Here is a 49,921-nt window from a genome sequence, read left to right as displayed (position 1 = left end):
GTCGAGGAAGCGGTTGAACCAGCCGGCCAGTTCGCCCAGCTCGTCCTTGCCGCTGTAGTCCAGGCGCTTGGTCAGGTCGCCTTCGCCGCTGGCGATATTGCGCAGCATGGCGGCGACGTTGAGGATCGGCCGGGTCACGCCACGGGCGGTCAGCCACATGGCGAACAGGCCGATCAGGATGGCGATCAGACCGAAGCCGAGCTGGTAGGCGGTGCCTTGCGTGCGCTGTTCGTCGAGTTCGTTCTGCAGCTCGATGGCCGGTCCGAGCAGGACATTCTGCGGGACTTCCAGCAGCACGCCCCAGGGCTTGGAGCCGGGGATCGGTTGCAACGGCTCGACCACGCGCAACTGGTCGTCCTGGCGGAACACCTGCTCATGGTTGGCGGCGATGGCCTGCAGCAGCTCGGTGCCCTGGTTGGGATAGACCTCCTGCAGCTTCTTGCTCAGCTTGCTGGCGTCTGCGCTGTGGCCGGCGAGCAGGCCCGCGGCGCTGACGATGCTCACGCGGCCCTGGCCGTCGTACAGCTCCCGGCTGCCCTCGACGCTGATCTCCTGCAGTTTCTCCATGCTGATGTCCAGGCCCATGACGCCGATGACCTTGCCGTCCAGCTCCAACGGGAAGGCGATGCTGGTCATGAGCATCTTCTTCTTGCCCACTTCGTCGAAGTACGGGTCGAGCACGCAGGGCTGACCGGTGGTCTTGGGGCAGGTGAACCAGGCGTTGTAAGCGCTGCCGCTCGGGCCGGGGCTGGTGTCCTGCAGCAGCGACTCGGCCATGGCTTCGGATTCCAGGTGGCCCGGCGTGGCCTGGGACCAGTAGATGGAGAAGCGCCCCGCGTCGTTGCTGCCCAGCTCGCCCTGGCCGGCGAAGAGCTTGTCCTTGCCGTCCAGCGCATCGGGTTCGAAGGCGACATAGAGGCCCAGCAGTTCCGGGTTGCCTTCCAGCGCCGTCTTCACCTGGCGGGTCAGGTCTTCGCGCAGGTCATAGGCGTCGAGGAAGCGCTTCTGCGCCTGGTCGCGCAGGAACAGCACCTGCCGCGAGAAGCCCTTGCCATACTGGTAGGCATCCATGATGTAGCGCTGGATGCGCATGGCCTGGACTTCACCGCGGGATTGCAGTCGCGCCTTGGCCGCGTCATCGAGCATTTCGGTGCTCGATTGCTTGACCAGTGCGGTGCTGTGTTGGGTGCGGTAGACGGACAGACCGGAAAGCAGCGAGACGACGCCGAGCAGGCAGAGCCCGGCGAGCAACGTGATCTTCCACTGGATGGAGAGACGGCGCAGCAACATGGAGAGGGGTCCTTGTTTTAACGAAACCTCGGGAATGCCCGGTATATCGGCTTTTCCCGCATCTTCTTGACCCGTGACGGGGCGAATCGCCAGAAAACAGGCGATTCTGGCGTACCGTTATGACGGCCGGCGACTTTCAGGCAAAAAGCGTGCGCACTTCGGTGAAAATCCCGCCAGCCAATGGCCGAAACGTCCTGATTCGACACGGGTTTTGACACCTCGCCGAGTGTTTGGCAGAGTGCGCGCCTTTTGTCCGCGCCCTGCGCGGCGATCCGTGAGAGGAGTGACAAAGATGAATGCGGTGCTGATCGCCATTGGCCTGATGCTGGTGCTGAGCCTGTGTCGCGTGCATGTGGTGGTCGCACTGATCGCCGGCGCGGTGGCCGGTGGTTTGCTGGGCGGCCTGGGCATGGACGGCACGCTCAAGGCATTCAACGAAGGATTGGGGGCCGGTGCGACGGTGGCGCTGTCCTACGCCATGCTCGGCGCCTTCGCCGTGGCCATTGCGCGCTCCGGAATGGCGCATGCGTTGGCCGATCGCGCACTGGCGATGCTCGGCCGCCACGAGGCGAACGGTTCCAGTGCCTTCAAGTGGATGATGATTGCGCTGCTGCTGGTGGTGGCGATCTCCTCGCAGAACATCCTGCCGATCCACATCGCTTTCATTCCGTTGCTGGTGCCGCCGTTGCTCTACGTGCTGACGCGCCTGCAGATCGACCGTCGGCTGATCGCCTGCGTCATCACCTTCGGCCTGATCACGCCCTACATGTTCCTGCCCGTGGGTTTCGGCAACATCTTCCTGAACCAGATCCTACTGGCTAACGTGCAACGCGCAGGCGTGGACGTCAGCGGCATCAATGTCACCCACGCCATGCTGATTCCAGCGCTGGGGATGGTCTGCGGCCTGCTGGTCGCGGTTCTGTTCAGCTACCGTCGCAAGCGTGTCTACGATCTGGAGCGCATCGAACAGGCCGAGCGGGTCGATACGCCCTACAGCAGGATGAGCCTGGTGGTGGCAGGCGTCGCGGTCGCGTCGGCCTTTGCCGTGCAACTGCTGCTGGACTCGATGATCCTCGGTGCGCTGGTGGGCTTCCTGGTGTTCTCGCTGTCCGGCGTGGTGCGCTGGAAGGAAGCGGACGACCTGTTCACCGAGGGCATGAAGATGATGGCCATGATCGGCTTCATCATGATCGCCGCCCAGGGGTTCGCCGCGGTGATGACCGCCACCGGGCAGGTCGCGAGCCTGGTGGACAGCGCCGCCGGCTGGATCGGCAGCAGCAAGGCGCTGGGCGCCTTCATGATGCTGCTGGTGGGCCTGCTGGTGACCATGGGCATCGGCTCGTCCTTCTCCACGGTGCCGATCATCGCTGCGATCTTCGTGCCGCTGGCGGTGCACCTGGGATTCAGTCCGCTGGCCATTGTCAGCATCGTCGGCACAGCCGGAGCATTGGGTGACGCCGGCTCGCCGGCATCGGACTCCACTCTCGGTCCGACCTCCGGCCTGAACGTGGACGGCCAGCACAACCACATCTGGGATACCGTAGTGCCCACCTTCCTGCACTACAACCTGCCGCTGCTGGCGTTCGGCTGGGTGGCGGCCATGGTGCTTTAGTCCACCTGAGCGCAGGGAGCGCGCTGCGAAAGTTGCACTCGGCAGGCCAACTGCTGACTAATGAGCTGGTTTAACCTTTCACGGACCCGCTCATGTTCGAATCGAAACTGGAATACCGGACATTCCTCGCCCTGCTGCTGGTGGTGACGCTCGCCTTCGGCTGGATCCTGCTGCCGTTCTACGGGGCGGTCTTCTGGGGCACCATCCTGGCGATCATCTTCGCTCCGCTGCAACGCCGCCTGAGGACGAAGCTCAACGGGCGCAACAACCTCGCCGCGCTGATTTCCCTCGGCGTGTGCTTCCTGATCGTGATCCTGCCGGTGACCTTCATCGCCGGGGCGCTGGTGCAGGAGGGAGCGACGGTCTACCAGCGACTGAAGTCGGGTGAGCTGAATTTCATCGTGTACTACCAGCAGGCCGTCGCTGCGCTGCCGGCATGGGCGCATCAGCTGCTGGAGCGCTTCGACCTGGCGGACCTTTCCAGCCTGCAGGAAAAACTCTCGACGGGGGCGATGCAGGCCAGCCAACTGGTGGCGACCAAGGCCTTCAGCATCGGCCAGAATACTTTCGAGTTCGTCATCAGCTTCGGCATCATGCTCTACCTGTTGTTCTTCCTCCTGCGCGACGGCCCGGCGCTGGGGCGCCGGATCAAGCAGGCGGTGCCGCTGAGTGCGGAGCACAAGCAGCACCTGTTCACCAAGTTCACTACGGTGATCCGTGCCACGGTGAAGGGCAACATCGCCGTCGCCGCGACCCAGGGAGCGCTCGGCGGGCTGATCTTCTGGTTCCTCGGCATCCAGGGTTCGCTGTTGTGGGGCACGCTGATGGCCTTCCTTTCGCTGCTGCCAGCGATCGGCGCGGGGCTGATCTGGGTGCCGGTGGCGGCTTATTTCCTGCTCACCGGAGCGATCTGGCAGGGCGTGGTGCTGACACTGTTCTGCGTGGTGGTGATCGGCCTGGTGGACAACATCCTGCGCCCGATCCTTGTGGGCAAGGACACCAAGATGCCCGACTACGTGGTGCTGATCTCAACCCTCGGCGGCATGTCGCTGTTCGGTCTCAACGGCTTCGTCATCGGCCCGCTGATCGCGGCGCTGTTCATGGCGTCGTGGGACCTGTTCACCGGGCGCGAAGGCGAAGCACCCAAGGCAGCGGAGTAGGGTAGGAGAGTAGGGCGGATAACGCTGGCGCGTTATGCGCCCTACGAAAGCTCAATTGCGTCCAATAAAAAACCCCGCCGAAGCGGGGTTTTTCATTGCCTGTCGAGCTTAGCCGGCGACGGCTACCAGGCCGCTGTGCTGGAGGAGGTCCAGCAGCGGTTGCGGGTAGACACCGAGGAAGAAGGCGAGCAGGGCGATGGCCACCAGCATGATGCCGCCGGCGCGCTGAGCCCAGTCCAGGGGCGCGTCGTGGCGCTTCATGTTCGGCTCGACCAGGAACATGGTCACCATGACGCGCAGGTAGTAGAACAGGCCGATGGCGCTGCCCAGGACCAGGGCGCCGACCAGCCACCAGTGCTGCGACTCGACGCCGGTGGCGACGATGTAGAACTTGCCGATGAAGCCGGCGGTCAGCGGAATGCCGGCCAGGGACAGCATCATCACCGTCATCACTGCGGTCAACACCGGACGGCGCCAGAACAGGCCGCGGTACTCGAACAGCGCGTCGGCGTCGCGGCCGCTGTACGGGGTGGACATCAGGGTGACCACGCCGAAGGCGCCCAGGGTGGTGACGACGTAGGTGGTCAGGTACACGCCGACCGCTTCCACGGCCAAGCCCTTGCTCGCCACCAGGGCGATCAGCAGGTAGCCGAAGTGGGCGATGGAGGAGTAGCCCAGCAGGCGCTTGATGTTGCTCTGGGTCAGCGCCAGCAGGTTACCGATCAGGATCGAGGCGATGGCGATGACCGCGATGGCGTCATGCAGCAGGCCGTTGTTCAGGGCCGCCGGAGCGATCTGGAACAGGCGCAGCAGCACGGCGAACACAGCGACTTTGGCAGTGGTGGCCAGGAAGGTGGCGACCGGGGCCGGCGCGCCTTCATAGACGTCCGGGGTCCACAGGTGGAACGGTGCCAGGGACAGCTTGAAGCCCAGGCCGACGACCATCATGCCGACGCCGATGGCCAGCAGCGGGCCATGGCTGGTGCCTTCGGCCAGGGATGCACCGATGGCAGCGAAGCCCAGGTTGCCGGACTCGGCGTAGAGCAGGGCCATGCCGAAGAGCAGGAACGCGGAGCCGGCGGCGGACAGGACGGTGTACTTGATGCCCGCTTCCAGGGTGCGCTTGTTGAAGAAGGCGTAGGCCACCATGCCGTAGACCGGCACCGACAGCAGTTCCAGGCCGATGAACAGGCCGGCCAGGTTCTGCGCGCTGACCAGTACCAGGCCGCCTGCGGTGGAGAGCAGGAGCAGCAGGTACAGTTCCTCGCGGTTGCCCGGGAAGCTTTCCATGTAGGCATGGGCGAGGGTGGTGCAGGCCAGGGCGCCGATCAGGATCAGGGCCATGTAGAAGCAGGCGAAGTTGTCGATCACCATGAGCGGGGTGACTTCGATCGGGGTGACGTTCAGCACCGGGATGATCGACAGCAGGGCCAGGTTCAGACCGATCACCGAGAGGGTGGCGGTCATCGAGTGGTTACGCTTCCAGGCTACCGCGAGCATCACCACCACCAGGGTGGCGCTGGTGATGAGCAGTGGCAGGAGCGCGATGAAGTGTTGAATCGTGAAGGTCATTTCGCGCTTACCGTGCTGCCAGAGTGGAGAGGGCGGCACCCAGCCATTGCTGGACGCCGTGCATGGTTGCCGCGGAGGTGTCGAGGACCGGCTGCGGGTAGACGCCGAGCACGATCAGCAGCACCGCCAGGCCGAGCACCATGAGCAGTTCGCGGGCGTTCAGGCCGGCGATGGCAGTGTCGGACTTGGCCGGGCCGAAGTAGGCGCGGTGGATCATGATCAGCGAGTAGACCGAGCCGAACACCAGGCCGAAGGTGGCGATCACGGTGATCACCGGAACGACCTTGAAACTGCCCAGCAGGATCAGGAACTCACCGACGAAGTTGCCGGTGCCCGGCAGACCCAGCGACGCTGTGGCGAAGAACAGGGCCACGGCCGGCAGGTACGGGATGCGCGACCACAGGCCGCCCATCTTGCGCATGTCACGGGTGTGCAGGCGCTCGTACAGCTGACCGCAGAGGATGAACAGCGCGGCGGCGGAGAGGCCGTGGGCGATCATCTGCACGACCACGCCCTGCAGCGCCTGCGGGCTGCCGGAGTAGATGCCGATCATCACGAAGCCCATGTGCGACACGGAGGAGTAGGCCACCAGGCGCTTGATGTCGGTCTGCGCGAACGACAGGAAGGCGCCGTAGAAGATGCCGATCAGGCCCAGGGTCATGGCGATCGGGGCGAACTCGGCCGAGGCGTTGGGGAACAGCGGCAGGGCGAAGCGGATCAAGCCATAGGCGGCAGTCTTCAGCAGGATGCCGGCCAGGTCCACGGAACCGGCGGTCGGCGCCTGGGCGTGGGCGTCCGGCAGCCAGGAGTGCACCGGTACCACCGGCATCTTCACCGCGAAGGCGACGAAGAAGCCGAGCATCAGGATCCACTCGGTGTGCGGCGGCAGCTGGGTCTTGAGCAGGTCGGCGTAATTGAAGGTCAGTACGCCGGTGCTGTTGTAGTGCACGAACACCAGGCCCAGGATCGCCACCAGCATCACCAGGCCGCTGGCCTGGGTGAAGATGAAGAACTTGGTAGCGGCATAGATGCGGGTCTTCTTGCCATCGTCCGAGCTATGACCCCAGAGCGCGATGAGGAAGTACATCGGCACCAGCATCATTTCCCAGAAGAAGAAGAACAGGAACAGGTCGACGGCGAGGAACACGCCGATCACGCCGCCCAGGATCCACAGCAGGTTCAGGTGGAAGAAGCCGATGCGGCGCTGGATCTCGTTCCACGAGCAGAGGACGGACAGCACGCCGAGCAGGCCGGTCAGCGCAACCATCAGCAGGGACAGGCCGTCCATTGCCAGGTGGAAGCTGATGCCGAAACGCTCGATCCAGGACAGCTTGAATTCCAGTGTCCACTGCGGCTCGCCACCCGGTGCCGGGGCCAGCTGGAAGTCGCCGGTGTGCCACACCCACAGGCTGAGCGCCAGGGTGAGGACCATCGATCCCAGGGCGACCCAGCGGGGCAGGGTCTTGCTGGTGTATTCGGCGATCCAGCAAAGGAAGCCGCCGATGAAGGGGATCAGGATTAGCCAGGGCAGAATCATGTCGGGCTCAATCTCTTTCGTGAATTCATTAAGCCAGCAGCAGCGCGCCGAGGAGCAGCGCGGCGCCGCCCACCAGGGACGCGGCGTACCAACGCAGGCGGCCGTTCTCGGTGAGGCTGAGGAGTTTGTTGCCACCGCGGGCGGTGAGCGGGACCAGGACCAGGGTCTTGTCGATCGGGTCCGCGGCCAGCAGGCGGCAGATCAGCAGGTAGGGTTTCACGAACAGCTTGTCGTACAGCCAGTCGAAGCCCCAGGCGTGGAACCACCAGGTGCCGAGGAAGCGGCCCGGTGCGCTCTGGGCGACGGCGCTGACGAAGCGGCGCTTGCCGAGGAACAGCAGGCCCGCCAGCAGGATACCGGCAATGGCGATGGCGCCCGAGGCGATCTCCAGGCTGTGCTTGGCTTCACCACCGGCGTGACCGGCGCTTTCCGGCAGGACGCCGGCCAGCGGCGGGGTGATCAGCGCGCCGACGAAGGTGGAGAGCACGATCAGGACACCCAGCGGCAGCCAGTGGCTGATGCCATGGCCGGCGTGCGCTTCGGTCTTCGCTTCGCCGTGGAAGGCGATGAAGATCAGGCGGAAGGTGTACAGCGAGGTCATGAAGGCACCGACGAGCCCTGCGATCAGCAGGTTCGGGTGACCACTGGCGAAGGCTTCCCAGAGGATCTCGTCCTTGGAGTAGAAGCCTGCGGTCAGGAAGGGTAGGGCGGCCAGGGCCGCGCCACCGACCACGAAGCTCGCGTAGGCCAGCGGCAGCTTCTTCCACAGGCCACCCATCTTGAAGATGTTCTGCTCATGGTGGCAGGCGACGATCACCGCACCCGAAGCAAGGAACAGCAGGGCCTTGAAGAAGGCGTGGGTCATCAGGTGGAAGATCGCACCACCCCAGGCGCCGACGCCCAGGGCCAGGAACATGTAGCCGATCTGGCTCATGGTCGAGTAGGCGAGGATGCGCTTGATGTCGGTCTGCACCAGGGCGGCGAAGCCGGCCAGCACCAGGGTCACGGCGCCGACGATGCCGACCAGCTCCAGGACGTTGGGCGCCAGCTCGAACAGGCCGTGGCAGCGGGCGATCAGGTAGACGCCCGCGGTGACCATGGTGGCGGCGTGGATAAGCGCGGAGACCGGAGTCGGACCGGCCATCGCGTCGGCCAGCCAGGTCTGCAGCGGCAGCTGCGCGGACTTGCCGACGGCGCCGCCGAGCAGCATCAGGGTCGCCAGGTTGATCCACAGGTCGCCCTTGGCGAAGTGTTGCGGAGCCAGGACCAGCAGTTCCTGGATGTTCAGCGTGCCCAGGTGCTGGAACAGGATGAACATGCCGATGGCGAAGAAAACGTCACCCACGCGGGTCACGATGAACGCCTTGAGGGCCGCGTTGCCGTTGGGTACGTGGTTGTAATAGAAACCGATCAGCAGGTAGGAGCAGAGGCCCACGCCTTCCCAGCCGAAGTACATGAACAACAGGTTATCGCCCAGCACCAGGAACAGCATGCTGGCGATGAACAGGTTGGTGTACGCGAAGAACCGCGAGTAGCCGGTCTCGCCGCGCATGTACCAGGAGGCGAACAGGTGGATCAGGAAGCCGACGCCGGTAACCACGCCGAGCATGGTGACCGACAGGCCGTCCAGGTACAGGGTGAAGTTGGTCTTGAAATCGCCAACGCTCATCCATTGCCACAGCACCAGGCTGTAGGCGCCACCTTCGGGCGGGTTGCTGTGGAAGCTCCAGATCGCCCAGAAGGCGGAGAGGGCCGCCAGGCCCACGGAGCCGACACCGACCAGTGCCGAGAGATTTTCCGACCACTTGCCGCGCGAGAACGAGAGCAGCAGGAAGCCGACCAGGGGGAACAGGAAAGTAAGGGGCAGCAGGTTCATCCGCGCATCTCGCTGGCAGCGTCGATATCGAGGGTATGGAAGCGGCGATACAGCTGGAGCAGGATCGCCAGGCCAATGCTGGCCTCGGCCGCAGCCAGGCTGAGCACCAGGATGAACATCACCTGGCCGTCAGGCTGGCCCCAGCGGGCGCCACCGACCACGAAGGCCAGCGCGGCGGCGTTCATCATCACTTCCAGGCTCATCAGTACGAACAGGATGTTGCGTCGTACCATCAGGCCCACCAGGCCGAAGCAGAACAGCACACCGGCAAGCGCCAGTCCGTGTTCGAGAGGGATTGCATTCATGGTGTTAGTCCTTCGCTTCGTGGCGGCCGAGGTGGTAGGCGGCGACCAGTGCCGCCAGCAGCAGCATCGAGGCCAGTTCGACGACCAGCAGGTACGGGCCGAACAGGCTGATGCCCACGGCCTTGGCGTCCACGGTGGTGTGGCCGATGCCGATACCGCTGGGCGTGCGCGAGAGCATCCACAGCAGTTCGACCAGCAGCACGGCGGCCAGCGCGCCGGGGCCGATCCAGACGCCGGGCTTGAGCCACTTGCGCTCCTGCTCGGCAATCGCCGGGCCGAGGTTGAGCATCATCACCACGAAGACGAACAGCACCATGATCGCGCCGGCGTAGACGATGATTTCCAGGGCACCGGCGAACGGGGCGCCGAGGCTGAAGAAGGTCATCGATACCGCGAGCAGCGAAATGATGAGGTAGAGCAGGGCATGCACCGGGTTGCTGTTGGTGATGACCCGGAAGGTTGCCAGCACGGCGACGCCGGCGGCGAAGTAGAAAGCGAATTCCACGCGACGTCTCCTTACGGCAGCAGGCTCTTGACGTTGATCGGTTCGGCTTCGTTCTGCGCGGCGCCTTTCGGCTTGCCGGCAATCGCCATGCCCGCAACGCGGTAGAAGTTGTAGTCCGGGTTCTTGCCGGGGCCGGAGATCAGCAGGTCTTCCTTCTCGTAGACCAGGTCCTGGCGCTTGAACTCGCCCATCTCGAAATCCGGGGTCAGCTGGATCGCGGTGGTCGGGCAGGCTTCTTCGCACAGGCCGCAGAAGATGCAGCGGGAGAAGTTGATGCGGAAGAACTCGGGGTACCAGCGACCGTCGTCGGTCTCGGCCTTCTGCAGGGAGATGCAGCCCACCGGGCAGGCCACGGCGCACAGGTTGCATGCCACGCAGCGCTCTTCGCCGTCGGGGTCGCGGGTGAGCACGATGCGGCCACGGTAGCGCGGCGGCAGGTACACGGGCTCTTCCGGGTACTGCAGGGTGTCGCGCTTGCGGAAGGCGTGACCGAAGATCATCACCAGGCTGCGCAGCTGGGTGTAGGTGCCGTGCACCACGTCGAAAATGTACTTGATCATGGTCCTACTCCTTACTGGCTGGCCAGCACGACAGCGCCGGTCACCAGCAGGTTGATCAGGGTCAGCGGGAGGCAGAACTTCCAGCTGAAGGCCATCACCTGGTCATAGCGCGGGCGTGGGATGGAGGCCCGCAGCAAAATGAACATCATGATGAAGAAGCCGGTTTTCAGGGCGAACCAGATGAACGGGATCTGCGGCAGGATGCCGAAGGGGCCGTGCCAGCCGCCGAAGAACAGGGTCGCCAGCAGCGCGGACACCAGCACGATGCCGATGTACTCGCCGACGAAGAACATGCCCCATTTCATGCCGGCGTACTCGATGTGGTAACCGTCGGCCAGTTCCTGCTCGGCTTCGGGCTGGTCGAACGGGTGACGGTGGGTCACAGCGACGCCGGCGACGAAGAAGGTCATGAAGCCGAAGAACTGCGGGATGATGAACCACATGTGTTCGGCCTGGTAATCGACGATGTCGCGCAGGCTGAACGAACCGACCTGGGCCACGATGCCCATCAGCGACAGGGCCAGGAACACCTCGTAGGAGATGGTCTGGGCCGAGGCGCGCAGGCTGCCGAGCAGGGCGAACTTGTTGTTGCTCGACCAGCCGGCGAACAGCACCGCGTAAACGGTCAGGCCGGCCATGGCGAAGAAGAACAGGATGCCGATGTTCAGGTCCGCCACGCCCCAGGTCGGGGTGATCGGGATGACGACGAAGGCGACCAGCAGCGCGCCCATGGCGATCATGGGGGCGAGGGTGAAGATCATCTTGTCGGCGAACGGCGGGGTCCAGTCTTCCTTGAAGAACATCTTCAGCATGTCGGCGCCGAGCTGGAAGGCACCGAAGGGGCCGACCCGGTTCGGACCGTAGCGGTCCTGCCAGAGGCCGAGCAGACGACGCTCGACCCAGCTGAGCAGCGCGCCGCAGACGACCACGGCGAGCAGGATGACGATGGCCTTGATGACCTCGATCAGGATGTCGACGATGGCAGGTGTCAGCCAACTCATTGCGCAGCCTCCTGCAGACCTTCAGCGACAGCGCCGATGACGCCGGCGGGGATGCCTTGCAGACCGACCGGCAGTGCGACCAGGCCAGCGCCGAGCTCTTCGCTCACACGCAGCGGCAGGCGCAGTTCCTGGCCCTTGACGGTCAGGCGGATGATCGCGCCTTCGTTGACGCCCAGGCGGTCCGCCTCGGCTTTTGCCAGGGTGACGTAGGTCTGCGGGATGCGCTCCTGTACCGGGGCGGCTTTCGAGGAGTTCTCCTCGCTGCCGAACAGGTGATAGAAGGGCACCACCTTGAACTGGCTTGCAGCGGTGTGGAACGGCGCGGGAATCTCGCTGAACCACAGGGCTTCGCCCTTGGCCTCGATCAGGCGCACGCCCGGATCGCCAGCACGCAGGTGACCACCGACTTCGTCCTGGAACTTGTTCCAGGCCTGCGGCGAGTTCCAGCCCGGGGACCAGGCGAACGGAATCTGCTGACGCGGTTCGGCGCTGCCGGCGTAGCCTTCCATGGAGAAGGCGAACGCGGAGTCGATGTCCTGCGGCTGACGCGGCTCGCTGACATTGATGTTGGCGCGCATGGCGGTACGGCCGGAGTAGCGGTGCGGCTCGCGCGCCAGTTTCAGGCCCTTGATGCGGAACGCGGCGTTCGGCGCGGCTTCGCGGATGCCGGCCAGTTGCGGCTTGGCAGCGACGACGGCGTCGATGACGTGGTCCAGCTGGGTCCAGTCGACACGCTTGCCTTCGAGGGTGCTGTGCAGGGCGTGCAGCCAGCGCCAGCCTTCGCGGACCAGGTTGTCGGCGTTGTAGTAGGTCGGGTCAAAGACCTGGAAGAAGCGCTGGGCGCGGCCTTCCTGGCTGACCAGGGTGCCGTCGCCCTCGGCAAAGCTGGCGGCCGGCAGCAGGACGGTGGCCTTGGCGCTGGTGGCGGTCTGCTGATGATCGGCGACGACGACGATCTTCGCAGCGGCCAATGCAGCATCGACAGCGGCAGCGTCGGCGCGGCGGTACAGGTCGTTCTCCAGGATCACCACGGCATCGGCGGCGCCGGAGGTCAGCTGTTCCAGGGCTTTCTCGACGGACTCACCGCCGAAGAGGGCCAGCCCCAGGCTGTTGGCTTCCGGAACCACCAGGCTCAGGGAGCCATTCTTCTCGCGGTTCTTCAACGCGCTGGCGATGTTGGTGGCGGCTTCGATCAGGGCGTTGCTGCCCAGCGAGGTGCCGGAGATGACCAGCGGACGCTTGGCGGCGACCAAAGCATCGGCGATGCGCTGGGCGAGCGCAGCGGCTTCGGCATCGAGGTCGGAGACGGCCGGGGCGCTCGGGTCGATGGCATGGGCCACGGCGAAGCCCAGGCGAGCCAGGTCTTCGGTAGCGGCGTGCACGCACTCGGCGGCCACGTCGTCCAGGCGGGTTTCATCCAGGCTGGCGATGAACAGCGGGTTCATCTCGTGCTGGGCGATGGTCTTCACCGCGGCGTCGAGCCACGGCTGGATCTTCATCGCGGCGGCCATGTCCTCGCCCTTGCCTTTTACCGACTGGCGCAGGGCCAGGGCGATACGGGCAGCGGTCTGGGTCAGGTCTTCGCCGAGCACGAATACCGCGTCGTGGTCTTCCATGTCACGGATGGTCGGCACCAGCAGCGGGCCGTCCTGCATGACTTTCAGCACCAACTGCAGGCGTTGCAGTTCGTCAGCGGAGATGCCGCTGTAGAAGTTCTGCGCGCCGACCAGTTCGGCCAGGGCGTAGTTGCTTTCCAGGCTGGCGCGCGGCGAACCGATACCGATGACCTTGCGGCCCTTGAGCAGGGCTGCGGTCTGGTCAAGGGCGCCGTCCAGCGAAAGCTTCTGCTTGCTCAGCATCAGTTGCGGCTGACGCGGGCGGTCTTCGCGGTTGACGTAGCCGTAGCCGAAGCGGCCGCGGTCGCACAGGAAGTAGTGGTTCACCGAGCCGTTGTAGCGGTTCTCGATGCGGCGGATTTCACCGTAACGCTCGCCGGGGCTGATGTTGCAGCCGCTGGAGCAGCCATGGCAGATGCTCGGGGCGAACTGCATGTCCCACTTGCGGTTGTAGCGCTCGGAGTGGGTCTTGTCGGTGAACACGCCGGTTGGGCAGACCTCGGTCAGGTTGCCGGAGAACTCGCTCTCCAGTACACCGTCCTCGATCCGGCCGAAGTAGACGTTGTCGTGTGCGCCGTAGACGCCAAGGTCGGTGCCGCCGGCATAGTCCTTGTAGTAACGGACGCAGCGGTAGCAGGCGATGCAGCGGTTCATCTCGTGGGCGATGAACGGGCCGAGCTCCTGGTTCTGGTGGGTGCGCTTGGTGAAGCGGTACCGGCGCTGGTTGTGGCCGGTCATCACCGTCATGTCCTGCAGGTGGCAGTGACCGCCTTCCTCGCAGACCGGGCAGTCGTGCGGGTGGTTGGTCATCAGCCATTCGACGACGCTGGCGCGGAACTGCTTGGCTTCTTCGTCTTCGATGGAAATCCAGGTGTTGTCGGTGGCGGGAGTCATGCAGGACATGACGAGACGACCGCGTTTGTCATTCTCGTCGGTGTACTGCTTGACCGCACACTGGCGGCATGCGCCGACGCTTCCGAGCGCCGGGTGCCAGCAGAAGTAGGGGATGTCGAGACCGAGGGAGAGGCAGGCCTGCAACAGGTTGTCCGCTCCGTCGACTTCTAACGTCTTGCCGTCTACGTGGATCGTGGCCATGGGTCTAAGTCTTCGTTGGCCCGTTGTCAGCGGGCGTGGCTAATAGAAATCACGGTTTCATCGGGCCGTCGGCACGCCGCGGCACTACAACGAAACAACGCCGGGCGACTTCCGCCCGGCGAACAAAGCATCAAGCGCCGACGGTCTGCGGTGCTTGTACGGCCTGAGCCTGGCGGGAAATGCCCGCTTCGAACTCGGGACGGAAATACTTCAGTGCGCTGCCCAGCGGCTCGACGGCACCCGGTGCGTGGGCACAGAAGGTCTTGCCTGGGCCGAGGAAGTTGACGAGCTGCTCGAGGGTTTCCAGGTCGCCCTGGGCGCCTTCGCCTTTCTCCAGCGCGCGCAGGACCTTCACGCTCCACGGCAGGCCGTCACGGCACGGAGTGCACCAGCCGCACGATTCGCGAGCGAAGAACTCTTCCATGTTGCGCAGCAGGGAAACCATATTGACGCTGTCGTCCACCGCCATGGCGAGACCGGTCCCCATACGGGTGCCAACCTTGGCGACGCCGCCGGCGTAGAACAGTGCGTCCAGGTGTTCCGGCAGGAGGAAGCCGGTACCGGCGCCGCCCGGCTGCCAGGCCTTGAGCTTGTAGCCATCGCGCATGCCGCCGGCGTAGTCCTCGAACAGCTCGCGGGCCGGAAGACCGAAGGGCAGCTCCCAGATGCCGGGGTTCTTCACCTTGCCGGAGAAGCCCATGAGCTTGGTGCCCATGTCTTCGCTGCCCGGACGGGCGAGGCCCTTGTACCAGTCGACGCCGTGCTCGACGATCGCCGGCACGTTGCACAGGGTCTCGACGTTGTTCACGCAGGTCGGCTTGCCCCAGACGCCGACGGCGGCGGGGAAGGGCGGCTTGGAGCGCGGGTTGGCGCGGCGGCCTTCCAGCGAGTTGATCAGCGCGGTCTCTTCGCCACAGATGTAGCGGCCGGCGCCGGTGTGCACGAACAGCTCGAAATCGAAGCCGCTGCCGAGGATGTTCTTGCCCAGCAGGCCGGCGGCCTTGGCTTCCTCGATGGCACGGTTCAGGTTGCGAGCGGCGTCGACGTACTCGCCGCGCAGGAAGATGTAGCCGCGGTAGGCCTTGAGCGCGCGCGCGGAGATCAGCATGCCTTCCACCAGCAGGTGCGGCAGCTGCTCCATGAGCATGCGGTCCTTCCAGGTGTTGGGCTCCATCTCGTCCGCGTTGCACAGCAGGTAGCGGATGTTGAGGGATTCGTCCTTGGGCATCAGGCCCCACTTCACACCGGTGGGGAAGCCCGCACCGCCACGGCCCTTGAGGCCGGAGTCCTTGACGGTCTGGACGATGTCGTCGGCGGCCATCTGCGCCAGCGCCTTGCGCGCGGCGGCGTAGCCGTTCTTCGACTGGTATTCCTCCAGCCAGACCGGGGCGCCGTCGTCACGCAGGCGCCAGGTCAGCGGATGGGTTTCGGCCGCGCGCGCGGTGCGGTTGGGCGTACCGTAGGAGGTGAGGCGAGTCATGCGTAGGCCTCCAGCAGTTTGGCGACGCCGTCGGGACGCAGGTCGCCGAAGGTGTCGTCGTCGATCATCATCGCCGGGGCCTTGTCGCAGTTGCCCAGGCAGCACACCGGCAGCAGGGTGAAGCGGCCGTCGGCGGTGGTCTGGCCGAGGCCGATGCCCAGCTGCTTCTGGATCTCGCCGACGACGGACTCATGGCCGCCGATGTAGCAGACCATGCTGTCGCAGACGCGGATGATGTGGCGGCCGACCGGCTGGCGGAAGATCTGGCTATAGAAGGTTGCCACGCCTTCGACGTCGCTGTCCGGGATGCCGAGGATCTCGGCGATGGCCGGGATGGCCCCGTCCGGCACCCAGCCGCGCTGCTTCTGGACGATCTTCAGGGCTTCGATGGACGCCGCACGGGAGTCCTCGTAGTGATGCATCTCGTGCTCGATGGCCGAGTGCTCGGTTTCGCTGAGTTCGAAACGATCAGTCTGGATAAGGGTACTCATGATCAGCGGTCCACGTCGGCCATAACGAAGTCGATACTGCCCAGATAGGCGATCAGGTCGGCAATCATGCTGCCGTTGATCACCGACGGAATCTGCTGCAGGTGCGCGAAGCTGGGCGTCCGGATGCGGGTCCGGTAGCTCATGGTGCTGCCATCGCTCGTCAGGTAGTAGCTATTGATGCCCTTGGTCGCTTCCACCATCTGGAAGGCCTCGTTGGCCGGCATGACCGGGCCCCAGGAAACCTGCAGGAAGTGCGTGATCAGGGTTTCGATGTGCTGCAGCGTGCGCTCTTTGGGCGGCGGCGTGGTCAGCGGGTGGTCGGCCTTGTACGGGCCTTCGGGCATGTTCTTCAGGCACTGCTCGATGATGCGCAGGCTCTGGCGCATCTCGCCCATCTTGACCATGCAGCGGTCGTAGGCGTCGCCGTTGGCCGCCAGCGGTACTTCGAACTCGAAGTTCTCGTAGCCGGAGTAGGGGCGGGCCTTGCGCAGGTCGAAATCACAGCCGGTGGCGCGCAGGCCGGCGCCGGTGGTGCCCCATTCCAGCGCCTCCTTGGTGTTGTACTGAGCAACGCCGATGGTACGGCCACGCAGGATGCTGTTCTTCAGGGCGGCGGTTTCGTACTCGTCCAGGCGCTTGGGCATCCAGTCGAGGAATTCGCGAACCAGCTTGTCCCAGCCGCGAGGCAGGTCGTGGGCGACGCCACCGATGCGGTACCAGGCCGGGTGCAGGCGGAAGCCGGTGATGGCCTCGACGACCTTGTAGGCGCGCTGGCGGTCGGTGAAGGTGAAGAACACCGGGGTCATCGCGCCCACGTCCTGGATGTAAGTGCCCAGGTAGAGAAGGTGGTTCAGGATGCGGAAGAACTCCGACATCATGATGCGGATGACGTCGACGCGCTGCGGCACCTTGATGCCGGCGAGCTTCTCGACCGAGAGCACGTACGGCAGGTTGTTCATCACGCCGCCGAGGTAGTCGATACGGTCGGTGTACGGAATGAAGCTGTGCCAGGACTGACGCTCGGCCATCTTCTCGGCACCACGGTGGTGGTAGCCGATCTCCGGAACGCAGTCGAGGATCTCTTCGCCGTCCAGTTGCAGGATGATGCGGAACGCACCGTGGGCGGAGGGGTGGTTCGGGCCGAGGTTGAGGAACATGAAGTCCTCGTTCTCGCCGTGGCGCTTCATGCCCCAGTCTTCGGGCTTGAAGCGCAGGGCTTCCTGCTCGAGGTCCTGTTTGGCGGCAGACAGCGCGTAGGGATCGAACTCGGTGGCGCGCGCCGGGTAGTCCTTGCGCAGCGGGTGACCTTCCCAGGTCGGCGGCATCAGCATGCGGGTCAGGTGCGGGTGACCGTTGAAGGTGATCCCGTACATGTCCCAGACCTCACGCTCGTACCAGTTGGCGTTCGGCCAGATACGGGTGGCGGTGGGCAGGTTGAGGTCGCCCTCGGACAAGGCCACCTTGATCATCACGTCACTATTACGTTCAAGCGACATCAGGTGGTAGAACACGCTGAAGTCGGCGCCCGGCAGGCCGCGACGGTGGGTGCGCAGGCGCTCGTCGACACCGTGCAGGTCATAGAGCATGACGTACGGCTTGGGCACATTGCGCAGGAAGGTGAGGACGTCGATCAGGCGCTCACGGGCAACCCAGAGCACCGGCATGCCAGTGCGGGTGGCCTGGACGGTGAAGGTCTCGGCGCCAAAGCGGGAATTCAGTTCGACGACGATATCTTGGTCGTCTGCCTTGTAAGGCGGGATGTACAGAGCGGAGTCTGCATTCATAGTCTTTAAGTCACTCGGTCAACGGTGGAGTGAAAACGGGCCTCTCGTGGAGGGCCGGATCACACTTCGTCGGGGCTGCGCAAGTTGGTGACCGCAATGCGCTGTTCGCGCTTGAGATCCTTCTGGGCAGGCATGTCGGCGCGATAGACGCCTTGATCGCCTACTACCCAGGACAACGGACGACGCTCCTGGCCGATGGATTCCTGCAGCAGCATCAGGCCTTGCAGGAACGCCTCCGGGCGGGGCGGGCAGCCGGGGATGTACACGTCCACGGGGAGGAACTTGTCGACCCCCTGAACGACCGAGTAGATGTCGTACATGCCGCCAGAGTTGGCGCACGACCCCATCGAGATCACCCACTTGGGTTCCAGCATCTGCTCGTACAGGCGCTGGATGACCGGAGCCATCTTGATGAAGCAGGTGCCGGCGATGACCATGAAGTCAGCCTGGCGGGGCGATGCACGGATCACTTCGGCGCCGAAACGGGCGATGTCGTGCGGCGCGGTGAACGCCGTGGTCATCTCCACGTAGCAGCAGGACAGCCCGAAGTTGTACGGCCACAGGGAGTTCTTGCGACCCCAGTTCACCGCACCGTTGAGAACATCCTCGAGCTTGCCCATGAAGATGTTCTTGTGGACCTGCCCTTCGATGAGCGGGTCTTCTACCGTTTCGCGCTGGCCGATCGGGTATTGATCATTGGGCGCATCCGGATCGATCCGGGTAAGTTTGTATTGCATCGCCAAAGCCTCATTGTTTTAGCTTCGCCTGCCGTGCGCGACGTGCCGCCGGCGCCCAATCGAGCGCGCCGATACGCCACAGGTAGACAAGACCTGCCAACAGAATTGCTATGAAAATGGTTGCCTCGATCAGACCTGCCCAACCGCTTTCACGGACGGACACGGACCAGGCGAAGAGGAAGAGGGCTTCGACGTCGAAGATCACGAAGAGCATCGCGACCAGATAGAATTTTGCCGACAGACGCAGGCGTGCGCTGCCGGTAGGAACGATCCCCGATTCGAACGGTTCGTTCTTGCTGCGACCAAATGCCTTACTGCCAAGCAGGCTGGAAACCCCTAGCATGAAGGCGAGCAGGCCCAGCACTCCTAAAAGGAAGGCGGCGAGTCCCCAGTGTTGAGCTGCAAGTTCAGCTGGATTGGGCATGCCGATACTCCTTCCTACAAATAACGATTGTCTTGGGTTTCGGGCGCAAGGCCCGACTACTGCGAACCCGACAACTCAAGCATAGCGAGCTAAGGGTTCAGGTCATCTTTCCAATTTTATGCCCAAAGCCTTCAGCAAGTAAATTTTTCCAACACAAACAGATGCTTCTATTTCGGGCAAAAGGCTTTTGCATTTTCCGTAGCGCCCTGTTTGCGCGGCTCTGGATGCTTAGTGTGACGGCGCTTCGGCTTTGGTCGAATAGTACTTTCGAGGTATTTGGGCGCAATAAATCGGCACTTCATGAATGATAAATATTATCATTTGCAGTGTCGTATATCCGTAACTTTACTACATATAAGCGCCGCGGGTTTTATTTCATCTGGTATCCGACTTCGAATTACTCCTCTGTGAACTCGTTGGTCGCCGTGGCATTCGGGTGGTTCAATTTCCCTTCCGAATCCATGCCCAGCGCATCTCGCAGCGCACCGGCTGCGCGCCAGAATCATCCAGCAGCATCACGTGCACCAGGGTTTCGCCTTTGTCCTGCTCGAGCATGGCCTGCCGCTGCTCGGGTTGGAGCGTGGCGATGGCGCGCAGGCCGCCGCTGGCCCGGCGCAGGTAGTCGATCTTGAGGCTCTTGATCAGCGGCAGTTTGTCATCGGGCAGGTTCATCCCGACCATGCAGCCGCTGGCGGACTCGGCCAGCAGCGCCATCGCCGCGGCATGCACGCCGCCGATGTGGTTTCGCGCGCGACGGCGGTTGGCGAGGCTCATGCGCACTTCGCTGTCGGACAGCTTTTGGATGCGTACGCCTGCGGTACCGGCGAAGCGCACCTGGGAGCAGAACAGGCGCGTCAGCAGAGGCTCCTGCAACCGACGCGGCAGGCGTTGGATGAGGTGGGCGGCGAGGGCGAGACGGTTGCGCTTAGGCATGGGCTTTCCGGGTTCATATATAAAGGAAGGCCGAGGCTGGCATGTCGAAGCGGTGCTGCCCTTGGCGGGCGGGGAAGGGATGGCTGGCGATTCGGCCAAGCACAAAAGCAAAACCCCGGCCGGAGCCGGGGTTTTGCGGTGCCTCCCAGCCCCGAGGGGCCGGTGAGCCAGTTCTTAGTGGAACTGGTTCATGGTGTTGTCTTTACCCGAGGCTTTCAGAGCGGCTTCGCCAGCGAAGTACTCTTTGTGGTTGTCGCCGATGTCCGAGCCAGCCATGTTCTGGTGCTTGACGCAGGCGATGCCCTGACGCAGTTCCTGACGTTGAACGCCTTTCACGTAGGCCAGCATGCCCTGGTCGGCGAAGTAGCCCTTGGCCAGGTTGTCGGTGGACAGCGCGGCGGTGTGGTAGGTCGGCAGGGTGATCAGGTGGTGGAAGATGCCGGCGTGGGCGGAACCGTCACGCTGGAAGGTACGGATCTTCTCATCGGCGATCTGGGCCAGTTCGGTCTCGTCGTACTCGACGCTCATCAGCTTGGCGCGGTCGTAGGCGGAAACGTCCTTGCCGTCGGCGACGAACGCATCGAACACCTGCTGGCGGAAGTTCAGGGTCCAGTTGAACGACGGGCTGTTGTTGTACACCAGCTTGGCGTTCGGGATGACCTGACGGATGCGGTCAACCATACCCTTGATCTGGCCGACGTGCGGCTTCTCGGTTTCGATCCACAGCAGGTCGGCGCCGTTCTGCAGCGAGGTGATGCAGTCCAGGACGCAGCGGTCTTCGCCGGTGCCCTTGCGGAACTGGAACAGGTTGGAAGCCAGGCGCTTGGGACGCAGCAGCTTGCCGCCGCGGTTGATCACCACGTCGCCGTTCTGCAGGTCGGAAGCGGAGATTTCTTCGCAGTCCAGGAAGGAGTTGTACTGGTCGCCCAGGTCGCCCGGCTCGCGGGTAACGGCGATCTGCTTGGTCAGGCCGGCGCCCAGGGAGTCGGTACGGGCAACGATCACGCCGTCGTCGATGCCCAGCTCGAGGAACGCGTAGCGAACAGCGTTGATCTTGGCGAGGAAGTCTTCGTGCGGAACGGTCACTTTGCCGTCCTGGTGGCCGCACTGCTTCTCATCGGAAACCTGGTTCTCGATCTGGATGCAGCAGGCACCGGCTTCGATCATCTTCTTGGCCAGCAGGTAGGTCGCCTCGGCGTTACCGAAACCGGCGTCGATGTCGGCGATGATCGGTACCACGTGGGTTTCGAAGCTGTCGATCTGAGCCTGTACTTCGGCTTCCTTGGCCTTGTCGCCAGCAGCGCGGGCGGAGTCCAGGGCGGTGAACAGCAGGTCCAGTTCGCGGGCGTCAGCCTGGCGCAGGAAGGTGTACAGCTCTTCGATCAGGCCGGCAACGGCGGTCTTCTCGTGCATCGACTGGTCCGGCAGCGGGCCGAAGTCGGAGCGCAGGGCGGCAACCATCCAGCCGGACAGGTAGAGGTAGCGCTTGTTGGTGGTCTTCAGGTGCTTCTTGATGGAGATCAGCTTCTGCTGGCCGATGAAGCCGTGCCAGCAACCCAGGGACTGGGTGTAGACGGAGGAGTCCGCATCGTACTCAGCCATGTCCTTGCGCATGATGGCAGCGGTGTACTTGGCGATTTCCAGACCGGTCTTGAAGCGGTTCTGGACGCGCATGCGGGCAGCGTACTCGGGGTTGATCGCGCTCCAGCTGTTGCCGTTCTTCTCTTTGAGCGCGGCGACTGCTTTGATCTCGTTCTGATATGCGGACATGGCCAATCCTTCAAAAGAATGTATTTGGTTAAGCACCGACTACCCACATAAAACCGCACCTGAACGGTAATGACTGCGGGTTGCTCGCCGCGGGATGGCGAAGGGGCGACCGAAAAGAAGGAGTGACACTGGAAAGGGGGGGTGGCGCGGTGCAAAGACGGGTGACTGCAGCAGTGGCATCCAGAATCGCTTGCCGGCTCGTGGCAGCCGTTGGGCGATGGTGGACGGCTGAATCCGTCACGTCGTGCTGTTGCTTAGGCTTGCTTCCCCGTCCCTCAGGACAACCTCTTGCCAGTCGCAACCTCGTCGATCCGCCTTGTGGGCTTAACAACACGAACCGGCGCGACGGGTGTGTCGCTGGCGCGGTCCGGAGGGCTTTGAGGCCCTCTGGTTAGCGGGAGCGAGGCCATCATGCACTTTCAAACGAGCGTTCGTCAAACGTTTTGTAGTGTTTTTTTGGGGCTACTACACGAAGGTCTAAGGAGGACTGGCAAGTCACCTACGGAAGGCTTAGTCGAGCACGTCGACCTTCACCCGCAGGCTGCTGTCGCTACGGCCCTGGGTGCTGTACTGGCGGGTGTAGCCACCCTGGGTGCTCTGGTTGCTCTCGGTGACGCCGCCGATCTCGATCCACTGGCCGATCGGCCCACTGACCCGGGTATCCGCCGCGCTGGTGTTCATCGAGCCCTGATAGCTGTTGTTGAAACGGTCATTGCGCGTGCTCAGGGAAATGTGCACGAGGTTGCCGGAGAGGCTCGCGGTCACGTACATGCCCTGGTTGGCGTCGCGGTACTCGGTCTGGCTGTAGATCTGGCCGTAAGGGCCGATGCCGCCACTGGTCACCGGCTGGCTCTGGCCGACCTGGATGAAGGCGGGCGAGCCTTCGGTGGCGCGTACCTGCTGGGTGCCGCCGCCTCGGCTGCTGGTGGAGCGGTTGATGATGCGCACCTGGTCGCGGCCGTTCACTTCGCCGCGGCCGGACTGTATCTCGACGTTGCCGGCGCTGACGGAGCCGTTCACCGAATAGCCGCTCTGGCTGCCCTGGCTGCCGTCCACTGTATCGATACTGATCAGTAGCTGGTGGGGGCGAGTATCCAGTTGCCCGATTACCTGTTGCAGTTCGCGAATCTTCGCCAGTTCGGCATTCACCACCAGTTGATTGCCGTAGGCAGTGACGCGTCCTTCGTTGCCCAGCACTTGCTGCGCAACCGGCAGCACGTCTTCGGCGGTGCGGTAGTTGAGCGGGATGATCTCGGTGCGCGGCGCGGCTGCGGCAGTGAGGCTGATCGTGCAGGCGAGCATCAGGGCGAGAGGGTGTCGGCTCAAATCAGGAAGCTCCGCAGGTTCGGGTCGAGGAGGCTGGTGTTCCAGGTCTGTTCGAATTGCGCAATCAGCTGGCGGACGCGACCAGCGTTGTTGTAATGCGCATAGCCGGCATATTCGCTTGGCTCGGGCCGCAGCAGCAGGCCGCAATCGTCGGCAAGGAGATAGGCATGATCGTCGCTCGGATAGTCGGGGTTGATCCGGCGGATCTGGCAGTAGCTGGACAGCCGGCGACTGAGGTTGAGCAGGCGATGGCCTTCCTTCACCGCGCGGCTGCTGTCGCGCACCAGGATCAGCAGGCGATTGCGCGGATTGCCCAGCAGCAGTTGGGTGCAGGCTTCCTGGATGCTGCTGTGGTGATACAGCCAAGGCTCAAGGTCGGGCGTGTAGAGATAGAGTGTGCGCCGCGCTTGCTGGATCAGCGCCAGGGCGTGGGCGCGAGCGTCGTCCGGCTTGTTGAAGCGGTGCAATTCGTCGCCTTCGCCGAGGCGAAAGGGCGCAGGCTCAAGAGCTTCGGGCTGCAGCGCTGCGCTGGGCGGGTTACGGACGGCAAAACGCCCCGGTGACTGAAACTCGATGTCCGGCAGTTCTACCGGGAGGTCGTCTTGGTCCGGGGCGTTATCCATGTCGCTCCTTGCTCGTCGCTGCTCAGGCGCTCTCGCGCACCATGTCCACGTGGGGAAGGCCGGCGTCGAGGAATTCGCCGCTGGCTACCTGGAAGCCTAGTCGTTCGTAGAACGGAATGGCGTAGACCTGGGCTGTCAGCAACTGGCGCTGCAGGCCCTGGCTTTCCGCCTGTTCGATGGCGGCACGCATCAGCAGGTCGCCCACCTTCAGGCCGCGCCAGTCCTTGAGGACCGACACCCGGCCAATGTGCCCGTCCGGCAGGAGGCGGGCGGTGCCGATGGCGTAGTCGCCTTCGAAGGCCAGGAAGTGCACGGCTTCGACATCCTCGGCGTCCCATTCGAGTTCCGGCGGGACCGATTGCTCGGCGATGAAAACCGCCTCGCGAATGCGCCGCAGATCGGCATTATCCTTCTGCCAGTCCGCGACACGAACCCTGATCTTGCTACTCATCGGCAAACTCCAGACTGCCCTGTTTGATCAGTTCTCCGATGAGCTTACGCCCATCGTCGTCGGCCAGCCATTGGCCGAGATTCCCTTCGTGCAGCGACTCTGCCGAGCACACGAGCTTGAGCAGGTCGCGCAGTTTTTCCGGCAGCACCACGGTCTGGCCGCTGGCGAACAGCAGCAGGCCGACGTCCACTTCGCTCCAGGCCATGCGGGCGCTGGGGTTGCGGATCAGTACTTCGCCGTCTTCGATGGCGGCTGTCAGGTCTTCTTCCTCGATCTCTTCGCCAGCCACGAGTTCCGGGTAGCGTGGCTCGGTCATGAACTGGCCGAACCAGGTGAGCAGCAGGCGTTCGTCGCTCATGTGCTCCTGCAGCAGGTTCTTCAGGCGATCGAGGGCGTCGCGCTGGATCTGGTGCTGGTCGGAGTCGCCTTTCATTGCGGCCATGCCGGCGTCGCTGTAGCGCTCCTCGTCGGAGAGGAACTGGGCGAGGAAGTCGGTGAAGTGGGTCAGCACTTCGGCGGCGCTGGGTGCGCGGAAGCCGACCGAGTAGGTCATGCAGTCGTCTTCGGCGATGCCATAGTGGGCCACGCGCGGCGGCAGATAGAGCATGTCGCCGGGTTCCAGGACCCAGTCGGCGCATTCTTCGAATTCGGCGAGGATGCGCAGGTCGGCGTGGGGCAGCATCGGGCTGCTCGCGTCGCAGGTCTGGCCGACTTTCCAGCGGCGGCGGCCATGGCCCTGCAGCAGGAACACGTCGTAGTTGTCGAAGTGCGGGCCGACGCCGCCGCCCGGTGCGGCGTAGCTGATCATTACGTCATCGATACGCCAGCTGGGGAGGAACTTGAAGTGTTCCAGCAGGTCGGCGACTTCCGGGATGAACTGGTCGACGGCCTGGACCAGCAGGGTCCAGTCGCGCTCGGGCATTTGGCTGAAGGTGTCTTCCTGGAAGGGGCCGCGGCGCAGCTCCCAGGGACTGTCGCCGTGTTCGAGGACGATGCGCGATTCGATCATCTCTTCCAGGGCAAGGCCGGCCAGTTCGTCAGGGTCCAGCGGGCTCTTGAAATCGGGGATGGCCTGGCGCACCAGCAGGGGCTTTTTCTGCCAGTAATCGCGGAGGAATTCTTCGGCGCTGATGCCGCCCAAAAGCTGAAGAGGAATAGCAGGATTCATGGTTAAGTCCTTGAAACAAAAACGCCCGGCACAGCCGGGCGTGCAAAGTCAGGGCGAATCTCAGATGCGCTTGGCCTGGGCGGCAGCGTTACCGATGTAGTTCGCGGGGGTCAGTTGCTTCAGCTCGGCCTTGGCTTCTGCCGGCATGTCGAGGCCCTCGATGAACACCTGCAGGGCGTCGGCGCTGATGCCTTTGCCGCGGGTCAGTTCCTTGAGCTTCTCGTAGGGGTTCTCGATGCCGTAGCGGCGCATCACGGTCTGTACCGGTTCGGCCAGGACTTCCCAGCAGGCGTCCAGATCTTCGGCGATACGTGCGGCATTCAGCTCCAGCTTGCCGATGCCCTTGAGGCTGGCTTCGTAGGCGATGACGCTATGGGCGAAGCCGACGCCCAGGTTGCGCAGCACGGTGGAGTCGGTCAGGTCGCGCTGCCAGCGGGAGATCGGCAGCTTGCTGGCCAGATGCTGCAGCAGAGCGTTGGCGATGCCGAGATTGCCTTCGGAGTTTTCGAAGTCGATCGGGTTGACCTTGTGCGGCATGGTCGAAGAGCCGATCTCGCCAGCGACGGTCTTCTGCTTGAAGTAGCCCAGGGAGATGTAGCCCCAGACGTCGCGGTCGAAGTCGATGAGGATGGTGTTGAAGCGCGCGACGGCGTCGAACAGCTCGGCGATGTAGTCGTGCGGCTCGATCTGGGTGGTGTAGGGGTTCCAGTTCAGGCCCAGGTCGCCTTCGATGAACTCGCGGGCGTTGGCTTCCCAGTCCACCTGCGGGTAAGCCGACAGGTGGGCGTTGTAGTTGCCCACGGCGCCGTTGATCTTGCCCAGCAGCTCGACCGAGGCAACTTGCTTGATCTGGCGCTCCAGGCGGTAGACGACGTTGGCCAGCTCCTTGCCCAGGGTGGTCGGGGAGGCCGGCTGGCCATGGGTGCGCGAGAGCATCGGCACGTCGGCGAACTTCACGGCGAGTTCGCGGATGGCGTCGGCGATCTGGCGCATCAGCGGCAGCAGTACGTTGTCACGGCCTTCGCGCAGCATCAGGGCGTGGGACAGGTTGTTGATGTCCTCGGAGGTGCAGGCGAAGTGGATGAACTCGCTGACCTTGGCCAGTTCCGGCAGCTTGGCGGCTTGTTCCTTGAGCAGGTATTCCACGGCCTTGACGTCGTGGTTGGTGGTGCGCTCGATGTCCTTGATGCGCTGGGCGTGCTCGAGCTGGAAGTCCTCTGCCAGCTGGTTCAGCAGGGCGTTGGCTTCGGCGGAGAAGGGCGCCACTTCAGGGATGCCGGCGTGGGCGGCGAGACGCTGCAGCCAGCGAACCTCCACCTGGACGCGGAAACGGATCAGGCCGTATTCGCTGAAAATCGGACGCAGGGCGCTGGTCTTGCTGCCGTAACGGCCGTCAACGGGGGATACCGCGGTAAGGGAGGAAAGCTGCATGGGGCGTTCTCGTAGCTGTCGGTCAACGAAAAGGGCGCACATCATACACGAATGGCGCGAACCGGTCGCCCTTGCGGCGACCGCAAGGAAGTGTTTCAGCTGCGCAGCAGTGGGCGCAGTTCGTTGAGCATTTTCTTCCGGCTGAACAGCATCTGCCAGCGGTTGCCGCCGAGCTGTCGCCACAGGCGCGCGGAGCGGATGCCGGCCAGCAGCAGGGCGCGGATGCGCGCGGCGTTGGCGTTGATCTGCAGGTGGCGCATGTCGCCGTGCACCTGGATGCGCTGGCGGAAGGTGCTCAGGGTGTCCTGGTAGAGGCCGGCGCAGGAGGCGATGACATTCTCGTGGACCAGGCCGAAGTGCTGCACCTGCTGCTGGATCTGGTCCAGGCGGCTACCCATGATGTCGAGCATGTCGTCGCGCTTGTTCAGCTGGCGTTCCAGGCCGATCAGCGACAGGGCGTAGCGCAGGGGTTCGCGCTGCAGGCTGTTGGGGTCGCGCTCCAGGGCGCTGACCAGGGCGCGGAAGCCTTCACGCAGGTTGGCGGTGTCCCCGCCGTAGACATCGAGGGTGGTCTTCGGGTCGCGCACCAGCAGGCTGCCGAGCATGCAGCCCAATGGGGCTTCGGGGATCTGCCCGGTACGGGCGAGGCGGTCTACCAGGGCGGCGGCTTCGAAAACGCCGGAAAGGGCGATGATCTGGTCGTGCAGATCGCTCATGTACGGTCCTTAGCGAACGCGGGTTCAGCGGATTCGATGACGCCGCCGCCGAGGCAGATTTCGCCGTCATAGAAGACGACGGATTGGCCTGGGGTGACGGCGCGCTGCGGCTCGTCGAAGACGGCGCGGTAACCATTCTCGGTCCGTTCCAGTACGCAATCCTGGTCGGCCTGGCGGTAACGCACCTTGGCGCGCAGGGCCTTGGGCTGGTCCAGTTCGATGGGGTTGACCCAATAGATGTGCGAGGCGCGCAGGGCGCGGGAGAACAGCCAGGGGTGATCGTTGCCCTGGCCGACGACCAGGACGTTGCGCTGCAGATCCTTCTCGAGCACATACCAGGGGCTGTCGTCGGCATTCTTCAAGCCGCCGATGCCCAGGCCCTGGCGCTGGCCGATGGTGTGGTACATCAGGCCAACGTGCTGGCCGATCACCGCGCCGTCGGTGGTCTCGATGTTGCCCGGTTGTGCCGGCAGGTACTGCTTGAGGAAGTCGCTGAAGCGCCGCTCGCCGATGAAGCAGATGCCGGTGGAGTCCTTCTTCTTCGCGGTGGCCAGGCCGTGTTTCTCGGCGATGGCGCGGACCTCGGGCTTTTCCAGTTCGCCGACGGGGAACAGGGTCTTGCCGATCTGTTCGCCGCCCACTGCGTGGAGGAAGTAGCTCTGGTCCTTGTTTGGATCCAGGCCCTTGAGCAGTTCGCTACGACCGCCGATGTCGCGGCGGCGCACATAGTGGCCGGTGGCGATCAGGTCAGCGCCAAGGGCGACGGCGTAGTCGAGGAAGGCTTTGAACTTGATCTCGCGGTTGCAGAGGATGTCCGGGTTCGGCGTGCGGCCGGCCTTGTACTCCTCAAGGAAGTGCTCGAAGACGTTGTCCCAGTACTCCGCAGCAAAGTTGGCGGTGTGCAGCGTGATGCCGATGCGGTCGCAGACGGCCTGGGCGTCGGCGAGGTCGGTCATGGCGGTGCAGTACTCGGTGCCGTCGTCCTCTTCCCAGTTCTTCATGAACAGGCCTTCCACCTGGTAGCCCTGTTCCTTGAGGAGGAGGGCGGAGACGGAAGAATCCACGCCGCCGGACATGCCGACGATGACGCGGGTGTTCTGGGGGGCTTTGAGTGAGTCAGACATGGCAGTGGGTCACGAACACAGGTAAAGAGGGCGATTCTACCAGAGCCGAGCTGTAGAGGCTCGGCTGCCGGCTCGGGCCCGGTTCAGCCGCGGATCAGGGCCAGCGGGAAGCGTTCGCCGTCGAGGTAATCGTCGATGCAGCGCAGCACCAGGTGGCTGCGCCAGCGCTCGGGCTGGGTGGCAAGTTCATCGCGGGTCATCCAGCGGGCGCCGAGGATGCCGTCGTCCAGCGGGCATTCGGGATGGTGGCGCACCGGCCGGGCGGCGAAGCAGACGCGCTGGTAGGTCACGCCGTTGCTAGGCGCGGTGTACAGGTAGATACCGGTGACGGCGGTCAGCTCGACATCCCAGCCGGTTTCCTCGAGGGTTTCGCGCACAGCGGCCTCGAGCAGGGTTTCGTTGGCTTCCAGGTGCCCGGCGGGCTGGTTGAAGACCTGTTTTTCGTCGGCGGACATTTCCTCCACCAGCAGAAAGCGACCCTGGTCTTCGACAATGGTGGCGACGGTGACGTGTGCTAGCCAGCGCATGTTGCGGTCTCGTTCGATCGAAAGGCGCGAGTTTAACGTGGCGGGGCGCAGAAAGCAGAACCCCCGGGACGGCCCGGGGGTTCTGTGTCACACGAAGTGGCTTACGCCAGTGCGTCGATCGCGGCGTTGAAGGTCGCGCTCGGACGCATGACCTGGCTGGTCAGCTCCGGGTTGGAACGGTAGTAGCCGCCGATATCCGCCGGCTTGCCCTGTACGCCGTTGAGTTCGGCAACGATCGCTGCTTCCTTCTCGGTCAGGGTCTTGGCCAGGGAGGCGAAGTGAGCCTTCAGCTCGGCGTCGTCGTTCTGCTCGGCCAGGGCCTGGGCCCAGTACATGGCCAGGTAGAAGTGGCTGCCACGGTTGTCGATCTCACCGATCTTGCGCGACGGCGACTTGTTGTTGTCGAGCAGTTTGCCGGTGGCGATGTCCAGGGTCTTGCCCAGTACCTTGGCCTTGGCATTGTCGGTCTTGATGCCTTCTTCCTCGAAGGAGACGGCCAGGGCCAGGAACTCGCCCAGGGAATCCCAGCGCAGGTAGTTCTCTTCCACCAGCTGCTGTACGTGTTTCGGAGCCGAGCCGCCGGCGCCGGTTTCGTACATGCCGCCGCCCGCCATCAGCGGAACGATGGAGAGCATCTTCGCCGAGGTGCCCAGTTCCATGATCGGGAACAGGTCGGTCAGGTAGTCGCGCAGGACGTTGCCGGTCACCGAGATGGTGTCCAGGCCGCGCATCTGGCGCTCCATGCTGGTGCGGATGGCTTCGTTGTAGCCCTTGATGCTGATGTCCAGGCCGGTCAGGTCGTGGTCCTTCAGGTACAGCTCGACCTTCTTGCGCAGCTCGTTGTCGTGGGCGCGCTCCGGGTCCAGCCAGAAGATCGCGGGAGTGTTGGAGGCGCGGGCGCGGGTAACAGCCAACTTGACCCAGTCGCGGATCGGGGCGTCCTTGGTCTGGCAGGCGCGCCAGATGTCGCCGGCCTGCACTTCATGCTGCATCAGCACCTTGCCGTCGGCATCGACCACACGCATGGTGCCGTCGGCTTCCATTTCGAAGGTCTTGTCGTGGGAGCCGTATTCCTCGGCCTTCTGCGCCATCAGGCCGACGTTCGGTACGCTGCCCATGGTGGTCGGGTCGAACGCGCCGTTGGTTTTGCAGAAGTTGATCATCTCCTGGTAGATGCGGGCGTAGGTGCTTTCCGGCATTACCGCTTTGGTGTCTTTCTGCTTACCGTCCTTGCCCCACATCTGACCCGAGTTGCGGATCATGGCCGGCATGGATGCGTCGACGATCACGTCGCTGGGGATGTGCAGGTTGGTGATGCCCTTGACCGAGTCGACCATCGCCATTTCCGGACGGTGGCTGTACACCTCGTGGATGTCGTGGAGGATTTCTTCCTGCTGCGAGGCCGGCAGCGACTTGATCTTGTCGTAGACGCTGGAGATGCCGTTGTTCGGGTTCACGCCGAGCTCTTCGAACAGCTGGCCGTACTTCTCGAACACGTCCTTGTAGTAGACGGTCACGGCGTGGCCGAAGACGATCGGGTGGGAGATCTTCATCATGGTGGCCTTGACGTGCAGGGACCACATGACGCCGGTTTCCTTGCAGTCCTGCAGGGTCTTCTCGAAGAAGGCGCGCAGTTTGCTGCAGCTCATGAACATGCTGTCGAGGACTTCGCCGTCCTGCATCTTCAGGGTCTTCTTGGTCTCGACCTTGCCGTCCTTGCCGACGAACTCGATGCGGACTTCACCGGCCTTGCCGATGGTGACCGACTGCTCGCTGGAGAAGAAGTCGCCGCCACGCATGTAGTCAGCGTGGGAGCGCGAAGCCATGCTCCACTTGCCCATGCTGTGCGGGTGCTTGCGGGCGTAGGCTTTCACGGCGGCCGGAGCGCGGCGGTCGGAGTTGCCTTCACGCAGGACCGGGTTCACGGCGCTGCCCAGGACCTTGGCGTAGCGGGCGCGGGTGTCTTTCTCTTCGTCGGTCTGCGGGTCTTCGGGGAAGTCCGGAACGGCGTAGCCCAGCTTCTGCAGCTCGGCGATGGCGCCCTTGAGTTGCGGTACCGAGGCGGAGATGTTCGGCAGCTTGATGATGTTGGCTTTTGGATCGGTGGCCAGTTGTGCCAGGTAGGCCAGATCGTCTTCGATCGCCTTGTCGCCGAGCTTGTCAGCGAAGGAGGCCAGGATACGGCCCGAAAGAGAGATGTCGCGGGTCTCGACGTCGATGCCGGCGGAGGCGGCAAAGGCTTTTACGATGGGGAGAAGCGAATAGGTCGCGAGGGCGGGTGCTTCGTCGGTGAAGGTGTAGGTGATCTTCGAGCGGATGGACATCTCGTTCTAACTCTCTTCTTTGCTGGGCGCGCACAGAGTCTCGAATCGCGTTGGTACACGCTTGCGTTCAACGAGGTGGTTGACCGACCTTCGAGATTTGCCGCGGGGATATTGGGGCGCCAGTAGAGCGTTGTACGGCGGGATCCTGGTGGGGACGTGCGCCGCTGCGAGGAGAGAGTCTGGTCCCAGACTGCTCGGACCTCGATGACCATTAAGTCATGCCGGCCAGTATACCACCCTAAAGGCAGGGTGAAGCGCGTCCCTTTTTTAGACTAAGGAATGATGTGGTTCGATCATCGACTTGTGAGCTACCCTCAGTGGCTGCAAGAGGGTTTCAACCAAAAAAGCGGAGTTCAGCATGGGATACCAAAAGATCCAGGTGCCGGCCGGTGACAAAATCACCGTCAACGCCGATATGTCCTTGAATGTACCGAAGAATCCGATCATCCCCTTCATCGAGGGGGATGGCATTGGCGTGGATATCAGCCCGGTCATGATCAAGGTCGTCGACGCTGCCGTCGAGAAAGCCTACAAAGGCGACCGCAAGATCGCGTGGATGGAAGTCTACGCCGGCGAGAAGGCCACTCAGGTCTACGACCAGGACACCTGGCTGCCCCAGGAAACCCTGGATGCTGTCCGCGATTACGTCGTTTCGATCAAGGGCCCGCTGACCACTCCGGTGGGCGGTGGCATCCGCTCCCTGAACGTGGCCCTGCGCCAGCAGCTCGACCTGTATGTCTGCCTGCGCCCTGTGCGCTGGTTCGAGGGTGTCCCCAGCCCGGTGAAGAAGCCGGGAGACGTGGACATGGTGATCTTCCGCGAGAACTCGGAAGACATCTACGCCGGCGTCGAGTGGAAGGCCGGTTCCCCCGAGGCGCAGAAGATCATCAAGTTCCTCACCGAGGAAATGGGCGTCAAGAAGATCCGTTTCACCAACGACTGTGGCATCGGCATCAAGCCGGTTTCCCAGGAGGGCACCAAGCGCCTGGTGCGCAAGGCCCTGCAATACGCCGTGGACAATGACCGCAGCTCGGTCACCATAGTCCACAAGGGCAACATCATGAAATTCACCGAGGGTGCGTTCAAGGACTGGGGTTACGAAGTGGCCCGTGACGAGTTCGGCGCCCAACTGCTCGACGGCGGCCCGTGGATGCAATTCAAGAACCCGGCTACCGGCAAGAGCATCGTGGTGAAGGACGTAATCGCCGATGCCATGCTGCAGCAGATCCTGCTGCGCCCGGCGGAGTACGATGTGATCGCCACCCTCAACCTGAACGGCGACTACCTGTCTGACGCACTTGCAGCAGAGGTAGGCGGCATCGGCATCGCGCCGGGCGCCAACCTTTCCGATTCCGTCGCCATGTTCGAGGCGACCCACGGCACCGCACCCAAGTACGCCGGACTAGACAAGGTCAATCCGGGGTCGGTGATCCTGTCGGCCGAGATGATGCTGCGTCATATGGGCTGGCCGGAAGCGGCCGACCTGATCATTGATGGCGTGAACGGCGCCATTGCGGCCAAGACCGTCACTTATGACTTCGAGCGACTGATGGACGGTGCCAAGCTGCTGTCCTGCTCGGAATTCGGCGACGCAATCATCGCCAAGATGTAACCGGGTGATTCGTCACCGATGAAAAAGGCCGGCTTGCTGCCGGCCTTTTTCGTTTCGTCTGATCCGTGACGAATCAGGCTTCCGCCGTGAGGTTCTCCACCTCGCTGCTCGGGGCAGCTTGTGCGGGCGGGGTGGATGCATTGGCGTTGACGGGCTGGATGTTCACCGCATGCAACCCCTTCGGACCTTGCAGGATCTCGAAACTGACGGGTTGGCCGGCCTTGAGAGTCTTGTAGCCATCCATCTGGATTGCCGAGTAGTGAGCAAACAGGTCCTCATCTCGGCCATCAGCCAGGATGAAACCGTAGCCCTTGGCGTTGTTGAACCACTTGACCTTACCGCTGAGCATGCTGATATCCCTCTGCAAAGGACTCCATCGCTGGAGTATCATCCACTACTATTCCGCTATGCCTTTTCCTGAAGACTGGCGTCCGGAACTCCTGATACCCTCCGGGGGGGTATCCTTTGGTTGTAACACCCTTTTGCCGTTAGTCAAGGCGGCGTCGTCTGGGCCTGAGAAGCGTTTCAACCTCCGGCCGGCCCACTCATTCACCCACTCGCAAAGCTTTTATTCCAGCATGCATGCAAGTAGCCAGATTCGACTAACATTCAATCAGGACCGCCCGGATCCATTGGAAGACGACGGGGCGGGGCTGGCGGTTGAAGAAGCCAAGCCCGCCCTGAAGGCGCCATCGATGTATCGGGTCATCATGTTCAACGATGATTACACACCGATGGATTTCGTGGTTGAGGTGCTCGAGTTGTACTTCAACATGAACCGCGAGCAGGCAACCAAGGTCATGTTGACCGTGCATACCCAGGGCAAGGCGCACTGCGGGACCTTTACCCGAGATGTTGCGGAAACCAAAGCCATGCAGGTCAATCAATATGCGAGGGAGAGCCAACATCCACTGTTGTGCGAAATTGAGATAGAAGGTTGATGCGGATGTTTGGGAGCGAGGTGAAGTCATGTTGAATCGAGAGCTCGAAGTCACCCTCAATCTCGCCTTCAAGGAGGCGCGGGCGAAGCGGCATGAGTTCATGACCGTTGAGCACTTGCTGTTGGCGCTTCTGGATAATGAAGCCGCCGCAACGGTTCTGAAGGCGTGCGGTGCGAATCTGGACAAGTTGCGGCGAGACCTGCAGGAATTCATCGATTCCACAACGCCGCTGATTCCCCAGCACGATGAGGATCGCGAAACCCAGCCAACCCTGGGCTTCCAGCGTGTCCTGCAGCGTGCGGTGTTCCACGTGCAGAGTTCCGGCAAGCGCGAAGTCACCGGCGCCAACGTGCTGGTCGCCATCTTCAGCGAGCAGGAAAGTCAGGCGGTGTTCCTGCTCAAGCAGCAGAGCGTCGCGCGGATAGACGTGGTCAATTTCATCGCCCATGGCATCTCCAAGGTGCCGGGCCATGCCGACCATACGGACAGCGATCAGGAAATGCAGGATGAGGAGGGTGGCGAGTCTTCCACTTCAAGCCATCCGCTGGATGCCTATGCCAGCAACCTGAATGACCTGGCGCGCCAGGGCAGAATCGACCCGCTGGTCGGCCGCGAGTCGGAAGTCGAGCGCGTCGCGCAGATCCTCGCCCGTCGCCGCAAGAACAACCCGCTGCTGGTGGGCGAGGCCGGTGTTGGCAAGACTGCCATTGCTGAAGGGTTGGCCAAGCGCATCGTCGACGGTCAGGTCCCGGACCTGCTGTCCGACAGCGTCGTCTACTCCCTTGACCTGGGGGCGCTGCTGGCGGGTACCAAGTACCGTGGCGACTTCGAGAAGCGCTTCAAGGCGCTGCTCAACGAGTTGCGCAAGCGTCCGCACGCGGTGTTGTTCATCGACGAAATCCACACCATCATCGGCGCCGGTGCGGCATCGGGCGGCGTGATGGACGCTTCCAACCTGCTGAAGCCGCTACTGTCGTCCGGCGAGATCCGCTGCATCGGCTCGACCACCTTCCAGGAATTCCGCGGCATTTTCGAGAAGGATCGCGCGCTGGCTCGTCGCTTCCAGAAGGTCGACGTCACCGAGCCGTCCGTCGAGGACACCTTCGGCATCCTGAAGGGCCTGAAGCCGCGTTTCGAGCAGCATCACCACATCGAGTACAGCGATGAGGCGCTGCGCGCCGCCGCCGAGCTGGCTGCGCGCTACATCAATGACCGGCACATGCCGGACAAGGCCATCGACGTGATCGACGAGGCGGGCGCCTACCAGCGCCTGCAGCCGGAAGAGAAGCGCGTCAAGCGCATCGAAGTGCCGCAGGTCGAGGATATCGTCGCGAAGATCGCGCGGATTCCGCCCAAGCACGTCTCCAGCTCTGACAAGGAGCTTCTGCGCAACCTCGAGCGCGACCTGAAGCTGACCGTTTTCGGCCAGGCGGCGGCCATCGAGTCGCTGTCCACTGCCATCAAGCTGTCACGCGCCGGTCTCAAGTCGCCGGACAAGCCTGTCGGCTCCTTCCTGTTCTCCGGTCCGACCGGAGTGGGCAAGACCGAAGTGGCTCGCCAGCTGGCCAAGGCGCTTGGCGTGGAGTTGGTGCGCTTCGACATGTCCGAATACATGGAGCGGCATACCGTGTCCCGTCTGATCGGTGCGCCTCCGGGCTACGTCGGTTTCGATCAGGGCGGCCTGCTCACCGAGGCCATCACCAAGACGCCGCATTGCGTGCTGCTGCTGGATGAGATCGAGAAGGCGCACCCGGAAGTCTTCAACCTGCTGCTGCAGGTGATGGACCACGGCACCTTGACCGACAACAACGGGCGCAAGGCGGACTTCCGTAATGTCATCCTGATCATGACCACCAACGCTGGCGCGGAAACCGCTGCGCGGGCCTCCATTGGCTTCACGCAGCAGGACCACTCCACCGATGCGATGGAAGTGATCAAGAAGAGCTTTACGCCGGAGTTCCGGAACCGCCTGGATACCATCATCCAGTTCGGCCGCCTGAGTCACGAGACCATCAAGAGTATCGTCGACAAATTCCTCACCGAACTGCAGGCGCAGTTGGAGGACAAGCACGTGCAGGTCGAGGTCAGCGATGCGGCGCGCGGTTGGCTGGCGGACAAGGGCTACGACCCGCAGATGGGGGCTCGTCCGATGGCGCGGCTGATCCAGGACAAGATCAAGCGGCCGTTGGCCGAGGAGATCCTGTTCGGCGAACTGGCCGAGCACGGTGGTGTGGCCCATGTGGACCTGAAGGATGGCGAACTGGCCTTCGAGTTCGAGGTGATTGCCGCAGAGCCGGCCTGACGCTGCAGTCAGGCGCAAACGAAAACGCCCGGCAATGCCGGGCGTTTTTCTGTGTGCCGGCTTCTTGCCGACACCTGCCGGCTCAGCGAGCGCGGTAGGTGATGCGACCCTTGGACAGGTCGTAGGGCGTCAGTTCAACGCGAACTTTGTCGCCGGTCAGGATGCGGATGTAATTCTTGCGCATCTTCCCGGAGATGTGCGCGGTAACGACGTGCCCGTTCTCCAACTCCACGCGGAACATGGTGTTGGGCAGGGTGTCGACGACAGTGCCTTCCATTTCGAAGCTGTCTTCTTTCGACATGCAGTAGAACCCTCGGTATCTATGGTTGCCTGAAGTTTCAGGGCATTAAAAAAGGCACACATTGTGCCTGAAATCGCCCCACAACGCCAATGGGTGTTTTTGCTTCAGTTCAACGCCACCCAGCGCTGGTTCACGAACAACTCGATCGGGCGGTACTGGGTCTTGTAGTTCATCTTCCGGCAATTCTTGATCCAGTAGCCCAGGTAGACGGCATGGAGGCTCAGGCGCTCGGTCTCGCCAATCTGCCAGAGAATGGCAAAGCGTCCCAGGCTGCGGCGTTCTTCGTCCGGATCGTAGAAGGTATAAACGGCGGAAAGACCGTTGGGCAGGACGTCGGTCACGGCGACGGCGAGTAGACGACCTTGCAGGCGGAACTCGAAGAAGCAGCTGAACGGTAGGTCACGGACCAGAAAGGTGGCGAACTGATCGCGGCTGGGTGGGTACATGTCCCCGTCGGCATGGCGCTGCTCGATGTAGCGCATGTACAGGGCGTAGTACTCCTCGGTGAAGGCGGGGCGCTTGCGGATGACTTCCAGGTCGGCGTTGCGCTTGATGATGCGTTTCTGCTGGCGGTTCGGCTGGAAACCGGCAGCGGGAATGCGCGCCGGGATGCAGGCGGTGCAATGTTGGCAATGGGGGCGGTAAAGGTGCTCGCCGCTGCGCCGGAAGCCGACCTCTGACAGCGAGGCATACAACTGCGCGTCCATGGGCTGACTGGGGTCGAGGAACAGGGTAGTGGCCTGCTCCTCGGGCAGATAGCTGCATGGATGCGGCTGTGTGGCGTAAAACTTCAGGCGGGCGAGCTCGGTCATCATCAACCCCTGCGAGTTCCCTCAGGCAAGTTTAAGACAGGCTGAGCGGGTATGCCTGCGAAGTCCAGTCCTCTGACGGTGTTTCGTCGAGATGACGGCGCAGGAAGCTGGCGAATTCGCCGCGGGAAATGGCGCGGGCGCCGAAGCTGTGCAGGTGCTGGGTCGGCATCTGGCAGTCGATCATCACGAAACCGGCCGCCTTCAGGCGCTGCACCAGGGTGACGAAGGCAACTTTGGACGCGTTGTCGGCGCGGCTGAACATGGATTCGCCAAAGAACAGGCGACCAATGGCCAGCCCGTAAAGCCCGCCGACCAGCTCATCGCCTTGCCAGGCTTCGGCCGAATGGGCGACGCCCAGGCGGTGCAGTTGGCAATAGGCATCCTGCATCGGTGTGGTAATCCAGGTGCCATCCGCATAGTCGCGCGGCCCGGCGCAGCCGACGATGACCTGCTCGAAGGCCTGGTCGATGGTGACCTGGTAGTGCTGCTGGCGGATGAACTTGGTGAGGCTGCGGGAAACATGCAGTTCTTCGGGAAACAGCACGGTGCGCGGATCGGGCGACCACCAGAGTATTGGCTGGCCATCCTGGTACCAGGGGAAGCACCCGTGGCGGTAGGCCTGGATCAGGCGCTGCGGGTTCAGGTCTCCGCCGGCCGCCAGCAGGCCGTTGGGCTCATGCAGGGCCTTGTCGAGGGGTGGAAAGTCGAAATTGCTGCGGGAAAGCCACTTGAGCATAGGGAGGAGGGGAGGGCGAACCTCCCCTTGCGCCGATCAGTTGTCGTCGAGGAACTTTTCGGCATCCAGTGCGGCCATGCAGCCGGCGCCGGCTGAGGTGATCGCCTGGCGGTAGACATGGTCGGCCACGTCGCCGGCAGCGAACACGCCGTTGATGCTGGTCAGGGTCGCATTGCCTTCGGCGCCGCCCTTGACCTTCAGGTAGCCGTCATGCATTTCCAATTGGCCCTTGAACAGGTCGGTGTTGGGCTTGTGGCCAATGGCGATGAACACGCCGGACAGGTCCAGTTGACGGGTTTCGCCGCTGTCGACGTCCTTCAGGCGGACGCCGACGACACCCATGTTGTCGCCCAGGACTTCGTCGAGGGTGGTATTCCAGTGCAGGCGTACGTTGCCGTTCTTGGCTTTTTCGAACAGTTTGTCCTGTAGGATCTTCTCCGAGCGCAGCTTGTCGCGGCGGTGGATCAGGTGGACTTCCTTGGCGATGTTGGACAGGTAAAGTGCTTCTTCCACGGCGGTGTTGCCGCCACCGACCACGCAGACCACCTGGTTGCGGTAGAAGAAGCCATCGCAGGTCGCGCAGGCGGAAACGCCCTTGCCCATGAAGGCCTCTTCCGAGGACATGCCCAGGTACTGGGCCGAGGCCCCGGTGGCGATGATCAGCGCATCGCAGGTGTAGGTGCCGCTGTCGCCCTTGAGGGTGAAGGGCTTCTGCTGCAACTCGGCGGTGTGGATATGGTCGTAGACGATCTCGGTATCGAAACGCTTGGCGTGCTGTTCCATGCGCTGCATCAGGGCGGGGCCGGTCAGGCCCTCGACGTCGCCGGGCCAGTTGTCGACCTCGGTGGTGGTGGTCAGTTGGCCGCCGGGCTGGATGCCGGTGATGACAACAGGCTTGAGGTTGGCGCGCGCGGCGTACACGGCCGCGGTGTAGCCCGCGGGGCCGGAGCCCAGGATGATCAGGCGCGAATGCTTGACTTCACTCATAAAAAGACTCCATAAGCCTTTGTCACGTAAGAGAATGCATGCTCCAATTGAGCAGCCGAAAAACGGTGTTGGGCTATGCTACACCGAACCCCGGAAAGCCGGCAAAAGCGCAGTCGGGCACACCTGGGGTCGCTGGCATCGGCCGGCCAAAGCCGTACAATGGGCCCATTTCGCGGTCCAACGACTCTCGGACGCGCGTATAGCGCAGGAATAGAAGCGTTTTGAAGGACACCACAGCAAGCCACGCCGCCGCCTGGCGCCAGCAACTGCATTACCGTCTGAAGGAAGGGGCTCTGATCGCGCTCGGCGCGCTCTGTCTTTACCTGTGGATGGCGCTGCTCACCTACGATTCCGCCGATCCGGGCTGGAGCCATTCCAGTCACGTCGAACAGGTGCAGAATGCGGCTGGCCGCCTGGGCGCGCTGAGCGCAGACATCCTGTTCATGGTGCTGGGCTATTTTGCCTACCTGTTCCCGCTACTGCTGGCAGTGAAGACCTACCAGGTCTTCCGCAAGCGCCACATGCCTTGGGAATGGAACGGCTGGCTGTTCTCCTGGCGCTTGATCGGCCTGGTGTTCCTGGTGCTGTCCGGCTCCGCGCTGGCCTACATCCATTTCCATACCAGCGGTGCCCATATGCCGGCTACGGCTGGCGGCGCGCTGGGCGAGAGCCTGGGGCAGCTGGGCGTCAATGCACTGAACGTGCAGGGCAGCACGCTGCTGTTCCTGGCGCTGTTCCTGTTCGGCATGACGGTGTTCGCCGATCTGTCCTGGTTCAAGGTGATGGACGTCACCGGCAAGATTACCCTCGACCTCTTCGAACTGATCCACAACGCCACCAATCGCTGGTGGAGCGCCCGTAGCGAGCACAAGCAGCTGGTCGCTCAGCTTCGCGAGGTCGACGAGCGCGTGGCCGAAGTGGCCGCGCCCATCGTTGCCGACCGCCGCGAGCAGGCCAAGGTCAAGGAACGCCTGATCGAGCGCGAGGAAGCGCTGGTCAAGAGCGTGCAGGAGCGCGAAAAGCGTGTGGCGCCGAAGATTGATGTCCCGCCGCCGCCCAGCAAACCGGTCGAGCCGAGCAAGCGCGTGCTGAAGGAGAAACAGGCGCCGCTGTTCGTCGATACCGCTGTGGAAGGTACGCTGCCGCCACTGTCGATCCTCGACCCGGCGTCGGAAAAGAAGCAGAGCTACTCGCCGGAATCCCTGGAGGCGATGTCGCGCCTGCTGGAGATCAAGCTCAAGGAGTTCGGTGTCGAGGTCATAGTCGAGTCCGTGCATCCGGGCCCGGTGATCACCCGTTTCGAAATCCAGCCGGCCGCTGGCGTGAAGGTCAGCCGCATCTCCAACCTGGCCAAGGACCTGGCGCGTTCGCTGGCGGTGATCAGCGTGCGCGTGGTGGAAGTCATTCCCGGCAAGACTACCGTTGGCATCGAGATTCCCAACGAAGACCGGCAGATGGTGCGCTTCTCCGAAGTGCTGATGACGCCCGAGTATGACGAGCACAAGTCCACCGTGCCGCTGGCTCTGGGTCACGACATTGGCGGCAATCCGATCATCACTGATCTTGCGAAGATGCCGCACCTGCTGGTGGCCGGTACCACCGGTTCCGGTAAGTCGGTTGGCGTGAACGCCATGCTGCTGTCGATCCTGTTCAAGTCCACGCCCGAAGAGGCGCGCTTGATCATGATTGACCCGAAGATGCTGGAACTGTCGATCTACGAAGGCATTCCGCACCTGCTCTGCCCGGTGGTCACCGACATGAAGGAGGCCGCCAACGCGCTGCGCTGGAGCGTCGCCGAGATGGAGCGCCGCTACAAGCTGATGGCGGCCATGGGCGTGCGTAACCTCGCGGGCTTCAATCGCAAGGTGAAGGACGCCGAGGAGGCCGGCACGCCGCTGACCGACCCGCTGTACCGCCGCGAGAGCATGGAGGACGAGGCGCCGCTGCTGCAGACCCTGCCGACCATCGTGGTGGTGGTCGACGAATTCGCCGACATGATGATGATCGTCGGCAAGAAGGTGGAAGAACTGATCGCCCGTATCGCCCAGAAGGCGCGCGCGGCGGGCATCCACCTGATCCTGGCGACCCAGCGTCCGTCGGTGGACGTGATCACCGGCCTGATCAAGGCGAACATCCCGACCCGTATCGCGTTCCAGGTCTCGAGCAAGATCGACTCGCGCACCATCCTGGACCAGGGCGGCGCCGAGCAACTGCTGGGCCACGGCGACATGCTCTACCTGCCGCCGGGCACCGGCCTGCCGATCCGCGTCCATGGCGCCTTCGTCTCCGATGACGAGGTGCACCGCGTCGTCGAGGCGTGGAAGCTGCGTGGCGCGCCGAATTACATCGAGGACATCCTCGCCGGTGCCGATGAAGGCGGTGGCGGTTCGTTCGAAGGTGGCGGGGGCGGCGAAGGCGGCGAGGGCAGCGAGGACGATCCGCTCTACGACGAGGCCGTGCGCTTCGTGACCGAAAGCCGCCGGGCTTCCATCTCTGCCGTGCAGCGCAAGCTGAAGATCGGCTACAACCGCGCCGCACGGATGATCGAGGCGATGGAAATGGCCGGCGTGGTGACCGCGATGAATACCAATGGCTCGCGCGAAGTCATCGCGCCGGCCCCGATCCGTGATTGATTCGACTTCGAGGATTTCGATGCGTCTGATCCGCCTGTTGTTCGTTGCTGCGCTGGCTGTCGCCGGCGTTCAGGCCCATGCCGACGAGGCCGCTGCGCAGCGCCTGAGCGGGATGCTCACCAAAGCCCAGACCATGACCGCGCGTTTCTCCCAGCTGACCCTGGATGGCAGCGGCACCCGCCTGCAGGAAACCGCCGGCACCCTGGGCCTCAAGCGGCCGGGCCTGTTCCGTTGGCACACCGATGCGCCGAACGAGCAACTGCTCATCTCCAACGGCGAGAAGATCTGGCTGTACGACCCGGACCTGGAGCAGGTGACCATCCAGAAGCTCGACCAGCGCCTGACCCAGACCCCGGCGCTGCTGCTCTCCGGCGACGTGTCGAAGATCGGCCAGAGTTTCGACATTACTGCCAAGGACGGTGGCAACGTGGTCGACTTCACCCTCAAGCCGAAGTCCAAGGACACCCTGTTCGACAGCCTGCGGATTTCCTTCCGTAGTGGTGTGGTGAATGACATGCAGCTGATCGACAGCGTCGGCCAGCGCACCAACATCCTGTTCTTCGACGTGAAGATGAACGAGGCGATGGATCCCAAGCAGTTCGTCTTCGAAGTGCCCAAGGGCGTCGACGTCATCCAGGAATGATCGGCGCCCCGCGCCAGCTTTAAGTCATAGGTAAGACCTTGGATCTGTTCCGCTCCGCCCCCGTTTCCCAGCCCCTGGCCGCGCGCCTGCGCGCGACCAGCCTGGACGAGTACGTCGGCCAGGAGCACCTGCTCGCCCGCGGCAAGCCGCTGCGTGAGGCGTTGGAGCAGGGCGCGCTGCACTCGATGATCTTCTGGGGGCCGCCCGGGGTCGGCAAGACGACCCTGGCGAAGCTGCTGGCCCAGGTCACCGACGCGCACTTCGAGACCATCTCGGCGGTGCTCTCGGGCGTGAAGGAAATCCGCCAGTCGGTGGAAGTGGCCAAGCAGCACGCCGCGCAGTACGGTCGCCGCACGATTCTCTTCGTCGACGAAGTGCATCGCTTCAACAAGAGCCAGCAGGATGCCTTCCTGCCCTATGTAGAAGACGGCACGCTGATCTTCATCGGCGCGACCACCGAGAACCCCTCGTTCGAACTGAACAACGCGCTACTTTCCCGCGCCCGCGTCTATGTGCTGAAAAGCCTGGACGAGGCGGCCCTGCGCCGGTTGGTGGAGCGTGCGCTGACCGAAGAAAAGGGCTTGGGCAAGCGTAATCTGAGCCTGCCGGATGATAGTTTCGCCATTCTCATGGCCGCCGCCGATGGTGATGGCCGGCGCCTGCTCAACCTGCTGGAGAACGCCTCCGACCTCGCCGAGGACGACGGCGAGATCAGTGCCGAGCTGCTGCAGAACCTGCTGGGTGATTCGCGTCGTCGCTTCGACAAGGGGGGCGAGGCCTTCTATGACCAGATCAGTGCGCTGCACAAGTCGGTGCGCGGTTCCAGCCCCGACGGCGCGCTGTACTGGTATGCGCGCATGCTCGATGGCGGTTGCGATCCGCTCTATATCGCCCGCCGCGTGGTGCGCATGGCCAGCGAGGACATCGGCAATGCCGATCCCCGCGCCCTGACCCTGTGCCTGCACGCCTGGGATGTGCAGGAGCGCCTCGGCAGCCCGGAAGGTGAGCTGGCGATTGCGCAGGCTATTGTTTACCTGGCCTGCGCGCCGAAGAGCAATGCCGTCTACAACGCCTACAACACGGCGCGCCGCGAGGTGGCAGAGAGCGGGTCGCTGGAAGTGCCGCTGCATCTGCGCAATGCACCGACCAAGCTGATGAAGAACCTGGGCTATGGCGACGAATACCGTTATGCCCACGATGAGCCGGATGCCTATGCGGCCGGAGAAGACTACTTCCCCGAGTCCATGGAACCGCGCCAGTATTACCAACCCGTGCCGCGCGGGCTCGAACTGAAGATCGGCGAAAAGCTGCGCCACCTGGCTAGCCTCGACAAGGCCAGTTCCCGCCGTCGCAGAAAATCCTGAAGTGGCGCCCGCTAGCGCCGCCTGACACTAGACACGAGAAGACACCATGCTCGATTCCAAACTGGTCCGTACCCAGCCGCAGGAAGTGGCCGAACGCCTGGCCACCCGTGGCTTCACCCTGGATGTGGCGCGCATCGAAGCGCTGGAGAGCCAGCGCAAGTCCGTGCAGACCCGCACCGAGACCTTGCAGGCCGAGCGCAATTCGCGCTCCAAGGCCATCGGCCAGGCCATGAAGAACGGCGAGGATGTCGCGCCGCTGAAGGCCGAGGTGAACCGCATGGCGGAGCAGCTGGAAGCGGGCAAGCGCGAACTGGACGTCATCCAGGCCGAACTGGACAACCTGCTGCTGAACATCCCGAACCTGCCGCACGAATCCGTGCCGGTGGGAGCTGATGAAGAAGACAACGTCGAAGTCCGTCGCTGGGGTACCCCGCGCACCTTCGACTTCGAGATCAAGGACCACGTCGCCCTGGGCGAACAGCACGGCTGGCTGGACTTCGAGACCGCTGCGCGGCTGTCTGGCGCGCGCTTTGCCCTGATGCGCGGCCCGATTGCCCGCCTGCACCGCGCCCTGGCGCAGTTCATGATCGACCTGCATACCCGCGAGCATGGCTACGAAGAGGCCTACACCCCTTACCTGGTGCAGGCTCCGGCGCTCCAGGGCACCGGCCAGCTGCCGAAGTTCGAGGAAGACCTGTTCAAGATCCAGCGCGAAGACGAAGCGGATCTGTACCTGATCCCGACCGCCGAAGTCTCGCTGACCAACATCGTTGCCGGGCAGATCCTCGATGCGAAGGAGCTGCCGCTGAAGTTCGTCGCCCACACGCCCTGCTTCCGCAGCGAAGCCGGGGCGTCGGGCCGCGACACCCGCGGCATGATCCGCCAGCACCAGTTCGACAAGGTCGAGATGGTGCAGATCGTCGAGCCGTCGAAGTCCTGGGAGGCCTTGGAAAGCCTGGTCGGCAACGCCGAGAAGGTCCTCCAGGCCCTGGAGCTGCCGTACCGCGCGCTGGCGCTGTGCACCGGCGACATGGGCTTCGGTGCCGCCAAGACCTATGACCTCGAAGTCTGGGTGCCGAGCCAGGACAAGTACCGCGAGATTTCCTCCTGCTCCAACTGCGGTGACTTCCAGGCCCGCCGCATGCAGGCGCGCTACCGCAACCCGGAAACCGGCAAGCCGGAGCTGGTCCACACCCTCAACGGCTCGGGCCTGGCCGTAGGTCGTACCCTGGTCGCCGTGCTGGAGAACTACCAGCAGGCCGATGGCTCGATCCGCGTACCGGAAGTGCTCAAGCCGTACATGGCGGGCATCGAGGTGATCGGCTGAGATGGACTTCCTGCCGCTGTTCCACATCCTGCGCGGACGTCGCGCGCTACTGGTCGGCGGCGGTGATGTCGCACTGCGCAAGGCGCGCCTGTTGAGCGATGCCGGCGCGGTGCTGCGGGTCGTGGCGCCTGAAGTGCATTCGGAGCTGCGCGAGCTGATCGAGGAGGGCGCAGGCGAACTGCTCTTGCGTCCCTACGCCCGGGGCGACCTGCAGGATTGCGTGCTGGTCATCGCCGCCACCGATGATGAGCCGCTCAACGCCCAGGTGTCCCGGGACGCCAACGAGCGCGGCGTACCGGTCAATGTGGTCGACGCGCCGGCTCTGTGCAGCGTGATTTTCCCGGCCATCGTCGATCGTTCGCCGCTGGTGGTGGCAGTTTCCAGCGGCGGCGACGCGCCAGTGCTGGCAAGACTGCTGCGCGCCAAGCTGGAAACCTGGATTCCCGCAACCTACGGCCAACTCGCCGGCCTCGCCAGTCGCTTCCGCGAGCGTGTGAAGCAGCGCCTGCCGGACCTGCAGCAACGTCGCAAGTTCTGGGAGGAGGTGTTTCAGGGCCCGGTCGCCGAGCGCATGCTTGCCGGCCAGCCGAGCGAGGCCGAGCGTCTGCTGGCGGGCAAACTGGAATCGCCGCAGGCCGAGTCTCGCGGCGAGGTCTATCTGGTCGGCGCTGGTCCGGGCGACCCCGATCTGCTGACCTTCCGCGCCCTGCGCCTGATGCAGCAGGCCGATGTGGTGCTTTACGATCGCCTCGTTGCCCCGGCGATCCTCGAGCTATGTCGACGTGATGCAGATCGGCTCTATGTCGGCAAGCGTCGCGCGGATCACGCCGTACCGCAGGACGAGATCAATCGCCAGCTGGTCGAACTGGCCCGGCAGGGCAAGCGCGTGCTGCGCCTGAAGGGCGGCGATCCGTTCATCTTCGGTCGCGGTGGCGAGGAGATCGATGAGCTTGCTGCCAACGGCATCCCGTTTCAGGTCGTGCCGGGTATTACCGCAGCCAGTGGTTGCGCGGCCTACGCCGGAATTCCGTTGACGCACCGTGACTACGCGCAGTCCGTGCGTTTCGTGACTGGACACCTGAAGGACGGCAGCACTGACCTGCCGTGGAACGATCTGGTGGCGCCTGGGCAGACCCTGGTGTTCTACATGGGCTTGGTCGGCCTGCCGGTCATCTGCGAGCAACTGGTGCGTCATGGGCGTTCTGCCGACACGCCTGCCGCGCTCGTCCAGCAGGGCACTACGGTGCATCAACGTGTGTTCACCGGTACCCTGGCGAATTTGTCGGAGTTGGTGGCAGAGCACGAAGTCCATGCACCGACCCTGGTGATTGTCGGGGAAGTGGTGCAACTGCGTGAGAAGCTGGCGTGGTTCGAGGGGCAGCAGTGAAACCCCTGCGCGTTACCCTCCTGGGTGCTGCGTGTGCCCTGGGTTGCTTCGCCTTGCCGGCCTCGGCGGCCAGCTTCGACTGCAAGACGGCCAGACAGGCCGACGAGAAAGCCATCTGTGCGGATCGCCAGCTTTCAGAGATGGACGTGCAGGTGGCGACGACCTACCGCCTGCTGCGCGGCCTGTTTGCCATGGGCATGCGTGGCAACCTGGGCGACTCCCAGCTCGCCTGGCTGGAGCAGCGCCGCGCCTGCGGCGCCAACAAGGCCTGCCTCAAGCGGCGCTACCAGGAGCGCCTGGACGCGCTGCAGAAGGTCTACGACGGTATCGACAAGCCGATCTGACCGGTTCTTTGTAGGAGCGAGCTTGCTCGCGAACTCCCGGACAAGTTGAAGGCCTCAAGCGGTTCGCGAGCAAGCTCGTTCCTACAGTTGGTCAGCCCCTGCGCGCAATCCCGCTGCCCGGCAGATGCCCTCGCCCGTGCGCACCGGTGAAGTCCTGCTGAGGGCCAAGCGGCACTATACCCGTCGGGTTGATGGTGCGGTGGCTGGCGTAGTAGTGGTTCTTGATGTGCTGGAAGTCCACGGTTCCGGCAACGCCCTCCAGTTGATACAGTTCGCGCAGCCAGCCGGACAGGTTCGGGTAGTCGGCCAGGCGGCGCAGGTTGCACTTGAAGTGGCCGTGGTACACCGCATCGAAGCGAATCAGCGTGGTGAACAGGCGCACATCGGCTTCGGTCAGGTATTCGCCCGCCAGGTAGCGCTGCTGGCCCAGGCGCTCTTCCAGCCAGTCCAGTTCGTTGAACAATGTCTGGAACGCCCCTTCATAGGCGTCCTGTGTCGTGGCGAAGCCGGCGCGGTACACGCCGTTGTTCACGGCCGGGTAGATACGTTCGTTCAGTTCGTCGATCTGCGCGCGCAGAGGCTCCGGGTAGAGGTCCAGCGAGTTGCCGGTTATCCCGTCGAAGGCCACGTTGAACATGCGGATGATCTCCGCTGATTCGTTACTGACGATGCGTTGCTCGTGCTTGTCCCATAGCACCGGCACGGTGACGCGGCCGGTGTAGTTCGCATCGTCCCTGGTATAGCGCTGATGGAGAAAGTCCAGGCCGTCGAGCTTGTCGCCCGTCGACCCAAGGGTCTTGTCGAAGGTCCAGCCGTTTTCCAGCATGAGCCAGCTGACGACCGAAACGTCGATCACTGACTCAAGGCCCTTGAGCTGGCGATAGATCAGTGTGCGGTGGGCCCAGGGACAGGCCAGGGAGACATACAGGTGATAACGGCCGGCCTCGGCGCGGAAGCCGCCTTCGCCGCTCGGGCCGGGTTGGCCGTCGGCAGTTACCCAGTTGCGGCGCTGCGCATTCTCGCGCTGAAAGCTGCCGTCCTTGCTGGTGTCATACCACTGGTCATGCCAGCGGCCATCGATCAACTGTCCCATCTCGTAGCTCCTGAATCTGGGGGGATGGGTTCAGTCTATAGGCTGTAGCTCGATTGTTTAGCGCAAAAACAGGATTCCAAGTATCGGCTAAATCGATCTGTCTCGTGCGGCCCAGCGTCGATCGGCTTCGATGAAGGCTTCGTCGCGCTTCAATCCCGTGGCGCGCAGGGCGAGTGCCATGGTCGCGCGGACGGCCAGTTCGCCGTAGGCGTCTTCGGCTTCGCCGCGCCAGAAGGCGGCCAGGTGTGTCGGGTCCAGCGTTTCCGGCTTGACGTGGCGCAGTGGCGAGAGCGCTGGCCACTCTTCGTCCCAGGCTTCGCCGTCCCGGCAACCGTAAAGGTGCGAGGTGGCATCGGGGTTCATCTCGATCTCGCCGCCTTCGCCCTTGATGACGATGGCGTAGTCACCGAGCAGGCGGCTGCCCTCGCGATGCACTTCCTGATAACCGGGATGGAAGATGCTCTGCAGGACGCAGGTAGCGCCCAGGGGGTTGAGCAAGCGCACGGCCGAATGCATGGGGGAGCGCAGGCCCAGGGTGTTGCGCAGGTCGATCATGCGCTGCAGGCGCGGCATCCAATCCACCAGCGGAGCGAAGGCGATGCCCTTGGCATCCAGCGATTCGCTGACCGAGTTCCAGTTGCGACACAGTGGCAGGCCGAGCAGCTCCAGAAGCTGTTCGGTATAAACCCGTCCAGCGGTATGCGCGCCGCCGCCGTGCAGGAGGATGCGAGTGCCGCTGCCACCCAGACATTTGACGGCCAGCAGATACCAGGGCAGATGGCGCTTCTTGCCGGCGTAGCTGGGCCAGTCGAGGTCCACGGCGATCTTCGGTACCTCTAGGCGGCAGCGCACGGCTTCGGTGAAGCCGGCAAGTTCCTCGGCGCTTTCCTCCTTGTGCCGCAGCAGCATCAGGAAGGCGCCGAGTTGGGCTTCTTCGACCTTCTCGTCGAGGATCATGCCCAGTGCCTCGCGGGCTTCCTCCCGGGTCAGGCCACGGGCGCCGCGCTTGCCCTTGCCCAGGATGCGGACGAACTGGGCGAAGGGATGTTCGGCAGGTGTCTGAAGGACGAGTGGGGAGGCGGTCATAGGCAATTGGTCGGCTTCGGCAGGCCGGCTAGCTTGGCGGCAAGCTTGGCCGGTGTGCCTTTGAACAGAAGGTTGAGGTGCAGGCTGCTGCCTTTTTCCGCGCCCAGCTTCTGGGCCACGTACTTTATCAGCGGGCGATTGGCCGGCGACAGCTGGAACTCGCCGTAGAACTCGCGCAGCAGCAGGAGGATTTCCCAGTGCTCCGGAGTCAGGTGCAGGCCCTCGTTGTGCGCCAGCGCTTCGGCAACGGCATCGCTCCAGTCGTTGAGATCGACCAGATAGCCGTCCTTATCCAGCGGCAGGGAGTGGCCGTTGACCAGTAGGGTGCTCATAGCCAGGCGTTCACCTTGTCGAAGCGCGTGCAGAGTTCGACGAAGCCTGGGTAGTCCACTGCAACGACGCGGGCGGGCACATCATCCATGCCGCGGGCTTGCAGGTCTTCCAGCAGGGCGAAGAGCGCATTGGCCGAGGGCATCAGCTCCAGCGCCTGGCAGGGGGCGGTGCCGTCGCGCAATGCGTAGACAGCGTCGCCGGTCAGCAGCAGGCCATCGTCGGGCCCGAGCAGGTGCAGGCAGCTGGCGAGCCGGCCGTCATTGAACGGGGAGTGCGAGAGCAGGTGGAGAATGGCCATCAGATCGTGATCACCTGTTCGTGAGTCTGCAGCAGATTGCGCAGCGCGACATCGTCCAGCGCTCGGGCCGGCAGTGTCAGGCTGGCGTCATCCAGCCCGCGTTCGGCAAGGCTGCGGCTGCTGGTATAGAGCGCTTCCACGCCGAACAGTGGCAGGGCTTGCAGGTTGGCCTGCAAGTCTTTCTGTTCGACCCTGCTGGGGCGTTGATCGGGTGCAAGCTGGAACACGCCATCATCGAGGAAGAGCATGGAGATCGGCAGGTCGAAGGCGCCGCCGGCCAGGGC

The 49,921-nt window shown here is 63.6% G+C and carries 46 protein-coding genes (1 of these 46 cut by a window edge); 11 read left to right on the top strand and 35 right to left on the bottom strand.

The genetic code is table 11. The features are described 5' to 3' along the window. Window positions 1-1,290 (bottom strand): HAMP domain-containing protein (locus C167_RS0104800; RefSeq protein ID WP_017517122.1); only part of this gene is annotated, 1,290 nt, incomplete at its 3' end. A gap of 292 nt (window positions 1,291-1,582) precedes the next feature. On the opposite strand from C167_RS0104800, the gene C167_RS0104795 reads away from it, so the two are divergent. Both C167_RS0104795 and C167_RS0104790 read left to right on the top strand, forming a co-directional pair. After that, entirely contained in the window at window positions 1,583-2,902 is a 1,320-nt protein-coding gene (locus C167_RS0104795; RefSeq protein WP_017517121.1) for a Na+/H+ antiporter family protein, read from the top strand. 92 nt (window positions 2,903-2,994) lie between these two features. Then, a complete protein-coding gene (locus tag C167_RS0104790) occupies window positions 2,995-4,062 on the top strand; it encodes an AI-2E family transporter (RefSeq protein ID WP_017517120.1) in 1,068 nt (355 codons plus the stop codon). Between the two features lie 108 nt (window positions 4,063-4,170). On the opposite strand, the gene nuoN is transcribed toward C167_RS0104790, so the two are convergent. The 24 genes from nuoN to C167_RS0104670 all read right to left on the bottom strand — a co-directional run bounded on the left by nuoN (window position 4,171) and on the right by C167_RS0104670 (window position 31,438). After that, complete coding sequence (gene nuoN / locus C167_RS0104785) at window positions 4,171-5,634, bottom strand: NADH-quinone oxidoreductase subunit NuoN (protein ID WP_017517119.1); 1,464 nt, start codon at window positions 5,632-5,634, stop codon at window positions 4,171-4,173. 7 nt (window positions 5,635-5,641) lie between these two features. Continuing rightward, window positions 5,642-7,171 (bottom strand): NADH-quinone oxidoreductase subunit M, encoded by a 1,530-nt coding sequence (nuoM, locus tag C167_RS0104780; RefSeq protein WP_017517118.1) that lies wholly within the window; start codon window positions 7,169-7,171, stop codon window positions 5,642-5,644. Window positions 7,172-7,199: 28 nt separating this feature from the next. After that, the gene (gene nuoL, locus C167_RS0104775) at window positions 7,200-9,047 is read right to left on the bottom strand and encodes an NADH-quinone oxidoreductase subunit L (protein ID WP_017517117.1); all 1,848 of its coding nucleotides are present in this window, start codon (window positions 9,045-9,047) and stop codon (window positions 7,200-7,202) included. Then, entirely contained in the window at window positions 9,044-9,352 is a 309-nt protein-coding gene (gene nuoK, locus C167_RS0104770; RefSeq protein ID WP_017517116.1) for an NADH-quinone oxidoreductase subunit NuoK, read from the bottom strand. The genes nuoL and nuoK overlap by 4 nt, the downstream gene beginning before the upstream one ends. 4 nt (window positions 9,353-9,356) lie before the next feature. Next, window positions 9,357-9,857 carry an NADH-quinone oxidoreductase subunit J gene (nuoJ, locus tag C167_RS0104765; protein ID WP_017517115.1) on the bottom strand — a complete coding sequence of 167 codons (501 nt, stop codon included), beginning with the start codon at window positions 9,855-9,857 and terminating at the stop codon, window positions 9,357-9,359. Window positions 9,858-9,868: 11 nt separating this feature from the next. Then, window positions 9,869-10,417, bottom strand: coding sequence for an NADH-quinone oxidoreductase subunit NuoI (gene nuoI, locus C167_RS0104760; RefSeq protein ID WP_015477483.1), 549 nt, complete (start codon window positions 10,415-10,417; stop codon window positions 9,869-9,871). An 11-nt stretch (window positions 10,418-10,428) separates the two neighbouring features. Next, complete coding sequence (gene nuoH / locus C167_RS0104755) at window positions 10,429-11,418, bottom strand: NADH-quinone oxidoreductase subunit NuoH (RefSeq protein ID WP_017517114.1); 990 nt, start codon at window positions 11,416-11,418, stop codon at window positions 10,429-10,431. Further along, window positions 11,415-14,129 carry an NADH-quinone oxidoreductase subunit NuoG gene (nuoG, locus tag C167_RS0104750; RefSeq protein ID WP_017517113.1) on the bottom strand — a complete coding sequence of 905 codons (2,715 nt, stop codon included), beginning with the start codon at window positions 14,127-14,129 and terminating at the stop codon, window positions 11,415-11,417. Before nuoG ends, nuoH begins: the two co-directional genes overlap by 4 nt. Before the next feature lie 130 nt (window positions 14,130-14,259). Next, window positions 14,260-15,609, bottom strand: coding sequence for an NADH-quinone oxidoreductase subunit NuoF (gene nuoF / locus C167_RS0104745; protein WP_017517112.1), 1,350 nt, complete (start codon window positions 15,607-15,609; stop codon window positions 14,260-14,262). Continuing rightward, the gene (gene nuoE / locus C167_RS0104740; protein WP_200860145.1) at window positions 15,606-16,106 is read right to left on the bottom strand and encodes an NADH-quinone oxidoreductase subunit NuoE; all 501 of its coding nucleotides are present in this window, start codon (window positions 16,104-16,106) and stop codon (window positions 15,606-15,608) included. The genes nuoF and nuoE overlap by 4 nt, the downstream gene beginning before the upstream one ends. Further along, window positions 16,103-17,884 carry an NADH-quinone oxidoreductase subunit C/D gene (nuoC, locus tag C167_RS0104735; RefSeq protein WP_017517110.1) on the bottom strand — a complete coding sequence of 594 codons (1,782 nt, stop codon included), beginning with the start codon at window positions 17,882-17,884 and terminating at the stop codon, window positions 16,103-16,105. The genes nuoE and nuoC overlap by 4 nt, the downstream gene beginning before the upstream one ends. A 59-nt stretch (window positions 17,885-17,943) precedes the next feature. Next, window positions 17,944-18,621, bottom strand: a complete 678-nt coding sequence (locus C167_RS0104730) for a NuoB/complex I 20 kDa subunit family protein (RefSeq protein WP_017517109.1) — start codon at window positions 18,619-18,621, stop codon at window positions 17,944-17,946. 10 nt (window positions 18,622-18,631) lie between these two features. Beyond that, window positions 18,632-19,045: an NADH-quinone oxidoreductase subunit A gene (locus C167_RS0104725; RefSeq protein ID WP_017517108.1), complete on the bottom strand. Its 414-nt coding sequence runs from the start codon at window positions 19,043-19,045 to the stop codon at window positions 18,632-18,634. Between the two features lie 441 nt (window positions 19,046-19,486). Next, complete coding sequence (locus C167_RS0104720; protein WP_017517107.1) at window positions 19,487-19,978, bottom strand: DUF4442 domain-containing protein; 492 nt, start codon at window positions 19,976-19,978, stop codon at window positions 19,487-19,489. A gap of 174 nt (window positions 19,979-20,152) precedes the next feature. After that, a complete protein-coding gene (locus tag C167_RS0104715; RefSeq protein WP_017517106.1) occupies window positions 20,153-21,748 on the bottom strand; it encodes an isocitrate lyase in 1,596 nt (531 codons plus the stop codon). Window positions 21,749-22,258: 510 nt separating this feature from the next. Next, window positions 22,259-23,050, bottom strand: a complete 792-nt coding sequence (locus C167_RS0104710) for a secretin N-terminal domain-containing protein (protein WP_017517105.1) — start codon at window positions 23,048-23,050, stop codon at window positions 22,259-22,261. 20 nt (window positions 23,051-23,070) lie between these two features. After that, on the bottom strand, window positions 23,071-23,697 hold the full coding sequence (locus C167_RS0104705; RefSeq protein ID WP_017517104.1) for a hypothetical protein: 627 nt from the start codon (window positions 23,695-23,697) through the stop codon (window positions 23,071-23,073). Window positions 23,698-23,719: 22 nt separating this feature from the next. Further along, window positions 23,720-24,148 carry a GNAT family N-acetyltransferase gene (locus C167_RS0104700; protein ID WP_017517103.1) on the bottom strand — a complete coding sequence of 143 codons (429 nt, stop codon included), beginning with the start codon at window positions 24,146-24,148 and terminating at the stop codon, window positions 23,720-23,722. Beyond that, the gene (locus C167_RS0104695; RefSeq protein WP_026078808.1) at window positions 24,141-25,316 is read right to left on the bottom strand and encodes a cupin domain-containing protein; all 1,176 of its coding nucleotides are present in this window, start codon (window positions 25,314-25,316) and stop codon (window positions 24,141-24,143) included. The genes C167_RS0104700 and C167_RS0104695 overlap by 8 nt, the downstream gene beginning before the upstream one ends. A 60-nt stretch (window positions 25,317-25,376) precedes the next feature. Then, a complete protein-coding gene (purB, locus tag C167_RS0104690) occupies window positions 25,377-26,747 on the bottom strand; it encodes an adenylosuccinate lyase (protein WP_017517101.1) in 1,371 nt (456 codons plus the stop codon). 95 nt (window positions 26,748-26,842) lie between these two features. After that, window positions 26,843-27,463, bottom strand: a complete 621-nt coding sequence (gene hflD, locus C167_RS0104685) for a high frequency lysogenization protein HflD (protein WP_017517100.1) — start codon at window positions 27,461-27,463, stop codon at window positions 26,843-26,845. Beyond that, window positions 27,460-28,587: a tRNA 2-thiouridine(34) synthase MnmA gene (gene mnmA / locus C167_RS0104680; RefSeq protein ID WP_017517099.1), complete on the bottom strand. Its 1,128-nt coding sequence runs from the start codon at window positions 28,585-28,587 to the stop codon at window positions 27,460-27,462. Before mnmA ends, hflD begins: the two co-directional genes overlap by 4 nt. An 83-nt stretch (window positions 28,588-28,670) precedes the next feature. Continuing rightward, on the bottom strand, window positions 28,671-29,114 hold the full coding sequence (locus tag C167_RS0104675; protein ID WP_017517098.1) for an NUDIX hydrolase: 444 nt from the start codon (window positions 29,112-29,114) through the stop codon (window positions 28,671-28,673). Window positions 29,115-29,215: 101 nt separating this feature from the next. Next, the gene (locus C167_RS0104670) at window positions 29,216-31,438 is read right to left on the bottom strand and encodes an NADP-dependent isocitrate dehydrogenase (RefSeq protein ID WP_017517097.1); all 2,223 of its coding nucleotides are present in this window, start codon (window positions 31,436-31,438) and stop codon (window positions 29,216-29,218) included. 358 nt (window positions 31,439-31,796) lie between these two features. Between C167_RS0104670 and icd the strand changes: the two genes are divergently transcribed. Beyond that, window positions 31,797-33,050: an NADP-dependent isocitrate dehydrogenase gene (gene icd / locus C167_RS0104665; protein WP_017517096.1), complete on the top strand. Its 1,254-nt coding sequence runs from the start codon at window positions 31,797-31,799 to the stop codon at window positions 33,048-33,050. A 73-nt stretch (window positions 33,051-33,123) separates the two neighbouring features. On the opposite strand, the gene cspD is transcribed toward icd, so the two are convergent. Continuing rightward, on the bottom strand, window positions 33,124-33,399 hold the full coding sequence (cspD, locus tag C167_RS0104660; protein ID WP_017517095.1) for a cold shock domain-containing protein CspD: 276 nt from the start codon (window positions 33,397-33,399) through the stop codon (window positions 33,124-33,126). A 229-nt stretch (window positions 33,400-33,628) separates the two neighbouring features. Between cspD and clpS the strand changes: the two genes are divergently transcribed. Both clpS and clpA read left to right on the top strand, forming a co-directional pair. After that, window positions 33,629-33,991, top strand: a complete 363-nt coding sequence (gene clpS / locus C167_RS0104655; protein WP_026078807.1) for an ATP-dependent Clp protease adapter ClpS — start codon at window positions 33,629-33,631, stop codon at window positions 33,989-33,991. 28 nt (window positions 33,992-34,019) lie between these two features. Continuing rightward, window positions 34,020-36,293, top strand: a complete 2,274-nt coding sequence (gene clpA / locus C167_RS0104650; protein ID WP_017517093.1) for an ATP-dependent Clp protease ATP-binding subunit ClpA — start codon at window positions 34,020-34,022, stop codon at window positions 36,291-36,293. Window positions 36,294-36,375: 82 nt separating this feature from the next. On the opposite strand, the gene infA is transcribed toward clpA, so the two are convergent. The 4 genes from infA to trxB all read right to left on the bottom strand — a co-directional run bounded on the left by infA (window position 36,376) and on the right by trxB (window position 39,129). Beyond that, entirely contained in the window at window positions 36,376-36,594 is a 219-nt protein-coding gene (gene infA / locus C167_RS0104645; protein ID WP_002553999.1) for a translation initiation factor IF-1, read from the bottom strand. Between the two features lie 104 nt (window positions 36,595-36,698). Beyond that, the gene (locus C167_RS0104640) at window positions 36,699-37,406 is read right to left on the bottom strand and encodes an arginyltransferase (protein WP_026078806.1); all 708 of its coding nucleotides are present in this window, start codon (window positions 37,404-37,406) and stop codon (window positions 36,699-36,701) included. A gap of 31 nt (window positions 37,407-37,437) precedes the next feature. Beyond that, entirely contained in the window at window positions 37,438-38,142 is a 705-nt protein-coding gene (gene aat / locus C167_RS0104635; RefSeq protein ID WP_017517091.1) for a leucyl/phenylalanyl-tRNA--protein transferase, read from the bottom strand. 36 nt (window positions 38,143-38,178) lie between these two features. Further along, window positions 38,179-39,129, bottom strand: coding sequence for a thioredoxin-disulfide reductase (gene trxB / locus C167_RS0104630; protein WP_017517090.1), 951 nt, complete (start codon window positions 39,127-39,129; stop codon window positions 38,179-38,181). 221 nt (window positions 39,130-39,350) lie between these two features. Here trxB and ftsK point away from each other — a divergent pair, with 221 nt between their 5' ends. The 6 genes from ftsK to C167_RS0104600 are packed head-to-tail and all read left to right on the top strand — an operon-like array spanning window position 39,351 to window position 46,827. Beyond that, window positions 39,351-41,762 (top strand): DNA translocase FtsK, encoded by a 2,412-nt coding sequence (gene ftsK / locus C167_RS0104625; RefSeq protein WP_017517089.1) that lies wholly within the window; start codon window positions 39,351-39,353, stop codon window positions 41,760-41,762. Window positions 41,763-41,781: 19 nt separating this feature from the next. Further along, window positions 41,782-42,405 carry an outer membrane lipoprotein chaperone LolA gene (lolA, locus tag C167_RS0104620; protein WP_017517088.1) on the top strand — a complete coding sequence of 208 codons (624 nt, stop codon included), beginning with the start codon at window positions 41,782-41,784 and terminating at the stop codon, window positions 42,403-42,405. Between the two features lie 38 nt (window positions 42,406-42,443). Further along, window positions 42,444-43,769, top strand: a complete 1,326-nt coding sequence (locus C167_RS0104615; RefSeq protein ID WP_017517087.1) for a replication-associated recombination protein A — start codon at window positions 42,444-42,446, stop codon at window positions 43,767-43,769. 46 nt (window positions 43,770-43,815) lie between these two features. Next, window positions 43,816-45,096: a serine--tRNA ligase gene (gene serS / locus C167_RS0104610; RefSeq protein WP_017517086.1), complete on the top strand. Its 1,281-nt coding sequence runs from the start codon at window positions 43,816-43,818 to the stop codon at window positions 45,094-45,096. A 1-nt stretch (window position 45,097) separates the two neighbouring features. Next, the gene (gene cysG / locus C167_RS0104605) at window positions 45,098-46,483 is read left to right on the top strand and encodes a siroheme synthase CysG (protein WP_017517085.1); all 1,386 of its coding nucleotides are present in this window, start codon (window positions 45,098-45,100) and stop codon (window positions 46,481-46,483) included. Next, entirely contained in the window at window positions 46,480-46,827 is a 348-nt protein-coding gene (locus C167_RS0104600) for a lysozyme inhibitor LprI family protein (protein ID WP_017517084.1), read from the top strand. Before cysG ends, C167_RS0104600 begins: the two co-directional genes overlap by 4 nt. Window positions 46,828-46,918: 91 nt before the next feature. Here C167_RS0104600 and C167_RS0104595 read toward each other — a convergent pair whose 3' ends face one another. The 5 genes from C167_RS0104595 to tusC all read right to left on the bottom strand — a co-directional run. Continuing rightward, window positions 46,919-47,920, bottom strand: coding sequence for a glutathione S-transferase family protein (locus C167_RS0104595; RefSeq protein ID WP_017517083.1), 1,002 nt, complete (start codon window positions 47,918-47,920; stop codon window positions 46,919-46,921). Window positions 47,921-48,007: 87 nt separating this feature from the next. Then, window positions 48,008-49,006 (bottom strand): glycosyl transferase family protein, encoded by a 999-nt coding sequence (locus C167_RS0104590; RefSeq protein ID WP_017517082.1) that lies wholly within the window; start codon window positions 49,004-49,006, stop codon window positions 48,008-48,010. After that, window positions 49,003-49,338: a TusE/DsrC/DsvC family sulfur relay protein gene (locus C167_RS0104585; protein ID WP_017517081.1), complete on the bottom strand. Its 336-nt coding sequence runs from the start codon at window positions 49,336-49,338 to the stop codon at window positions 49,003-49,005. The genes C167_RS0104590 and C167_RS0104585 overlap by 4 nt, the downstream gene beginning before the upstream one ends. Beyond that, a complete protein-coding gene (tusB, locus tag C167_RS0104580) occupies window positions 49,335-49,637 on the bottom strand; it encodes a sulfurtransferase complex subunit TusB (RefSeq protein ID WP_017517080.1) in 303 nt (100 codons plus the stop codon). Before tusB ends, C167_RS0104585 begins: the two co-directional genes overlap by 4 nt. Continuing rightward, window positions 49,637-49,921 carry the 3' portion of a sulfurtransferase complex subunit TusC gene (gene tusC / locus C167_RS0104575; protein ID WP_017517079.1) on the bottom strand. It continues 75 nt past the right edge of the window, so the window shows 285 of its 360 coding nt (coding positions 76-360); its start codon lies beyond the right edge, outside the window; its stop codon occupies window positions 49,637-49,639. Before tusC ends, tusB begins: the two co-directional genes overlap by 1 nt.

The sequence above is a fragment of the Pseudomonas nitroreducens TX1 genome (assembly GCF_000313755.1).
Lineage (GTDB): Bacteria > Pseudomonadota > Gammaproteobacteria > Pseudomonadales > Pseudomonadaceae > Pseudomonas > Pseudomonas nitroreducens_A.
This window is presented reverse-complemented; position numbering and strand designations above follow the sequence as displayed.

Bases quoted from the DNA above. Each gene is read 5' to 3' on its own strand.
- C167_RS0104795 (WP_017517121.1), top strand. From the start codon at position 1,583: ATGAATGCGGTGCTGATCGCCATTGGCCTGATGCTGGTGCTGAGCCTG.
- C167_RS0104790 (WP_017517120.1), top strand. From the start codon at position 2,995: ATGTTCGAATCGAAACTGGAATACCGGACATTCCTCGCCCTGCTGCTG.
- nuoN (WP_017517119.1), bottom strand. From the start codon at position 5,634: ATGACCTTCACGATTCAACACTTCATCGCGCTCCTGCCACTGCTCATC.
- nuoM (WP_017517118.1), bottom strand. From the start codon at position 7,171: ATGATTCTGCCCTGGCTAATCCTGATCCCCTTCATCGGCGGCTTCCTT.
- nuoL (WP_017517117.1), bottom strand. From the start codon at position 9,047: ATGAACCTGCTGCCCCTTACTTTCCTGTTCCCCCTGGTCGGCTTCCTG.
- nuoK (WP_017517116.1), bottom strand. From the start codon at position 9,352: ATGAATGCAATCCCTCTCGAACACGGACTGGCGCTTGCCGGTGTGCTG.
- nuoI (WP_015477483.1), bottom strand. From the start codon at position 10,417: ATGATCAAGTACATTTTCGACGTGGTGCACGGCACCTACACCCAGCTG.
- nuoH (WP_017517114.1), bottom strand. From the start codon at position 11,418: ATGAGTTGGCTGACACCTGCCATCGTCGACATCCTGATCGAGGTCATC.
- nuoG (WP_017517113.1), bottom strand. From the start codon at position 14,129: ATGGCCACGATCCACGTAGACGGCAAGACGTTAGAAGTCGACGGAGCG.
- nuoF (WP_017517112.1), bottom strand. From the start codon at position 15,609: ATGACTCGCCTCACCTCCTACGGTACGCCCAACCGCACCGCGCGCGCG.
- nuoC (WP_017517110.1), bottom strand. From the start codon at position 17,884: ATGAATGCAGACTCCGCTCTGTACATCCCGCCTTACAAGGCAGACGAC.
- C167_RS0104730 (WP_017517109.1), bottom strand. From the start codon at position 18,621: ATGCAATACAAACTTACCCGGATCGATCCGGATGCGCCCAATGATCAA.
- C167_RS0104725 (WP_017517108.1), bottom strand. From the start codon at position 19,045: ATGCCCAATCCAGCTGAACTTGCAGCTCAACACTGGGGACTCGCCGCC.
- C167_RS0104720 (WP_017517107.1), bottom strand. From the start codon at position 19,978: ATGCCTAAGCGCAACCGTCTCGCCCTCGCCGCCCACCTCATCCAACGC.
- C167_RS0104715 (WP_017517106.1), bottom strand. From the start codon at position 21,748: ATGTCCGCATATCAGAACGAGATCAAAGCAGTCGCCGCGCTCAAAGAG.
- C167_RS0104710 (WP_017517105.1), bottom strand. From the start codon at position 23,050: ATGCTCGCCTGCACGATCAGCCTCACTGCCGCAGCCGCGCCGCGCACC.
- C167_RS0104705 (WP_017517104.1), bottom strand. From the start codon at position 23,697: ATGGATAACGCCCCGGACCAAGACGACCTCCCGGTAGAACTGCCGGAC.
- C167_RS0104700 (WP_017517103.1), bottom strand. From the start codon at position 24,148: ATGAGTAGCAAGATCAGGGTTCGTGTCGCGGACTGGCAGAAGGATAAT.
- C167_RS0104695 (WP_026078808.1), bottom strand. From the start codon at position 25,316: ATGAATCCTGCTATTCCTCTTCAGCTTTTGGGCGGCATCAGCGCCGAA.
- purB (WP_017517101.1), bottom strand. From the start codon at position 26,747: ATGCAGCTTTCCTCCCTTACCGCGGTATCCCCCGTTGACGGCCGTTAC.
- hflD (WP_017517100.1), bottom strand. From the start codon at position 27,463: ATGAGCGATCTGCACGACCAGATCATCGCCCTTTCCGGCGTTTTCGAA.
- mnmA (WP_017517099.1), bottom strand. From the start codon at position 28,587: ATGTCTGACTCACTCAAAGCCCCCCAGAACACCCGCGTCATCGTCGGC.
- C167_RS0104675 (WP_017517098.1), bottom strand. From the start codon at position 29,114: ATGCGCTGGCTAGCACACGTCACCGTCGCCACCATTGTCGAAGACCAG.
- C167_RS0104670 (WP_017517097.1), bottom strand. From the start codon at position 31,438: ATGTCCATCCGCTCGAAGATCACCTACACCTTCACCGACGAAGCACCC.
- icd (WP_017517096.1), top strand. From the start codon at position 31,797: ATGGGATACCAAAAGATCCAGGTGCCGGCCGGTGACAAAATCACCGTC.
- cspD (WP_017517095.1), bottom strand. From the start codon at position 33,399: ATGCTCAGCGGTAAGGTCAAGTGGTTCAACAACGCCAAGGGCTACGGT.
- clpS (WP_026078807.1), top strand. From the start codon at position 33,629: ATGCATGCAAGTAGCCAGATTCGACTAACATTCAATCAGGACCGCCCG.
- clpA (WP_017517093.1), top strand. From the start codon at position 34,020: ATGTTGAATCGAGAGCTCGAAGTCACCCTCAATCTCGCCTTCAAGGAG.
- infA (WP_002553999.1), bottom strand. From the start codon at position 36,594: ATGTCGAAAGAAGACAGCTTCGAAATGGAAGGCACTGTCGTCGACACC.
- C167_RS0104640 (WP_026078806.1), bottom strand. From the start codon at position 37,406: ATGACCGAGCTCGCCCGCCTGAAGTTTTACGCCACACAGCCGCATCCA.
- aat (WP_017517091.1), bottom strand. From the start codon at position 38,142: ATGCTCAAGTGGCTTTCCCGCAGCAATTTCGACTTTCCACCCCTCGAC.
- trxB (WP_017517090.1), bottom strand. From the start codon at position 39,129: ATGAGTGAAGTCAAGCATTCGCGCCTGATCATCCTGGGCTCCGGCCCC.
- lolA (WP_017517088.1), top strand. From the start codon at position 41,782: ATGCGTCTGATCCGCCTGTTGTTCGTTGCTGCGCTGGCTGTCGCCGGC.
- serS (WP_017517086.1), top strand. From the start codon at position 43,816: ATGCTCGATTCCAAACTGGTCCGTACCCAGCCGCAGGAAGTGGCCGAA.
- cysG (WP_017517085.1), top strand. From the start codon at position 45,098: ATGGACTTCCTGCCGCTGTTCCACATCCTGCGCGGACGTCGCGCGCTA.
- C167_RS0104595 (WP_017517083.1), bottom strand. From the start codon at position 47,920: ATGGGACAGTTGATCGATGGCCGCTGGCATGACCAGTGGTATGACACC.
- C167_RS0104590 (WP_017517082.1), bottom strand. From the start codon at position 49,006: ATGACCGCCTCCCCACTCGTCCTTCAGACACCTGCCGAACATCCCTTC.
- C167_RS0104585 (WP_017517081.1), bottom strand. From the start codon at position 49,338: ATGAGCACCCTACTGGTCAACGGCCACTCCCTGCCGCTGGATAAGGAC.
- tusB (WP_017517080.1), bottom strand. From the start codon at position 49,637: ATGGCCATTCTCCACCTGCTCTCGCACTCCCCGTTCAATGACGGCCGG.